Origin of the sequence: Streptomyces sp. NPDC001933 (assembly GCF_042890955.1) — a bacterium.
Classification (GTDB): domain Bacteria; phylum Actinomycetota; class Actinomycetes; order Streptomycetales; family Streptomycetaceae; genus Streptomyces.
Genome location: NZ_JBIASS010000013.1, coordinates 55,373 through 113,043 on the forward strand (window position 1 = coordinate 55,373; position 57,671 = coordinate 113,043).

Here is a 57,671-nt window from a genome sequence, read left to right on the forward strand (position 1 = left end):
ACCGATGCTGGCGATCGTGGTGAGCACGAGGTACCAGATCGAGGCCACCAGGAGCAGGGCGACCACTTCGAAATTGGCGAGGTAGAGGTGCTGGGAGACGGTCATCAGATCGGCACCGGCGATGACCGAGACCAGCGAGGTCGTCTTGAGCATGGAGATGAACTGGTTGCCGAACGGCGGGATGATGACCCGCATCGCCTGCGGAAGGATGATCCGGGACAGGATCCGGCGGTTCGACATCCCGATGGAGGCGCCCGCCTCGCGCTGGCCGGGATCCACGCTCTGAATGCCGGCCCGCACGATCTCGGCCATGTAGGCGCCCTCGTTGATGGAGAGTCCGAGGAGCGCGGCCACGAAGCCGGTGATCACCTGGTTGGACTGCCAGCTGATGAGTTTGGGGCCGTCGAAGGGGATCCCGACGCTTATCACGGGGAACAGCAGGGCCAGGTTGAACCAGAAGATGAGCTGGACCAGCAGTGGGGTGCCCCGGAAGAACCAGGTGTACGCACCGGCGGTGAGCCGCAGGACCGGACTGTCGGACAGCTGCATCACCGCGACGACGACCCCGATGGCGATGCCGAGCACCATCGAGACGAGGGTGAGCTGAATGGTCACCCCGAGGCCCTTGAGGATCACGCCGTCGAACTGGTACTCGGCGACGATGTCCCAGTGCAGATTGGGATTGACGATGACGGTGTAGGCGAGCCACACCGCGAACAGGGCGGCGGCGAGGACCGCGAGCCAGCGGCCGGGACGCGGGCGTCCGGTCACCTGGAGGGAGAGGTCGTCCTCGTGGAGCATCCGGTCGGCGGGGCCGGCATCCGGCACCCCGCCGCGGGCGGGCCCGGGTGTTTTCTGGGGGTTCATGTCCGTTCTCACTGCCCGTCGTTGACGGTGGCCTCGGGCACCGCGCTGTCGCCGACTCCCCAGGTGTCGAGGATCTTCTTGTAGTCGCCGTTGTCGATGAGCTCCTGCAGGGCCCTGTGGACGGCGTCGCGCAGTCCGCCCTGGCTCTTCGCGGACGCGATGCCCCAGGGAGCGGTGCCGTACTGCTCCGGCAGGACCTCGTACGAACTGCTCTTCTTCGTGAACATCTTGGCGACGGGATAGTCGACGATGGTCGCGACCGCGCGTCCGCTGTCCAGTTGCAGCAGCCCGGTCGGTGCGTCCTCGCTCTGGGAGATCCGCATCTTCTCCTGGCACTTGGCGTTCTGTTCCTCGCCGATGTGGAGATTGGAGCTGCCCTTGGCGAGGACGACGGTCTTTCCGCAGAGGTCCGCGAGGGACTTGATGCCCTGCGGGTTGCCCTGCTTCGTCATGATGACGCCGCCGGTGCGGAAGTAGTCGACGAAGTCGACCGCCCGGCGCCGCTGCGCACTGTCGGTCATGGACGACATCACCAGGTCGAACCGTCCCGACTCCAGGCCGGGGATCAGTCCGTCGAAGGCGGCATTGGTGAGTTCGAGCTTCAGCTTGAGCCGCTCGGCAAGGGCCTTGGCCAGATCGGGGTCGACGCCGGTGAGCCGGGTGGTGCCGGGCTCGTACATCTCCATCGGCGGGTACCCGACCGCGGTGGCCACCCGGAGCACACCCTTTTCCCGGTGCTGGGCGGGCAGCAACTCGGCCGCGGTCCGGCCGGAGGCGGCCTTCGACGCGGCTTCGGACGGGGCTTCGCCCTGACCGGAACGCCCGCAGGCGGTGGCCGCGAGAGCCACCACGGCCAGGGCTGCCAGACAGCGCAGAGAACGGGGACGATTCATCGGATTCTCCCTCAAGGGGTGGCGGTGCGCCGATGCTGGCAGCCGCGCCCCGGTGAACGGAAGATGATGAAGCCATTCATGCCTGACCATCGAAATCTGTACGGGTCCGGTGGATCGCGGTGACCGGACCGGACGTCCGTGACTCCGGTGACGGTCCGGGGGATTAGGTTGTCGGAGAAAGGTTTTCGGGCAGCCGGACTCGCGATGGGGGCGAGCATGACCATGCAAAAAGGCGCCAATGTTCCGGTGGCGGCTCAGGTGGTGCGGGTCGAACTGGGGTGGCGCACCTCCCCGGGGACACCGGACGTGGACGGCTCGGCGCTCCTTCTCATGCCGTCGGGAAAGGTGCGCGGCGACGCCGACTTCGTCTTCTACAACCAGCCCTCCCACGCGTCCGGCGCGGTGCGCCACGAGGGCAAGCGGACCGCCGGTGACGGGACGACGGACAGCCTCGCGGTCGATCTGGCACGCGTCGAGCCGGCCATCGACCGGGTGGTCCTGGCGGCCTCCGCGGACGGCGGCACGTTCGGCCGGGTGGCCGGGCTGTACGTACGGATCACGGACGCGGCGAGCGGCCGGGAGATCGCGCGCTTCGACAGCGCGGACGCGACGATCGAGACCGCGTTCATCCTCGGGGAGCTCTACCGGCGCCAGGGCGCCTGGAAGTTCCGCGCCGTCGGCCAGGGGTACGACACCGGCCTCGAAGGGCTCGCGACCGACTTCGGGATCTCCGTCGACGAACCGCAGCGGCCCCAGCCGGCTCAGCCCGATCTCCGGCCCCGGACACCCCAACAGCCGCAGAGCGCAACGCGGGTCGACCACGGGCCGTCGGCTCCGCCCGCGCCGCCGATGGCACCGCCGGCGCCTGCCGCACCCCCTGCCCCCGCGCCCGTCCGCCTGTCCAAGGTGACGCTCACCAAGGACGCGCCGGTGGTCTCCCTCGCCAAGCAGGGCGGCACTTCGGGAGCGCTTCGGGTCAATCTCAACTGGGAAGTGCGCAAACAGTTCAAGGGCTGGGGAAGCAAGTTCGGCAGAGCGGTCGCCAACCACTCGGACCTCGACCTCGATCTCTGCGCCCTCTACGAACTGACCGACGGCCGCAAGGGAGTCGTGCAGGCGCTGGGAAACGCGTTCGGCGCCCTCCAGCACCCTCCCTATATCCAGCTCGACGGAGACGACCGCACCGGCGCCGTCTCCACCGGCGAGAACCTCACCGTCAACCTCGACCACAAGAACAAGCTCCGGCGCGTCCTGATCTTCGTCACCATCTACGAAGGCGCCCGGAGCTTCGCCGACCTCCACGCGACCGTCACGCTCCAGCCCCAGAACGGCGCCCCGATCGACTTCTCGCTCGACGAATGCACCGTCCCGTCCACGGTCTGTGCCCTGGCGCTCCTGACCAACAACGGGGGAGACCTCACGGTGCAGCGCGAGGCCCGCTACCTCGTCCCCGAGCGCGGAGTCAGCCCGCAGCGCACCATCGACTACGCCTACGGGTGGGGCATGAACTGGACACCCGGCCGTAAATAACCCCCCGGCGGTCCGGCCGGCCCTGCGGCCATCGGCCCACCGCCGGCTCGGCTCACCGGTCCGGCGCGGTCTCGGGACGGGCGTACGTACGCCCCTTCCAGGCCGCGCCGCGGCCCCGGTAGTGCTGCACCGCCGAATCGACCGTCATCAGCAGATAGAGCACGGCGGTGAACGGCAGCAACGGAGCCGACCACAGCGACTGCCGGTAGTAGCCCAGCATCGGCAGATACGTCGCGGTCATCACCGCCCACGCCAGTCCGCCCGTCCACGCCGCCACCGGGTCACCGGTCAGCAGCCCGGAGACGAGCGCGACCGGCGGGACGAGATAGACCAGCGCGAGCCCCAGCACCGTCCCCAGCAGCAGCGGAGGACTGTGCCGCAACTGGGCGTACGCGCTCCGCGACACCATCCGCCACAGATCCGCCAGCCGCGGATACGGCCGCACGCTGTCCACCCGCTCCGCCAGCCCCAGCCAGATCCGCCCGCCGCTGCGCTGCACCGCCCGCGCCAGCGACACGTCGTCGATCACCGCCTGCCGGATCGACTCCGGCACCCGGGCCCGCTGTGCCGCCCCGGTCCGCAGCAGCACACAGCCACCGGCCGCCGCAGCCGTCCGGGCACCCGCCCGATTCACCCACCGGAACGGGTAGAGCTGCGAGAAGAAGTAAACGAAGGCCGGCACCACCAGCCGCTCCCAGAGACTCGACACCCGCAGCCGGGCCATCTGCGAGACCAGGTCGAAGCCGCCCGACCCGGCGGCGGCGACCAGCTCCCGCAGACTGTCCGGCTCGTGCGCGATGTCGGCGTCGGTGAGCAGCAGATACTCCGGCTCCCTGGTCCGGGCCAGCGAGATCCCGTGCCGCACCGCCCAGAGCTTGCCCGTCCAGCCCGGCTCGGGCTCACCCGGCGAGACGACCGTCACCGGCAGCCCTCCGTACCGTACGGACAGCGCGCGGGCGACGTCCCCGGTCCCGTCCTTGCTGCAGTCGTCGACGAGAAAGATCTCCGCCCGCCCCGGATAGTCCTGCGCCAGCAGTGACGGCAGGCTCACCGGCAGCATGTCGGCCTCGTCACGCGCGGGCACCACGATCGCGACGGACGGCCATCCGGCGGGGGGCTCCCGGCGGGGCAGCCGCTGGTCGGTCCGCCAGAAGAACCCTTGTCCCAGCAGCAGCCACACCCATGCGGCCAGCGAACCCACGGCGATCCAGGCAACGGCGCTCATCCGCCGCAGTCTGCCCCACCGGGACGGAACCGCAAGGGCGGTCGACTATGGTGACCGGGTGAAGATCGCGCTCATGGACTCAGGAATCGGCCTGCTCGCGGCAGCCGCCGCGGTACGCCGGCTGAGGCCGGACGCCGATCTGGTGCTCTCCTCCGACCCCGACGGCATGCCCTGGGGACCGCGTACGCCCGAGTACGTGAGCGCCCAGGCGCTCGACGTGGCCCGCGCGGCCGCCGCCCACCGGCCGGACGCCCTGATCGTCGCCTGCAACACGGCCTCCGTGCACGCCCTCCCGGCGCTCCGCGCCGAGCTCGAACCCACGCTGCCGGTCATCGGCACCGTCCCCGCCATCAAGCCGTCCGTGGTCGGCGGCGGCCCCGTCGCGATCTGGGCCACGCCCATTACCACCGGCAGCCCGTACCAGCGCGGACTCATCGCCGAATTCGCGCGCTCCGTCGATGTCACCGAGGTGCCCTGCCCGGGTCTCGCCGACGCGGTGCAGTACGCGGACGAGACCGCGATCGACCTGGCGATCGCCACGGCCGCCGCCCGCACCCCGCGCGATGTCCGGGCCGTGGTCCTGGGCTGCACCCACTACGAACTGGTCGCCGAACGCATTCGCGACGCGGTGCGGCAGCCCGGTCTGCCGCCGGTCGCGCTGTACGGTTCCGCGGACGCCGTCGCCGCCCAGGCGCTGCGCCGGATCGGTGCCGAACCCGCTCCGTCGGCCGAACCGTCCACTTCTCTTGCGGTCCTTCTCAGCGGCCGCCCAGCCGACCTGCCGAAAGCCGCTCTGGCCTACGCCGAGGGGCGGCTGCTGGGAGCCGTCAGCCCGGCCCGCTGACCCGGCGGGGCCCGTTCGTCCCATCCCCGGCGTGCGGAATCCTGAGTACGCTGCTTGACATGAGGGACCACTCCCGAAAACCCCGGCACGACGGGGCCGATGCCTGCTCCGCCGTCTGGACCGGCCGGGCCACCAACCGGGCCCAGTGGGTACTCGCGGCCGCGGGCGCCGCCTGCCTGGCGCTCGGCGTCCAGCTGGCCGTCACCTCCAACTGGACCTCCGGGATCGCCCCGCTGCTGATGTCCGTGATCGGCTGCGTCGCCGCCGGGCTGCTCATGCTGTTCGGCACCCTTGCGTTCGTGAACGTGGCCGTGAGGGTCGACGGGGACGCACTGGAGGTGCGCTGCGGCCACATGGGCCTGCCGCGCCGCCGGATTCTGCTCACCCATGTGGTGGGCGCGGAATTCGCCCCCGAGGTCACCCCGCGCCAATGGGGCGGCTGGGGCTACCGCTGGCGACCCGAGCAGGGCACGGCCGTGGTGGTCCGCAGGGGCGAGGGCCTGGTGCTCCGGCTCGGCGACGGCAGGACGTTCACCATCACGGTCGATGACGCGGAGGCGGGCGTCCGGTTCATCCGTGAGCGCCTGCAGCTGCCGGCGACCGGAGCGACGGCCGGTACCTGACCCCCGAGGGCCGCCCCGCTCGGACGGCAGCGGAGCGGATCTGTGCGGGAAAGCGCCGGAACGATCCGGTACGAAGGGTTCCACCACACGGGCGGGGCTGCCGGACCCACAGCCGGTCACCGTAGACTCCGCCGGGTGAGCGCCACCACCACCGAAGTCGAGGCCGCGCAGCCGGTCTCATCCCCCGTGTCCCGGAAGCGAAGCTTCCTGCGGCCCCCGGCCGCCGTGATCGCGGGCGTACTGCTGTATCTGAGCTTCCCGCCGCGCCCCCTGTGGTGGCTGGTCCTGCCCGGTTTCGCCCTGCTCGGCTGGGTTCTGCACCGACGACGGCTCCGGGCCGGCTTCGGACTCGGTCTGCTCGCCGGACTGGGCTTCATGCTGCCGCTGCTGCACTGGACCGGCGAGGAGGTCGGTCCGGTGCCGTGGCTGGCGCTCGCCGCCGCCGAGGCGCTGTTCATCGCGGTCGGCTGCATAGGGATCGCCGCCGTCAGCCGGCTCGCCTGGTGGCCGGTGTGGGCCGCCGCGGTCTGGGTGCTCGACGAGGCGGTCCGGGCCCGGGTGCCGTTCGGCGGCTTCCCGTGGGGGAAGATCGCCTTCGGCCAGGCGGACGGCGTGTTCCTGCCGCTCGCGGCCCTGGGAGGCACACCGCTGCTCTCCTTCGCGGTGGTGCTGTGCGGCTTCGGTCTCTGCGAAGCGGTACGCCAGGTCCGCGCCCACCGCCGTACGGGCACGCTGCCGAGGGCGGCCGTCGCCGCCGCGGCCGCGACCGTCCTGGTACCCGTCGCCGGCGCGTTCGCCGCGCTGCCCCTCGTCGACGACTCGGCCGAGGACGGCACCGCGACCGTCGCCGCGATCCAGGGAAACGTGCCCCGGCTCGGACTCGACTTCAACTCCCAGCGCCGCGCCGTCCTGGACAACCATGTGCGCCGCACCGAACAGCTCGCCCGGGAGGTGAAGGAGGGCAAGGTCCCGCAGCCCGACTTCGTCCTGTGGCCGGAGAACTCCTCCGACCTCGACCCGTACCGGAACGCCGACGCCCGGATCGTGATCGACGACGCGGTGAAGGCGATCGGCGTGCCCACCGTGGTCGGCGCGGTGGTCGAGCCCGACAGCGGGAACCTGCGCAACACCCTCATCCAGTGGGATCCGGAGAAGGGCCCCGTCGACACCTACGACAAGCGCCACATCCAGCCGTTCGGCGAGTACATGCCGATGCGCTCCATCGCCCGGATCTTCAGCTCCGACGTGGACCGGGTGACGCGTGACTTCGGCCCCGGGAAGAAGGTCGGGGTCTTCGACCTGGCTGGCACGAACGTGGGGCTCGTGACCTGTTACGAGGCCGCGTTCGACGACGCCGTACGGGACACCGTCACGCACGGTGGCCAGCTGATCGCCGTACCCAGCAACAACGCCACCTTCGGCCGCAGCGAGATGACCTATCAGCAGCTGGCCATGTCCAGGGTGCGGGCGGTCGAGCACAGCAGGTCCGTCGTCGTCCCCGTCACCAGCGGCGTCAGCGCCGTCATCCGTCCGGACGGGACGGTCGTCCAGAAGACGAAGCTGTTCACCCCGGACGCGCTCGTGGACGAGGTGCCGCTGAGGTCCTCGCTGACGCCCGCGACCCGGATGGGCACGCTCCCCGAAGCGGTGCTGGTGCTGATCGCCGTGGCCGGGCTCGGCCTGGTCACCTTCCGCGCGGTACGGGGCCGGCGCAGCCGGTGATCCACCGGTGCGTCACCTGAGGGCTGTCCCGTGATCCTTGTGGATCACGGGACAGCCCTTAGGGTCGGACCATGGCAACTCCTGATTTCATCCGCGAGATCCGCGCCACCGCGGGCCGGCAACTGCTCCTGCTGCCGGGCGTCACCGCCGTAGTCTTCGACGACGAGGGAAGAGTGCTGCTCGGACGCCGTTCCGACACCGGCAAATGGGCGGTCATCGGCGGCATCTGCGAGCCGGGCGAGCAGCCGGCGGCGACGGCGGAGCGCGAGGTGTACGAAGAGACCAACGTGCGCTGCGTCGCGGAGCGGGTGGTGCTCACCCAGGCCCTGGAGCCCGTGCAGTACGCGAACGGCGATCGCTGCCAGTACCTCGACGTGACCTTCCGTTGCCGGGCGACCGGCGGTGAGGCACGCGTCAACGACGACGAGTCGCTGGAGGTGGGCTGGTTCCCGGTGGACGCGCTGCCGCCGCTGAACGAGTTCGGGCTCTTCCGGATCAAGCAGTCCATGACCGACGGACCCACCTGGTTCGAACCCACCGCCGGGCAGTGAAACACCGTCGTCCGCAGGTCGGCCCGGTCTCCCCGGCCACCCTGCGGACGACGTTTGCGACCATGGACTCAGACGGTACGGGCGTCGGCCTTAGGCGCCCCGGCGGCGTCCGGGGCGGCCGCGGCCCCGTCGATGTCCGTGAGGTCCCGGTGCCGGGTCTCCTTGGCGCACCCGACCGCGAGCAGGGTGATGAGCGCGGCGGCGATGACGTACAGCGAGATGGGCACCGAGCTGTTGAAGTCCGCGAGCAGCGCGGTGGCGATGAGCGGCGCCGGGGCACCGGCCGCGACCGACGAGAACTGCGCCCCGATCGAAGCGCCCGAGTACCGCATCCGGGTCGCGAACATCTCCGAGAAGAAGGCGGCCTGCGGTGCGTACATCGCACCGTGGAAGAACAGTCCGACGGTGACGGCGAGCAGCAGACTTCCGAAGTTCCGGGTGTCGATCAGCGCGAAGAACGGGAACGTCCACAGCCCGACACCGACCGCGCCGACCAGATACACCGGCTTGCGCCCGACCCGGTCCGAGAGCGCGCCCCACATCGGAATGACCGCGAAGTGGACGGCCGAGGCGATGAGCACCGCGTTGAGCGCGGTCTGCTTGCTCAGATCCGCCGCCGTGGTCGCGTAGACGAGCACGAACGCCGTGATCACGTAGTAGCTGATGTTCTCCGCCATCCTGGCGCCCATGGCGATCAGCACATCGCGCCAGTGGTGCCGCAACACGGCGACGAGCGGCATCTTCTCGGCCGTCCCGGCACTCGACCTGCGCTCCTCGGCCTGCGCCAGCGCGGCCTTGAAGACCGGCGATTCATCGACGGAGAGCCGGATCCACAGGCCGATGAGCACCAGGACACCGGAGAGCAGGAAGGGGATTCGCCAGCCCCACGACCCGAACGCGGATTCCGACATCAGCGCGGTGAGCGCGGACAGCACCCCGGTGGCGAGCAGCTGCCCGGCCGGTGCGCCCGTCTGCGGCCAGGAGGCCCAGAAGCCGCGCCGTTCGGCGTCCCCGTGCTCCGACACCAGCAGCACGGCCCCGCCCCATTCGCCCCCGAGCGCGAAGCCCTGCACCAGCCGCAGGATCGTGAGGAGCACGGGGGCGGCGGCCCCGACCGTGGCGTGCGTCGGCAGCAGCCCGATCGCGAACGTCGCCCCGCCCATCATCAGCAGGCTGAGAACCAGCAGCTTCTTGCGGCCGAGCCGGTCGCCGTAGTGGCCGAACACCAGAGCACCCAGCGGCCGGGCGGCGAAGCCGACCGCATAGGTGAGGAAGGACAGGAGCGTTCCGACGAGCGGGTCGGACTCGGGGAAGAACAGCTTGTTGAAGACCAGCGCGGCGGCTGACCCGTAGAGGAAGAAGTCGTACCACTCGATGGTGGTCCCGACGAGGCTTGCGGCGACGATGCGCTTGAGGTTCGACGGTGCCGGCGGGGAGGTTGCTGGGGCGGCCATGGGTACCACTTCCGGACGGTTGGCGGGGACGTGTGTGCGTCGCCATACCGTAGGAAGGGGCAGTTCAGGGGCGTATGTGGCGGGACACCATAGTTCTCGGTCCGGGTGTGCGCGAGGCCACCATGACGGGCGTGCCGGGGCGGGGCGCCGTCCGCCGCCGGCCGCGACGCGGCCGGCGGCGGGCAGGCCCTGGGGTCCACGGCCGCGGTTGCTCGCCCGTGGCTACCCGGCGCGTCCCTCCAGCAACTGCTCGGGCACGAACCCGGCCTCGGCGAGCCGCTGCCAGAGCTCGTCCGGGACCGGGAAGCGGGCGGCCGCCGCGTTCGCCGTCACCTCGGCCGCCGAACGGCAGCCGAGGACGACCGAGTCGACGCCGGCGTGCAGCAGCGGGAACTGGACCGCGGCCGCGGGCAGTGGCACCTCGTACGTCTCGCACAGCGTCCGGCACCGGCGCGCCCGCTCCAGCGTCTCCGCGGGAACCGGCCGGTAGTTGAACATGGCGCCGGGGGACGGGTCGGCCAGGAGGCCGGTGTTGAAGACGCCGCCGACGACCACCGCGGTGCCCGTCCTGGCGCACAGCGGCAGCAGGGTGGTGAGCGCCTCGTGGTCCAGGAGCGAGAAGCGGCCCGCGATGAGCACGACGTCGACCTCGAACTCCGCCACGTACGAGGCGAGCGGACCGCTGTGGTTCATCCCGAACCCGATCGCCCGGATCAGCCCCTCGTCGCGCAGCCTGCGCACCGCCGGATAGGCCGTGCGGCGTATCTCGTCCGGGTAGTCGTCCGGGTCGTGCAGATACAGGATGTCGACGCTGGAGCGGCCCAGGCGGGTCAGGCTCGCCTCCAGGGATTCGCGGATGCCGCGCTCCGTCCAGTCGGTGATCACCTCACCGGGGGAGCCGTCCGGCCGGGGGCGCAGCAGCCATCCCGTCTTCGTGGAGATCACCGGGTCGGTGACCCCGGACGGGGCGAGCAGGCGGCCCAGGCGCTGTTCGGCCAAGCCGTGTCCGTAGCGGGGCGCGGTGTCGAAGTACCTGATCCCGGCCTCGGCCGCGGCCTTCAGCGTCGCGGCGGCGTCCTGCTCGGTGACCTCCTCGAAGAGCCCGCCCAGGGGAGCGGTGCCGATGCCGATGCGGGGCAGGGTGAAGGGCAGCCGGTTCGCTGCGGTGGTGTCGGTCATGCCGTCTCCCACGGGGAGGCACAGGCCGCGCGGCCGGCGCGCAGCGTCATGGTCAGGGTCAGCCGGATCCGCGAGTTCCCGGGCAGGCCGACGCGGCAGTACGGTCCGTCGACCGGCTGCTCGGGACCGTCGTCCACGCGGACGGTGGCGACGTGGTGCTCGGCGAACGAACCCGCCTGCACCAGCAGGGAGCGCGCAGTGTCGCCGAGATTGATCAGCTCCACCACCGTGTGGTCCGGGCGGATGTCCGACACGAGCGCGGCGACGTCCGCCGGAAGGCCGGGGCGGTGGGCGTCCGCGTCGTGGTAGCGCAGGTGCAGTTGGGCGAGGCCGCCGTTGTAGAGGACCTGCGGGGAGCCGGTGGTCAGCTGCAGCAGCGCCTCCGTCACGACCGGGTTGAGGTGCTGCCAGTGGTGGATGTCCAGGGCGTCGGGGCCGACGGCCGGGTCGACCGTGTCGTTCTCGATGGCCTCGACCCGCTCGGCGCAGCTCGCGAGGGCGCTGCGCAGCATCCGCTCGGGGAAGTGCGGGTTGCGTCCGTGCAGGAACTCGTACCAGGGCTCCTCGTGCCCGGCCTCGTCCTTGATGCGCTGGGTGTGCACGGTGGTCCAGTCCCAGTGGGACTCCGCGCGCAGATGCTCGATCCGGTCCCGGTCGGCCTGCTCGCGGCTGAAGTGCCAGAGCGCGAGCGGGAGCTGGCCGGGCATGACGGTGAAGTCGAACCAGCCGGAGTCGTTGTGCCGCTGGGGCACCATGAGGGTGCGCTCGGCCGTCATCGCGCTCAGGTGGGGCTCCCAGCGCTCGCCGAGCGTGCCCATCCGGTCGGCGCCGCGCTGCTCGGCGTGGCGCAGCACCACGTCGAGGGGGTTGCGGGCGAGGTCCAGGAAGCCCCGGTCCCCGGTGAGGAGCGTCGCGTTCGCCGCGCCGATGACGGTGGCGCTGCCGACGGGGGACAGGCCGTGCGGCCACGACCATCCGTAGTGCCCGCCGTACCAGCGGCCGTCCAGGTACTCGCCCACCACACCGTTCAGGCCCACGTTGTCGGGTACGACGTCACGCCCCGCCAGCCGCTCCTGCCACACGGCGACGTATTCGGCCACCCAGTCCGCGTAGCGCTGTTCGCCGCTGAGCAGGAAGGCGTTGGTCGCCAGACCGGTGGCGGCCAGGTTCACGATCGTGTCACCGCGGCCCATCCGGTCCCACATGGCACGGCCGTACGCGCGGGCACGCTCGGGCGAAGCGGCCAGGTCGTCGAAGGACGTGACGTCGTCGACCCCGTCCAGCGGCAGGCCGTACGGGCGCAGGGCCAGGCTCCACGGGAAGTACGCCTCTTCGTCGCTGAAGCCGAAGCGCGGTCCCGCCGAGCCGTTGTGCGGAGCGCGCAGGAGCCGGTGCGCGGGATCGTAGTTGGGGCCGCCGGGAAGGTAGAAGTCGGCGAAACGCAGGGCGAGTTCACGCAGCTCCGCGTCTTCCGGGTCGGCGAGGCACAGGCCGTAGAAGAGGAGCAGGCCCTCGCCCTGGTGGAACCAGTCGTAGCCGCGCTCCAGGCCGTCGACGAGCATGCCCATCTCGGTGAGCTGCGCGGTGACCCCGCGCCAGTGCCGCCGCGCCGCGGTCAGCAACTCCGCGCTGCCACCCAGCAGATACAGCGTCGGCCAGTTGAAGAACGGCTCGTAGAAGTCGTCCACACCGTCCCGGCCGTCCATTCCCCGGCCGAGCGTGTCGCGGAAGACGAGACGGCCGTCGCCCTCGGTGTAGCGGTCGGCGAAGAGCCGCCACGCCTTGTCCTGTACGGCGAACAACTCCCTCTCCAGGTAAGCCCACCGGGGGACCTCGGTGACGCGCCGGGACGCGGTCAGCAGAGGTCCGTGCGGCTCGCCCACTGTGCGCGTGCCACCGGTTCGTTCAGGCCTGAGCATCGAGAACACCTGCACCCTCGTCACGTACGGATTGAATAATCGCCCATCGATAGCCGATGGTTAGACTCACGGGCAGGGAGCCGACGTGTCAATACTCCGGAGCGGCCCCGACGAGCCCCGAGAGGGAGGCGCACCGTGATCGACTGCCATGTCCACCTGTGGGATCCGGCCGAGGGGTTCCCATGGATCCGGCCGGGCAGCGAGCTCCATCGCGCCTTCGACGAGGCCGACTTGGAGCGGTCGGCCGAAGGCCTCGACCTGGCCGGGGCGATCCTGGTCGAGGCGTCGCGCGGCGACGCGGGAGAAACGCTCGCCCTGCGTGAACTGCGCCTGCGCCGCCCGGACCTGGTCGCCGGCTACGTGGCCAACCTGCACGTCCACGGCACCGGCGGCCCCGGCCGGTTCCGCGCCCTCCTGCACGAGCTCGGCGACCTCCGACCGGGCGGGATGCGGCTCGGCGGCGCCACGTGGACGGACACCCCCGAGCCGGCCCGCGCGCTCGTCCCGGTGCTGGCCGAAGCCGGGACGGCGCTGGAACTCAACCTCCACCGGGGTGCGTTGACGGCGGCGGCCGATGTCGCCGACCGGCACCCCGGGCTGACCGTCGTCGTCGACCACCTGGGCAACGCACCGGACCCGCGCACACCTGCGGCGGGGGACTGGTACCGCGACGTGGAGCGCGCCGCCGCGAGCCCGGGCGTGGTGGTGAAGATCTCCGGGCTGCTCACCCAGCAGCACGGGGTGGAGCGGCGGCGCGTCGCGCACATGGTGCGACACGTCGTGGACGTGCTCGGCCCCGACCGTTGTCTCGTCGGCTCCGACTGGCCGATCTGCCTGCCCCGCGGCTCACGGGCCGACTCGCTCACGGCGTCCGCGCTCGGCCTGGCCCATCTGACGGCGGATCAACGGCAACGGGTACTGCACACGACCGCGGTCCGGGTGTACGGACTCGGCGGATGACCGTACGCGTGGTTGACAGTGCTCGAACGCCCCTGATTCGATTCTCTCGATGATCGATAGGCGATGAAAAGCGACCGGCTCCGCCTCGCCGAGAGTCGGTCCCGACCTCCGCGGAGATGCCCCATGGCACATTTCGACCTGTCCCTGGACGAGCTGGAGAGATACCGCCCGGCCCTCACCGAGCCGGGCGACTTCGACACGTTCTGGCAGGAGACACTCGGCCGGCAGGAGGAGTTCGGCCTCGCCGCGACGTTCGAGCCGGTGTACAACGGGCTCGCCACGATCGACACCTTCGACGTGACCTTCGCCGGCTACGGCGGCCACCCCGTGCGCGGCTGGTTCCACCTGCCGGTGACCCGCACCGGCCCGCTGCCGGTCGTCGTGGAGTACCTGGGATACGGCAGCGGGCGGGGCGCCCCGCACGAGAAGCGGCTGTGGGCGGACGCGGGCTACGCGCACCTCGTCATGGACACCCGGGGCCAGGGCGCCGAGACCCCCGACCCCGACCCGGCCGCCGGTGACATCGCCGCGCCCGGCTTCCTCACCCGCGGCGTACTCGATCCGCGCCGCTACTACTACCGGCGCCTGTACACCGACGCGGTGCGCGCCGTCGCCGCCGCGCGCACGCACCCGGACGTCGATCCGTCCCGCACCGTGGTCACCGGCACCAGCCAGGGCGGCGGGATCGCGCTCGCCGCGGCGGGTCTCGTCCCCGACCTCGTGGCCGTCATGCCGGACGTGCCGTTCCTGTGCCATTTCCCGCGCGCCACCACGATCACCGATCTGCCGCCGTACGTCGAGGTCGCCAGGTTCGTGAAGCTGCACCGCGAGCACGCGGCCACGGTCGCCCGCACCATGTCCTACTTCGACGGCGCCGCCCTGGCCCGCAGGGCGAATGCGCCGACGCTCTTCTCGGCCGGTCTGATGGACCGCGTCTGCCCGCCCTCCACGGTGTATGCGGCGTTCAACCATTACGGCGCCCAGCGGAATATGGACCAGGCCGACAAGCAGATACGGACCTATCCGTTCAATGATCACGAAGGCGGCGGGCCCGCCCATGAGGTCGTCAAATTGGAATGGCTGTCCAAGCAGCTGGAAACCTCGGTGTGATTCCATCGAGAGAAGATGGGCGCGTATTATGTCGCAACTTACGTGCCCCAGTGCAGGATTGGGAATTCATGGCATCCAATGCGTCGGGTGGATTCGTCTCCACGCTGGCCACCAACAAGGACCGGTTCCGCAAGACCCTGATCTCGGACCAGGTCTACGAACTGCTCCGCCAGGCCGTGGTCGAGGGCGATCTCGCGCCGAACGACCGGGTGGTCGAATCGGAGATCGCGCGGCGGCTCGGTGTGAGCCAGGCCCCGGTGCGCGAGGCGGTCAAGCGGCTCGCGCGTGAGGGCCTGTTCACGCACGTCCCGCGCCGCGGCCACTTCGTGGTCGAGATCTCCTCGCAGGACGCGGAGTACGCCCGTCAGGTGCGCGAACCGCTGGAGGGCCTCGCCGCCAGGCTCGCCGCCCAGCACATCACCGAGGAGCAGCTCACCGAGCTCGACGAGCTGGTGGCGCGGATGCGCGAGGCGGTCGCCGCGAGCGACGTGAGCGGCTTCCGCGACGCCGACATAGAGTTCCACACCCTGGTCAGCCAGTTCGCCGGCAATCCGTTCCTGGCCCGGATGTGGGAGGTCATCGAGCCGAGCCTGCGCACCCTGCGGGCCATCTCCGACCCGCTCTTCGACGGCGACTGGTGCGCCATGGCCGACGAACACGGTCGTCTCGTCGACCTGCTGCGGTCCGGGGAGCCCGACAAGGCGGCGGAGGCCTTCGCCGACCATGCCGCCGGCCGCGGGCCCGTGCCGGACGCCCGGGAGGCGAAGAGACCCCGCAAGAAGGCCGCCGCGACGAAGCGCACGGCGGCCAGGAAGACGGCGGCGAAGTCGAATTGATCCACCAGCGAGGGGGCCCGATGCGAAATTCGCATCGGGCCCCCTTTATTTTGCATGTGAGTTGCAGAGAGGCCGTCAATCGGGGGAATTATCGGCGGGCGCCCGCCGTCCACTTCGGCGCCCCGTACTGATACGCGCCCAGACTCGGTGTCGCGTCCGTGGAACCGTCATTGATCCCCGGCAGCGGGATCGCCGCATTGCGTGCGGGGGATCCGGCGGCCAGCCGGTAGTCGTGGTTCGCCGCGTCGACGAAGAGCGGATCGGTCTCGGCGGGAAGGTTGTTGGACAGGACGAGACCGCCGTTCGTGGCGTCGGTCAGGCCCCGGATCGTCCCGATGTTGTTGTAGATCTTCGTGCCGGTCGACGCGTTCGGCTCCTTCACGTAGAACAGCGTCATCCCGCCGGTGTTGTTGTAGACGCTGTTGTCGTGCGACCCGGTGCCCAGCCCGTTGAGCATCACCGTGCCCTCGCGGTTGCCCCAGCCCACGTTGTTCGCGATGACGAGATCGCTCTGGCCGTTGTCCGCGTAGACGCCGGAGATGCCGAACGTGGTCGAGGTCGTCGTGGGTGCCGGGTCGTGCAGCACGTTGTGGTCGATGGACGAGCCCATCATGTACGCGCTGCAGCAGGTGTAGATCGCGGCGACGTCCAGGCTCAGCCGGGCGTACCCGGAGATGTCGTTGTACGCGATCAGGTCCTTGCCCGGGGTGAGGCCGGCCACCTCGTTCCACTGGAGGTTGATGCCGCTGCGGCCGACGCGGGAGATGGTGTTGTGCGTGACCGTCTGGCTGTTGCCCTGCACGGCGACGCCCGCCGCGTAGGTGCCCATGTAGTCCACGTCGTGGATCACGTTGTCCGTGGCGGTGTTGTTCTGCCCGCGCAGCGCGATGCCGTTCCCGGCGCTCAGCGACAGATCGCTGTTCACGATCTTGTTGTGGGTGCCGTCGAGGATGATGCCGGTGTCGCCGACGCCCCGGGTCACCGTGCTGCCGCAGTCCGTCGCGCCCCGGGTGATGTCCGTGTAGTGCGACAGGTACCGGCCCTCGATGCCGTCGAGGGTGACACCGGTGCTGGTGGCGCCCGTCTGGATCGTCGTGGCGAACAGGCCGATGCCGGCGACCGTGGTGTGGCTGGTGTTCGTCAGGTCGAAGCCGAGGGTGCGGCGCTTGGCCTCGAAGGTGTGGGCACCGGGGTCGTCGGTGCTGTACACGTACAGGCGCTTCGTGGCCGGGTCGTAGAACCACTCGCCGGGGTGCGCGAGCTCCCCGATCTTGCCGGAGAGCGCGTACCGCGTCTCCTTCGGTACGACCTTGTGGACGCACGGCGGCGCCACGTCGAGCGTCACCGATCCGACGGCCGAACTCTTCACCTTGCCCGTGGCCGAGATGTACCAGTAGCCGGTGAGAGCGCGCGCGCCGTCCCAGTAACCGGCCGGGCGGATCAGGTCCGCGTCGGCGATCGTGGCGTCAGCGCTGCCCGCACCGGCGTACTGAAGCGTGGGGCCGAGCAGATCGAGCCCGGGGTACGGCCATTGGGCCTCGACGCCCATCTTCTTGTCGGTGAACACCTGCACGGTGCTCACGTCCGGGCCGAGGTCGACATCCGTGCTGTAGACGTGCCCGGCCGCCACCGCGTCGCTGAACTGCGAGTCCTGGGCGAACGGGTCGGTCCTGGCGATCTCGGTGACATCGGCGGCGGTGACCGGCTCGAAGCCGCCGATCCTGGAGGAACCGCTGACCGTCACCTTCGCGCCCGGGGCGGCGCGGTAGGTGATCGGCAGTTCGGCGGTGCCGGAGCGGGCCGGCACGACCGTCTCCTCGTACGTGCCGGACAGGACCAGGCACGTGTCGCCCGGCACCATCACGTCTGCGCACTTCTGGATGTGCCGGAACGGGGCCCTGGCGCTCCGGCCGCCGGCGGTGTCCTTGCCGGTCGGCGCGACGTAGTAGGTCTTTCCCGACCGGAACCCGGCCGGATGGGCGGCGGCGGGCTGACCGGCCGCCACCATGGCCAGGGCTGCGAGCAGGGCGGCTGCGGGCCACGATCCCCTGCGGGACCGTGGCATCGAACTCCTCAGCACTGCGTGGTCCTTTCTCTTCTCTCGGCTCTTGCTCGGACAGGTGACAACGAGCCCGGTCCTCTCTCCACGGCTCGTCCCCTCACGGCTCATCCCTTCACGGCGCCGACGGTGAGACCGCTGATGATGTGGCGCTGCATGTAGATGAAGAAGATGACGACGGGCGCGATGGCGAGCAGAAGGTTGGGGAACACCTTCGTCAGGTCGGTCGAGTACTGGCTGATGCCCGCGTAGATCGCCGTCGTGACCGTGTAGTGCCCGGAGGACGGGCTGAGCAGGATCTGCGGCGAGACGAAGTCGTTCCAGATCCCGATCGAGTTGAGGATCAGCACCGTGACGACCGCCGGACGCATCAGCGGGAAGATGATGGACCAGAACGTCCGGTACCGGCCCGCGCCGTCGATCGTCGCCGCGTGGTCGATGTCCACCGGGATGGTGCGGATGAAGCCGACGAACAGGAAGATGCTCACCGGCAGCGTGGTCGCCACATCGTGCGCGACCAGACCGGTCACGGTGTTGGCCAGCCCGACCTCGCGCAGAACATAGATCACCGGGATGATCACGGCGGCACCCGGGATGAACGTGCCGGCCAGGAAGTACAGCAGCACCAGCTGCGTACGCCGCTTGAGACTGCGCGCGATCGCGTACGCGGCGGGGCCCGCGAGCAGGATGCACAGCACGTCCACGACCACGACGAGGAACAGCGTGAAGCCGTAGCCGCCGATGACGTTGAACTGCGGACTGCTGATCGCGGCCGACATGTGCTCGAAGGTCAGCCCGCTCAGGGGGATCGAGAACGGGTTGTCGAGGATGTCCTGCTGCGACTTGAAGGCGTTCACCACGAGCAGATAGACCGGCACGATCATGACGACGAAGAGCACGCCGAGCAGGGCCCACCGCACGGGTGAACGGGCCTCCTCGCGCTCCGTGCGCCGCACGTCGTCGCTCCTGGTCGGCAAGGCCTTCGCCTTCTCGCGGACCTCTGCCTCTAGTACCACCACCAACGGCTCCTAACTAACCTGTCGCGGCTTGGTCTTGACGGTTGCGCAGCGCCGTCACAACGAGGGCGAGCACCGCGGACACCACCATCAGGAACACCGCCTGCGCGGTCGCGTACCCGACCTTGGTGCCCTCGAAGGAACGGGCGAGAATGAGGTACGTGAACGTCTGCGTCGACCCGGCCGGACCGCCGCCGGTGAGGCTGACCACGATGTCGTACGCCCGCACGAGCCCCACCAGGTTCAGCACCGTCGCCACGGTCACCACGGGCGCGATCATGGGGATCACGATCCGCGTGTTGATCTGCCGCCTGGAGGCGCCGTCCATCGCCGCGGCCTCCAGCAGCTCGGCGGGCACCGTCTGCAGGGCGGCCACGAACAGGACGACGTTGAAGCCGAATCCGGCCCACACGATCACGGCGATCAGCGAGATCAGCGCGAACTGCTCGTCGAAGAGGAAACCCAGCGGCTCGATCCCGAACTTGGCGAGTGTGTTGTTGATGGCGCCGTTGGTGCCGAGGATCGCCGCCCAGAGGTAGCCGAGGATCAGCGCGCTGATGACGTGCGGGAAGTAGGCGACGGCCCGGAAGAACGAGTTGGTGCGCGAACGGCCCTTGAGAGCCAGCGCGTACACGAGCCCCAGTCCCACCATGAGGACCGTGCCGGCCACGGCGACCAGCCCCGTCACGTACCAGGCGTCCGACGAACTCGGATCGTCGAACAGGTGCTTGTAGTTGTCGAGCCCGGTGAACGTGGCGGTGGAGAAGCCGTCCCAGTCGGTCAGACTGAGATACACCGCGACGCCCACCGGCACGACGGTCATCACCGTGTAGAGCAGTACGGCCGGGCCCATCATCGCGAGGGTGACGGCCGAGTCCCGCAGCCTGGCCCGTCGTCGCCCGCGCTGCTTCAGTCCCGCGTTCAGCTCTGCGAGTTCCACCACTTGTCCAATCCTTCGGCCGCGCCCGCGGGGGACGAGCCCGTGTACAGGGACTGGATCTGCTTGTTGAGCTCGTCGCTGAACCCGGCGATCGGCTGGTTCTTCCCGGACTTCACGATCACCGACGGCGCCTTGTCCAGGATCTTCTGCACGGACGAACCGAGGCTGGACATCGGGTAAGTGAAGCCCTCACGCAGATTGGCGTCGGAGGCGAGCTGGCTCTTGATGGCCTTCGGGTCGGTGGTCGCCCACTTCACGAACTCGATCGCCTCGGCCTTGTGGCGCGACTTGTTCACCACCACGTACGGGTTCGAGATGTTGCCGAACTGGCCGGACGGGTAGGCCCCGTCGGTCGGCATGGTGAACACGCCGATGTCGTCGCTCTTCTTCGCGGCATCGGCGGCGGGCACGAAGAACGAACCCATGATGTACATCGCGGACTTGCCGTTCAGGAACGCCGTCTGGCCGTCCGTGTAGGTGAGGCCGAGCGCGCTCTTGTCCAGGTAGCCCTTGTCGATCCAGCTCTTGTAGTGCTCCAGGTAGGGCAGGTAGTCGCTCTTGGCGAAGGAGGCCTTTCCGTCCTTGCGCTTGGCCGTCCACTCGGGGTCGGCGGTGAGCACACCCGCGTCGGCCATCATGGAGAACTGGGAGCCGGTGACCCACTGACCGGCGGTCTGAAGCGGCTTGAAGCCGGCCCCCTTCAAGCTGCCCATGGCCGCCGTGAACTGATCCATGGTCCGGATGTCCGTGGCGTCGATCCCGGCCTTCTCGAAGGCGGCCTTGTTGTAGAAGACGAGCGACTGGATCTGCTCACCCACACCGACCACGTAGTGCTTGCCGTCGATGGCGTACTGGTCGGCCAGCGGTGTCTTGGCGGTCCAGGGCTGGTCGGACAGGTCGGCGAAGAGCGACGCGGTCTCGGCGGTCGGCGTGATCTGCTGGGCGACGTCCGGCGGGTCGCCCGCCGCCAGGTCCTGCCTCAGCTTCGCGTCCGCCGCGATCGTGCCGGTCAGTTCGAGCTTGACCGTCACGCCGGGGTGGGACTTCTCGTACGTGTCGAAGAGATCGTTCCAGTACTTCTCCGTCAGGTTCGGCGTGATGTTCACGATGACGCGGAGGGTCGTGCCCTCCGAGGCCTGGTCGGAGCCGTTGCCGCAGGCGACGGCCGTTGCCATCACGAGGGGAGCCACGGCGAGTCCGCAGGTACGGCGCCACATTTTCTTCATCGGGACACGCTCCGTTGCGTAGTCGTGAATAATCGATAGCTGGTGTTCAGCCGCAGAGTTCCCGGTGGAGCTGCGATGGGAGGGGGGCGGGCGGCCGATCGGTACGGTCGCCCGGAGGGGTGGTGCGATGCGGCGGAGGCGGGGCGGGGCCCTCACCTCTGTGTCTATCGTCTATCGATTGCTGATGCTAAAGGGCTGCATCTCGCTTCTTCAAGAGTGCTGCGGCAATGCTCTGAGTTCCTTTCCCCGGCTCCGGTCGGCTCCGTCGGCGAGCAACCACCGCACGGCGACAAGACCTTGGGCACCAGGGGGGATCACTCCTGCCCGTCCAGCTCCAGCTCGATCACCGGGAGCAGCACGTCGGGCCGGGCGATCGGCAGGGTCAGGGTCAGGGTGCCCGCAGGCTGGTTCGGCGGCGCGAGGTTGTTGTGCTCGTGCCGTGCGCCGTCCATCTCCTGGAACCGGATCTCCGAACCGTCGTGCAGGAGCTGGGCGTAACGCACCCGCCCGGCCAGTCCGGGCAGATGGAGGTGTCTGAGCGGCCAGGCCAGCAGGTGCAGATACAGGCGGCGGCCGACCTGTGTGTACAGGGCGTTCGCCGGCGCCTCGAACGCGCTCGGCCCCGCACCGTGCACGGAACGCGCGTGCAGCCGGGTCCACTCGCCGATGGCCCCGAGCGTGGCGCGGGCTCGTGGGTCCAGGGCGCCGCGGCCGGTGGGTCCGACGTTCAGGATGAGATTGCCGCCGCAGGCGGCGGACTGCACCAGCATGCGGACCAGCAGCGCGGGGTCCTTGTAGTCGTGGTTGTCGCGGTCGTATCCCCACGAGCCGTTGAGGGTGTGGCAGGCCTCCCACATCACCCGCTCACCGCCGCGCTCCAGCGGCCGGTCGGGCTGGTACTGCTCGGGCGTCACGTAGTCGCCGGGGATGCCGAGCCGGTCGTTGACCAGGATGCCGGGCTGCAACTCCTTCACCAGGGAGAGGAGTTGCCCGGCACCCCACTCCTGCGGCCCCTTCTGCGGATATGTGAAGTCGAAGAAGAGCAGGTCGATCGGGCCGTAGGCGGTGAGGAGCTCGCGGATCTGCCCCTCCATGTACGCGCGGTAGCGTGCTATGTCACGCGGTTCCTGCTCGGCCGCGGTGCCGCGCAGCGGGTGGTGCTCGTCGACCGTGAAGTCGGGGTGGTGCCAGTCGAGCAGCGAGTAGTACAGGCCGACGCGCAGGCCTTCGGCGCGCATCGCGTCGACGAACTCGCGCACCAGGTCCCGGCCCGTCGCGCGCGCCGAGGTGTAGTCGGACAGCGCCGAGTCGAACAGGCAGAAACCGTCGTGGTGCTTGGCGGTCAGCACCGCGTACCGCATGCCCGACTCGCGTGCTGTCCACGCCAGTTGCGCGGCGTCGAAGAGATCGGGATCGAAGCGGTGCTGGTAACGGTCGTACGCCTGCTGCGACATGGCTTCCCGGCTGCGCACCCATTCGTGCCGGGCCGCCAGGCTGTACAGGCCGAAGTGGACGAACAGTCCGAAGCGAGCGGCCTCGAACCACCCGGTGGGATCAGGGGAGTCGGTGGAAGCACCGGTCACGGAAGGCTCCTGACGCATTGACATCACTAATCGATTGGCTGTTATCTACCATCGATAGGCGATGATGTCACTGGCGTTGTGCGCGACGAGCGCGCGGAGAGGCAAGTGCATGAACCCGACAGGGGATCAGGAAACGCCGTCGACGGGGGAGACCCGCGTCAGTGGGACGGAGGAGGGCCGTCGTTACGAATCGATGCGAGCGCCGGTCCACACCGCGGACTACGTACGGCCCACCTCACAGATGGTGGAGGCCCTCAAGGACGTGAGCGCGGCGACGGCCTGCGCGAAGCTGCACCAGATGGGCATCACCCGGACGTTCATCGACGGTCCCGTGCCGCTGCACCGCGAACCGGACGTGAAGGTCACCGGCGGTGCCGTGACGCTGCAGTTCCTGCCGCAGCGCGAGGACGTCTTCAACGGTGCGGAGCAGGAGGACATCGAGCGCAAGACCGCGTTGTGGGGCGTCCTGGAATCCATCCGGCCCGGCGACGTGCTCGTCGTCTCGGCCTACGGCAGCCACTTCACCGGCTGCCTCGGCGACATGCTCGTGCGCTATTTCAAGCTGCGCGGCGGGGCCGGGATCGTGGTGGACGGACGGGTGCGGGACGCGGCCCGGGTCCGGGCGCTCGGCGTGCCCATCTGGTGCACGGGCGTCACCCCGCACTACGCCTCGCAGACCGAGCTGTTCCCGTCCGCGTTCAACGTGCCCGTCGGTGTCGGCGGCTCCCTGGTGACCCCCGGCGACCTGATCGTGGCCGACGAGGACGGCGCCGTCGTCGTGCCGCAGCGGAACGCGATCCCGCTCTCCGAGGATTCCCTGCTGCACCAGGACCGGGAGGAGTTCGCGCGCCGCCGCCTCGACGAGGGCGGACGGCTCTCCGACTACTACCCGCTCACCGGCGAGGGCCTGACCGAGTACCTGGCGAGCCGGCCCGCCACCTGAGCCGGGCGGGCGCGCGGGGTGGCGCCCGGGGCCGGGGGGAGGGGAGGCGACCGCGGTGCGGTGGTGCGGATGGCGCCACCGGCACCGGCATCGCCGCCCGAGTGCCCCGGCCGCCGGTGCGTCCTCAGCCGCGTCCGGGCGCCGTGCTGTCCCGCACCACCAGCCGGGTGGGCACCAGCGTCGTTCCCCGCTCCTCCCCGCCCTGCCGTACCTGGCGCAGGGCGCTCTCCACGCAGCGGCGGCCGACCTCGGCGAAGTCCTGGTGGACCGTGGTCAGCGGGGGAAGGAACGAGCCCGACTCCGGGATGTCGTCGAAGCCGATGACCGAGACGTCCTGGGGGACCTTGCGGCCGCGCTCGTGCAGGGCGCGCAGCAGGCCCAGCGCCATCTGGTCGTTGGCGGCGAACACCGCGGTGCAGTCGGACTGGTCGGCCAGGTGGAGGCCGGCGCGGTAGCCCGACTCCGCCGACCAGTCACCGCGCACCAGGGGCGGCGGCACTCGACCGGCCTCCTCAAGTGCCTTGCGCCAGGCGTCCGTTCGGCGTTGCGCGGCGTACGACGCCTCCGGTCCGGCGAGATGCCACACGGTGCGGTGTCCGAGTCCGAGCAGATGCTGCACGGCATCCCGGGTGCCGCCCGCCTGGTCCGTGTCGACGACCGCGTACCGGTCCCCGGCGTCCGAGTCCGCGACCACGATCTTCACGTGCGGCGGCAGCGACAGGGGCGCCGAATCGAGCAGATGGACCTCCATGATGACGATGACGGCGTCCACCGCCAGCTCGCCCAGCCGGGAGAAGGCGCCGCGCACTTCGTCCTGGGTGGGGACCGCGACCGGCATCAGCGTGACCGAGTACCCCTCCTGCGCGGCCGATGTCGCGATGGCCTCCAGTGTGCGCATGTTGCCCGTCGTGGACAGGGTGAACGTGATCACGCCGATCGTGCGGAACTCGCCCCGCTTGAGCGCGCGGGCCGCGCTGTTGGGCCGGTAGCCGAGCTCCTTCATCGCCGTGAGCACCCGTTGCCGCGTCTCCTCGTTGACGCCGGGGAAGCCGTTGGAGACGCGCGACACCGTCTGCGCGGAGACCCCCGCGACCCGGGCGACGTCCGCCATCGACGCGCTCTGCGCACGGCGCCGGCCGCCGGCCCCGCCTCGTGCCGGGGCGCTGTCGGTTGCTCCCACCGTTCCCCCTCACCAGCTGCCCCGTTCGTATACCGGGAGACAGACTCTTGACCGTGATCAACGGAGCGGTGTAAACATGCCGCCACCCGATGTTTACGTAAACATATCAGTCGTCGGCTCCTTGCGCGCCGAAATGGTTACGCAAACATCGAGGTCACCACCCGCGAGGGATGTACGAGTGAGGGACGCAAGATGACGACGTTTCAACCGTCGGCGGCCACGGGGCCCCGCCCGGCCGGACCACCGGTGCGACGGGTACGCCGCTCGTGGACGGGATGGGGGTTCATCGGCCCCTTCGTCCTCGTCTTCGCGCTGGTCTTCCTGGCGCCGCTCGGGTACTCGGTCTACTTGAGCCTCTTCCGGACCCAGCTCATCGGCGGCACCACCTTCGTGGGCTTCGACAACTACCAACAGGCCCTGCAGGACGGCCAGTTCTGGGAAGGGGTCGGGCGCGTCGGCCTGTTCCTCCTCATCCAGGTGCCGATCATGCTGGGGCTCGCACTGCTGATCGCGCTCGCCCTCGACAGCGGCCGCCTCTACGGCAAGGACTTCTTCCGGATCGCCGTCTTCCTGCCGTACGCGGTGCCCGCCGTCGTCGCCTCCCTCATGTGGGGCTTCATCTACGGCACCCGCTTCGGCCTGGTCGGCGACATCAACGACGCGTTCGGCGTGAAACTGCCCGACCCGCTCTCCTCCGACCTGATCCTGGCGTCCATCGGCAACATCGTGACCTGGGAGTTCGTCGGCTACAACATGCTGATCTTCTTCGCCGCGCTGCGGGTGGTCCCGCACTCGCTGTACGAGGCGGCGGAGATCGACGGCGCGGGACAGTGGCGCGTCATCTCGGCGATCAAACTGCCGGCCATCCGCGGCGCGCTCGTCATCGCCACCATCTTCTCGATCATCGGCAGCTTCCAGCTCTTCAACGAGCCCGCCATCCTCCAGAAGCTGGCACCGAACGCGATCACCACCGACTACACCCCGAACTACTACACGTACTCGCTGTCCTTCTCCGGCCAGCAGCACAACTACTCCGCGACGGTCGCCATCGTCATGGGCGTGATCACCATGGTCGTCGCCTACGTCGTCCAGCTGCGCGGCATGCGCAAGGGAGCGTGACCCGATGACCGGCCCGACCACCGCCACCGCCCCCCGCCCCGCCGCTCCGGCGAAGTCCGCCGCCCCGCGCCTTCGCGCTCCGCGCCGCCACACCCCCGGGCGCCCCAGGCGCAGTGTCCTGCTGACCCTGCTCACCGCAGTCGTCGTGCTCTACAGCCTCGTCCCGCTGCTGTGGCTGCTGATCAGCGCCACCAAGACACAAGGGGGACTGGCGCGCTCGTTCGGCCTCTGGTTCGACGGGGACTTCGCCCTGTGGGACAACATCGCCCAGACCTTCACCTACCAGGACGGCGTCTTCGGCCGCTGGCTCCTCAACACCCTGCTGTACGTGGTGGTGGGCGCGGGCGGTGCCACCTTCCTCGCGGTGCTCGGTGGGTACGCGCTCGCCAAGTTCGCCTTCCCGGGCAAGCGGGCCGTGTTCGCGGTCGTCATCGGCGCGGTCGCGGTGCCGACCACGGCGCTCGCCGTCCCGACGTTCCTCATGTTCAGCAAGATCGGCCTGACCGACACCCCGTGGGCGGTCATCGTCCCGTCCCTGATCTCGCCGTTCGGCCTGTATCTGATGTGGGTGTTCGCCACCGAGGCGATCCCCACCGAGCTGATGGAGGCCGCCCGCATCGACGGCGCGAGCGAGGTGCGCACCTTCTTCCGGGTCGCGCTGCCGCTGCTGGCGCCCGGGACGGTCACCGTCCTGCTCTTCACCACGGTCGCAACGTGGAACAACTACTTCCTGCCGCTGATCATGCTGAAGGACCCCGACTGGTACCCGCTGACCGTCGGACTCGACGCATGGAACAAGCAGGCCTACGCGGCCGGCGGCGAGGTCGTGTTCAACCTGGTCATCACCGGCTCGCTGATCACCATCGTGCCGCTGATCGCAGCGTTCCTGATGCTCCAGAAGTACTGGCAGTCCGGTCTCGCCGCCGGAAGCGTCAAGGAGTAGACGCGGCCAGGAAACCCAGCCTTCACCGTTCCCGAAAACCTTCTGTACAAGCACGACAACCCTCTGTAGAACCACGACGAAGTGGAAGCATCGCCATGCCCAAGAACCCCCGCCGCCTGCTGCGCGGCATCGGTCTCGTCTGCGCCCTCGCCCTCGGGGTGACCGCCTGCGGCGGCTCCGACGACGAGGACTCCGCACAGAAGAAGGTCGGCGCGGCCGACATCCAGGCCGCCCTGAAGAAGGGCGGAACGGTAACCGTGTGGGCGTGGGAGCCCACCCTGAAGCAGGTCGTCGCCGACTTCGAGAAGAAGTACCCGAAGGTCGACGTCAAGCTGGTCAACGCGGGCACCAACAACGACCAGTACAAGGCCCTGCAGAACGCGATCTCGGCCAAGAAGGGCGTCCCCGACGTCGCGCAGATCGAGTACTACGCGCTCAGCCAGTACGCGCTGACGAAGTCGGTCACCGACCTCAAGCCGTACGGTGCCGAGAAGCTGGCCGACACGTACTCCCCGGGCCCGTGGAACGCGGTGCGTGCCGGTGACGGCGTCTACGGCCTGCCGATGGACTCCGGGCCGATGGCGCTCTTCTACAACAAGAAGGTCTTCGACAAGTACGACATCGCCGTGCCGACGACATGGGACGAGTACGTCGAGGCGGCCCGCAAGCTGCACAAGGCGGATCCGAAGGCATACATCGCCAGCGACCTCGGTGACGCGGGCCTGACAACCAGCCTGCTGTGGCAGGCCGGGGCGCACCCGTACAAGGTCGACGGCACCGAGGTCGGCATCGACTTCACCGACGAGGGCTCGAAGAAGTACACCGGGACCTGGCAGAAGCTCATCGACGAGAAGCTCCTCTCGCCGATCGCCGGATGGAGCGACGACTGGTACAAGGGCCTCGGTGACGGCACCATCGCCACACTTCCCACCGGCGCGTGGATGCCCGCCAACTTCGCCTCCGGCGTGAAGGGCGCCTCCGGCGACTGGCGCGCCGCCCCGCTGCCGCAGTGGACCAAGGGCGCGACGGCCAGCGCGGAGAACGGCGGCAGCTCGCTCGCGCTGCCCGAGCTCGGCGGCAACAAGGAACTCGCGTACGCCTTCGTCGAGTACGCCAACTCCGGTGCGGGCGTGCGGACCCGCGTCGAGAACGGCGCGTTCCCCGCGACCACGAAGGACCTGAACTCCGAGGCGTTCCAGAACACCGAATTCCCGTACTTCGGTGGCCAGAAGGCCAACAAGGTCTTCGCCGAGTCCGCGAAGAACGTGCCCACCGACTGGAAGTACCTGCCGTACCAGGTGTACGCCAACTCGATCTTCAACGACACCGTCGGCAAGGCCTACATCTCCGACACCAGGCTGGACCAGGGCCTGAAGGCCTGGCAGGACGCGTCCGTCAAGTACGGCACGGAGCAGGGATTCACCGTCGAGAAGTAGCCCCCGGAGCCCTCCGGGCTCCTGACCGCACCACAGCCACAGCCATGGTCATCTCCACCTGACCTTGGCCCCCGAAAGGACCTGCATGACCTCCCCCCGCACCACCCGCTTCCCCTACCCGGCGGGCGGCGACGGCAGCCGACGCCTCGGCTACGGCGCCGACTACAACCCCGAGCAGTGGCCGCGGGAGGTGTGGGAGGAGGACATCCGGCTGATGCGCGAGGCCGGCGTGAACATCGTCTCCCTGGCGATCTTCTCCTGGGCCCGGCTCCAGCCCACCGCCGACACCTGGGACTTCGACTGGCTCGACGAGGTGATGGACCTGCTGCACGCGGGCGGCATCGGCGTCGACCTGGCCACCGCGACCGCGTCCCCGCCGCCGTGGCTCACCACCGCCCACCCGGAGATCCTGCCGGTGACCGCGACCGGCGAGACGCTCTGGCCGGGCGCACGCCAGCACTGGCGGCCCACCTCACAGGTCTTCCGCACCCACGCGCTGCGCCTGGTACGGGAGCTGGCGACGCGCTACGCCGGACACCCGGCCCTGGTCGCCTGGCACGTCAGCAACGAGCTGGGCTGCCACAACGTCTACGACTACTCCGACGACGCCGCCCATGCCTTCCGCGCCTGGCTGCGCCGCCGCTACACCGACCTCGACGCCCTCAACCATGCCTGGGGAACGGCCTTCTGGTCCCAGCGCTACAGCGACTGGGGCCAGATCCTGCCGCCCCGCCTCGCCGCCTCGCACCCCAATCCGACGCAGCAGCTCGACTTCAAGCGGTTCTCGTCGGACGCGCTCAAGGACCATCTCCTCGCCGAGCGCGAGGTGCTGCGGGAGCTGACCCCCGACGTGCCGGTGACCACCAACTTCATGGTGATGGGCGGCACCAAGGGCATGGACTACGCGGACTGGGCGGCCTCGGGCGCGATCGACTTCGTCGCCAACGACCACTACGTCGTCCCCGGTCCGCAGGACCGCGACGAGCTCTCCTTCGCCGCCAATCTGACCAGCGGCATCGCCGGCCACCGCCCGTGGTTCCTGATGGAGCACTCCACCGGTGCCGTGAACTGGCAACCCGTCAACCTCGCGAAGAGACCGGGGGAGTTGGCGCGGGACTCGCTGCTGCACGTGGCGCACGGCGCCGACGCCGTCTGCTTCTTCCAGTGGCGCCAGTCGGCGGCCGGAGCCGAGAAGTACCACTCGGCGATGGTGCCGCACGCCGGCCCCGACAGCGAGGTCTTCCGCTCCGTCTCGGAGTTGGGCCGCACCCTCGAAGCGATCGCACCGATCGCCGGAACCGAGCGTGAACCCGCCCGCGTGGCCCTCCTGTTCGACTGGGACTCGTGGTGGGCCAGCGAGCAGGACTCCCATCCCACATCGAGGCTCGACTACCACCGCGAGGCCCTCGACTGGTACTCCGCGCTGCTGCGGCTCGGCATCCGCGCCGATGTGGTGCCCGCGCACCGTACCGATCTCTCCTCGTACGACGTGGTGATCGCACCCGTGCTGCACATGGTGTCCCGGCCCTTCGGCACGGAGCTGACCCGGTACGTGGAGGGCGGCGGACACCTCGTCACCACGTACTTCTCCGGCGTCGTCGACGAGAACGACCACATCTGGCTCGGCGGCTACCCCGGTGCCCTGAGCGAGCTGCTCGGCATCCGCATCGAGGAGTTCGGGCCGCTGCTCGACGGCGACACCGTCGACCTCGACAACGCGACGACCGGCAGCGTGTGGACCGACCGGATCACCCTCACCGGGCCGGAGACGGAGGTGCTCGCCCACTACCGCAGCGGGACGTACGCCTCCCGCCCGGCCGTCACACGCCGTACGGCGGACGACGGTTCGGCCGCGTACGTCTCCACCTGTCTCGGCGTCGAGGGCCTCGCCGCGCTGCTGCCGGAGCTGCTCGCACCGGCCGGCGTGACCAGTGAACTTCCGGACGGAGCACAAGGAGTGGTCGAACTGGCGGTGCGCCGCGACGCGGGCAGCCGCTACCTCTTCCTGGTCAACCGTAGCGACGCGCCGGTGCCGCTGCCCGGTGTGACAGGTGAGCTGCTCGTCGGTCCCGCGTCGGAGGGCGGCCTCGTGCTGCCGCCCCGGGAGGTAGCCGTACTCCGCCAACCCACCCCCTGAATGCTCGCCGCCGCTGCCGGGCCGGGGCCGCTGCCGCGGGCCCGGCCCGGCAACGGCGGCCGGAGGCGACTCCACGCACTCCGGCCCCGCGGCGTCGTGCAATGGCTGATTCTCCGCCGCGCCGCGCCCTCGGCCGCGCTTCCGAAGTGCTCGTCCGCTCTCTACGGTAGAGGTGACTTCACACGCGCGCAGTACGACGGCGAGACGACGGGGGCATCGTGGAAGCGGAGTTGGCGGCGCTGGCGGCATCGGGTGCGACGACCTTGGTCGGGCACATGGTCTCGGACGCCTGGGCCCATACGCGGGAGCGATTGGCACGATTCCTTGCCCGCGGCGAGGAGACCGGTGGCGTGGACGAAGAGCTCGAGGCGTCCCGGGCGGAACTCATCGCGGCCCGTGACGGTGAGGACCCGGACGTCGCGGCGGACATCGAGGACGAGTGGCGGCTCAGGATGCGCCGAGCGCTGCGCGCGGACCCGGCCGCCGCGCAGGAACTGCGACTGCTGCTGGACGAACTGGCTCCTCGAACAGCAGGTGTGTCGACCGTGACGGTCAACAACAACATCAGCGGGGGCACCCAGAGCGTGGTCAACCAGGGGCAGAATTTTTACGGCCTGCCCACCGTTCACGGCTAAGGGCTGTCCTGTAATCCCTGGTGGATCAGCGTGCGGCGTCAGACGCGGTGCATCGCAAGGCGGAGGGACGCCCGAATACTGGATGTATTCGGGCGTTCCGACAACGCGGCGAGGTGCCGTGGCTGTCGTCGCACGCCCACCAGGGATTGCGGGACAGCCCTTAGGGGCCGGAGGGCAGCAGCGCCGGAAGTGGGCCGCCATGGCGTGGACCCCGTGGGGCCCACGCCACAGGGTGCGTCAGGACGCGGACTTGGGGGAGAAGCGCAGCCGCGTGGCCGCCAGTGCGCCGAGGACCAGCAGGACGATGGAGACCCACAGACCGGACAGGTGGTTGCCGGTGGCGTCCTCGGCGTAACCCATGATGTACGGGCCGACGAAGCCGCCGGTGATGCCGATGGTGTTGAGCAGCGCCAGGCCGCCCGCGAGGGTCTTGCCCGAGAGGCGGGTGGCGGGGAAGTTGAACAGCAGGGGCTGGACCACGAAGAACGCCAGGCCGGTGAAGCAGAAGCCGAGCAGGGCGATCACGGGACCGGCGACGGCGGCGACGACGAGGCCGGTGAACATCATCAGCAGGCCGACCACCACGAAGTTGCGGGAGCGCCGGGGCGTGGTCGCGCGGGGCGGCACCAGTACGGCGCCGACGGCCGCGGTGAGCCAGGGCAGTCCGGTCAGCAGGCCGATGGTGAACGGCGAGAGATCGCCCCAGCCGCCGATGATGCCGGGCAGGAAGTACACGACGGAGTACAGGGCGACCTGGTGGGTCCAGTTGGCGAAGATGGCCAGCAGCATCTGCTTGTCACGCAGCACCGTCAGCAGCGAGCCGGAACCGGAGCCGTTGCCGGCCGCCCGGGCGCCCTCGGTCTGCTCCCGGGTGACCGCGTCCTGGACCAGCCGGGCCTCGTCAGCCGTCAGCCAGGGTGCCTTGGCCGGGCCGTCGGGCAGGAAGCGGAAGATGGCGAACGCCAGGAAGAGGCAGGGGACCCCCTCGATGACGAACATCCACTGCCAGCCGTGCCAGCCGCCGACCCCGTCCATCTCCATCAGCAGCCCGCCGAGCGGGTTTCCGACGACGCTGGCGATGGAGGCGCCGAGCAGGAGCAGCCCGATGGCCCTGCCGCGGATCTCGGAGCGGAACCAGTAGGTGAAGTAGAGCAGGATGCCCGGCAGCAGCCCGGCCTCGGCGGCACCGAGCAGCAGCCGCATGGCGTAGAAGGACTTCTCGCCCTGAACGAAGGCCATGCAGGCGGATATGACGCCCCAGGTCAGCATGATCCGGGTGATCCACCAGCGGGCGCCCACCCGGTACATGATCAGGTTGCTGGGCACCTCGGAGATCGCGTAGGTGAGGAAGAAGAGCCCCGCGCCCAGCCCGTAGGCCGCGGCGGAGATGCCCAGGTCGACCTCCAGGCGTTCCTTGGCCAGACCGATGTTGGTCCGGTCCAGGAACGACATGATGTAGGCGGCCAGCAGCAGCGGCATGAGCCGCCGCAGATTGCGCTGGTCCAGCTCGCCGAGCGCATCGCGCGGGGTTTCGTGTGGTGTGGCCGCACTGGGCGTGCGGGAACCGCGGATCAAAGACATCGGTGTCCTCTTGGTGTGCTCTGGCAGCCGTCGGATGCGGACGACAGGACTTGACGACAGGGCTTGGAAGCGGGGCCGGGCTGCCCGCGACGGTGGCGCCGCGGGCAGCCCGGACGCCGGGGTGGGTTCAGACGACGAGCCGGACCGGGTCCTGAACGGCCTCGGTGAAGGCCGCCAGCCAGCGCGCCGCCACGGCGCCGTCCACCGGACGGTGGTCCACGGACAGGACCACGCCGAGCACCTTCTCCGCGGTGACCGCACCGTCGCGGACCACCGCCTCGTCGCGTGCGGCGCCGATGGCCAGGATCGCGGCCTGCGGCGGGTTGATGATGGCGGCGAACTCCTCGACCCCGTACATGCCGAGGTTCGACACGGTGATCGAGCCGCCTTCGAGGTCGGCGGGGCGCAGCGCCCCGGAGCGTGCCTGCTCCGCGAACGCGCGGGTCCGCGTGGCGATCGCCGACACCGACAGGTTCTCGATCCCGCGCAGTACCGGCGTCACCAGGCCCGTTTCGGTGGCGATGGCGACCGAGACGTCGACGGAACGGAACCGGCGGACGGCTTCCGGCTGCCATACCGCGTTCATCTCGGGCACCTGGGTGTGTGCCGTGGCGACGGCCTTGATCAGCAGGTCGTTGACCGAGACCTTGACCGGGCTGACGGCGTTGATCCGCTGCCGCAGGGCGAGCAGCTCGTCCACGGCGCAGGTCGCCCGGAGATAGAAGTGCGGGGTGTGCTGCTTGCTCTCCGTCAGGCGCCTGGCGATGGCTCGGCGCATCCGGGTGTGCGGGATGTCCTCGTGGTCGCCGGTGCCGGCCGGTGAGGCGGGCGCGGCGGCCTGCGGCACGGGGGCTGCCGCCGGGGGTGCCGGAGTCGCGGGCGGCTGGGTCGCCTGCGACCGCCGCGCCGCGACGGCTGCCTCGACGTCACGCCGGACGACGCGGCCACCGGGCCCGGTGCCGGTGAGGGTCTCGATGCCGACGCCCGCCTCCCGGGCCAGCCTGCGGGCCAGCGGACTGCTGAAGATCCGCCCGCCGCGATCCGGCCCACCGGAAGCCGGGGCGGCCGCGGGCTGTGCCACGGGCTCCTCCGGTACGTCCCGGCGCACCGCCTGCCGGGCCTCGCCGGGCGCGGCGACGCCGACACCGAGCTCCGCCAGCAGTGCGTCGATGTCACCGGTCTGCTCGCCGAGGGTGCCGAGCACGGCGATCGGGTCGCCGACCTCGATCTCGACGCCGGCCTCGTACAGCGCCTTGAGCAGCACGCCGTCCCGCTCGGCGGACACGTCCACCTCGGCCTTGTCGGTCTCGATGGAGACCAGCGCGTCGTCCTTGGTGAACGACGCCCCCTCCGCCACCTGCCAGGCGGACAGTACGGCCGTTGCCGCATCGGCGGCCACGGCGGGCATTCGGAACAGTTCTGCCATGATCAACCCTCCTGGGTGTTCTCTCGTAGGGGGAGGGTCAGTTCCCGGTGACCCGCTGGAGCGCGGCCACGACCTCTTCGGTCCGTGCGATCGCCGCCCGCTCCAGCACCTTGCTGATGCTGGGCGAGGACTCGCCGGCCTGGACGCGCTCGACCGGCTGGTCGAGCCAGTCGAAGTAGCGGCGCTGGATCTCGTCGGACAGCCAGCCGCCGTAGGAGGTGCCGATGGGGCCCTGCTCGGCGATGAGCACGTTGTTGGTCTTGCGGATGCTCTCGCCGAGGGTGTCCCAGTCGAGGCTGGCGCGGTCCAGCCAGCGCAGGTCGATGACCTCGGCGTCCAGGCCCAGCTGCTCGACGGCCTCCAGGACGTAGTTGGTCATCGCGAGGTACGTGACGATGGTGATCCGTGATCCGGTGCGGCGCACGGCCGCCTTGCCCACCGGCAGGCAGTAGTCGAGGTCGTCCACCGGGCCCGGACCGACCGAGTTGTACAGGTCGGTGTGCTCCAGCACGACGACCGGGTCCTTGCAGGTCAGCGCGGAGTTCATCAGGCCCACGTAGTCGAAGGGCGTGGACGGGGCGACGATCCGCCAGCCGGGGGCCGTGGCGAGGATTCCCGCCGGGTCCATGGAGTGCTGGGAGCCGTAGCCGGTGCCCATGGCGACCTTGCTGCGCAGGACGAGCGGGACGCCGGAGCCCTGTCCGTCGCCGCCGAACATGTGCCGGGCCTTGCCGATCTGGTTGAAGATCTGGTCGGCCGCGACCCACATGAAGTCGGCGTACATGAACTCCACCACCGGCTTGTACCGGCCGTCGAGCGCGATGCCGCCGGCCAGCCCGGCGAAGGCGTTCTCGCTGATCGGGGTGCCCAGGACACGGTCCGGATGGGCCTCGGCCAGGCCCTTGGTGGCGCCGTTGGTGCCGCCCTTGAGCCGGTGCACGTCCTCGCCCATGACGACGACCGACGAGTCCTCGGCCATGCGCCGGCTCATCACCTCGGCCACGACGTCGATGAACTTCCGCTGCTCCAGGCGCCCCTGGAAGGCGTCCGGGCCGGTCCCGGTGTCGGCGACGCGTATGCCGTCGAACTCGCTGAGGTCGCCGCGCACGCCGACGTCACGGAAGGACGGGTCGGGCCATTCGGCGGGCCTGATGCGACGGGTGCCCGGCTTGCCGTCGGGGTCGGGCTCCAGCAGCTCGTCGCCGATGGCGGCCATGACCGCCTTGGCGCGCGCGGTGCACTCCTCGATCTCGTCCGCGCTCAGGACGCCGTTCTCGACGAGCTGACGCGAGACGAGGGCGAGCGGGTCGCGGGCCCGCCACTCCTTCTCCTCGTCCTTGGTCCGGTAGCCGAACGCGCTGCCGGGGAACGGGCCGTTCTGGTGGAAGAAGCGGTAGACCTCGGCCTCGACGATGGTCGGCCCGCCGCCGGCGCGCATGTGGTCCACGGCCTCGCTCATGGCGAGGTACGTGGCGAGCGGGTCCATGCCGTCCACGCGCCAGCTGGGGATGTTGAAGCCCAGTCCGCGCGCCGACAGCCGGGGCTCGGCCGTCGCCTCGTCCACGTGGGTCGAGACGGCGTACTTGTTGTTCTCGATGAAGAAGCAGACCGGCAGCTTCCAGGCGGCGGCGAGGTTCATCGTCTCCAGCACGGAGCCGATGTTGACCGCGCCGTCCCCGAAGTAGGTCACCGATACGGCATCGGTGCCGGCCTGCCGCGCCGACCAGGCGAACCCGGCGGCCTGCGGCACGCCGCCGCCGACGATCGCGTTGGTGCCCATGGCCCCGGCCTCGCGCCACTGCAGATGCATGGATCCGCCCCGCCCCCGGCAGAAGCCCCTGGCCAGGCCGCAGATCTCGGCCAGGCTGCGCTGCAGGACGGTGCGCACGTCGGCGTCGACGGGGCGGCGCAAGTCGATGCCGTCGGGCGCGACGTAACCCAGTGCCTTGGCGAGGAACTGGTGGTGCCCCCGGTGCGAACCGCCGACGAAGTCGGCGCCGGTCAGCGGCAGCACCGAGCCGACGGCGCCGCCCTCCTGCCCGATGCTGGAGTGCGCCGGGCCGTGGACCAGTCCCTGGCCCGCCAGGTCGAGTACGTGCTCCTCGAAGGTCCTGATCAGCAGGGTCTGGGTGAACATCGAGGTCAGCAGCCGGGGGTCCGCGCCGTGCCAGTCCTTCTTGGTCGCCGTCACCTCGGTCCAAGGTGCGGCGGGGGCCAGTTTCCGGTGTGTGGGCATGAGCACTCTCCTGTGTGATTCGGTGAGCACTGTCGCAGCGAATGGATCCATAACCAATACCTCGTTACCGGAACGTTACGTTCAGATTTCGGGAGAGTCCATTGACTACGGCACCTGTGGCGGCGCAATGTGAGACGCATGGCGGATAAATGGATCCATTCCACAGATGGCCGGGGGCAGGGACTTCCCGGACTGGCCGGCGTCGAGCACATCGGCTTCACTGTTCCCGACCTCGAAGAGGCGACCCGGTTCTTCGTCGAGGTGATCGGCTGCGAGCACGTCTACTCGCTAGGCCCGTTCCGCTCCGACGGCACCTGGATGAGCGACCACCTCGGCGTCCACCCGCGCGCCGTGATGCGCGAGCTGCGCTTCTTCCGCTGCGCGGGCGGTCCGAACTTCGAGATCTTCGAGTACGAGGCCCCCGGACAGCAGACGCGCCCACCGGGCAACAGCGACGTCGGTGGCCACCATCTCGCCTTCTACGTCACCGACCTCGACGCCGCCGTGGAACACCTTCGACGGCACGGGGTACGGATCATGGGCGAACCCACGGCCAGCTCCGGCCCGAGCGAGGGGCAGCACTGGGTCTACTTCCTCACTCCCTGGGGAATGCAGCTGGAGCTGGTCTCCTATCCGGGCGGCAAGCGGTACGAGGCCGACTCACCGGTACTGCTGTGGCAGCCTTCCGTCTGAACACGCCACACCGGCCCCACCCGCCGCCGCGACACCGCACCAGGGAGAACCATGTCTCGCAAGCCGACCACCGGACCGGACACGCCCGGCCCCAGCGCCGCCGTCGCCAGCCAGCGCGTCGCGGACCATCTGCGTGCCGCCATCCTCAGCGGTGAACTGCGCCCCGGCGCACGGATCATGCAGGAGCAGGTCGCAGCGCAGCTCGGCGCCAGCCGGCTGCCCGTACGCGAGGCCCTGCGGATACTGGCGGCCGAGGGCCTGACCGTCGTGAAGTCCAACAGCGGCGCCTGGGTCTCCAGGATGGACATGGCGGAGTGCGAGGGCGTCTACAAGATCCGCGAACGCCTGGAACCGCTCGCCCTCGGCGAGAGCATCCCGCATCTGTCCGCCGCACAGATCGCCGAACTGGAGACGATCGCGCGGCAGATCGAGCTCACCACCGACGTGGACCGCTTCCTGGCCCTCGACGGCCGTCTCCACCTGCTCACCTACGCCGGATGTCGCGTCGCCCAGATCACCTCCATGGTCGACCGGTTCTGGAACACCACACAGCACTACCGCCGCGCCTTCGCCCGGCTGGCCGGCGACACCGGCTGGGAACTGATCCACGCCGAACACCGCCTGATCATCGATGCGATCAAGCGTGGCGACACCGTCGACGCCGAACGCTTTCTCACCGGCCACATCCGCCGCACACGGCTCGAACTGGCCCAGCATCCCGAACTGTTCACAGAGGAAGACCATGACAGCGACCACGCAGCAGACGCAGCAGGCCCCGCGGACTGAAGCCCGCCCCTTCGAGGGCCGGACCCTCCTCCTGTCCGGTGCGGGCGGCGGCATCGCCCGCGAGGTGGCCCGCCAGTTCCACGCGGCAGGTGCCAACCTGGTGCTCGGCGACCTGAACGCCGGGGCACTGGAGGAGTTCGCCGCGACGCTCGACCCCACGGGCGCCACCGTGATCACCCGCACCCTGGACGCGGCCTCGCCGGAGAGCAACAACGCCTTCGTCGCCGCCGCCGTCGAGACGTTCGGCTCGGTCGACTTCCTCGTACCCGCCGCCGGGATCTATCCGGAGCAGGCCGTCGCCGACATGACCGACGAGCAGTGGAACACCGTCATCTCGGTCAACCTCAACGGCGTCTTCTACCTCACCCGCGCCGTACTGCCCCACCTCAACGAGGGCGGCAGCATCGTCAATCTGACCTCCATGGCCGGTCACCGCGGCAGCGTCCGGCACGCGCACTACGCGGCGACGAAGGGCGCGCTGCTCGCCTTCTCCCGCAGCCTCGCCTGGGAACTCGGCTCCAGGGCACGGATCAACATGGTCTCGCCCGGCATCATCGAGACCCCCATGACCCGCGACTACGTCGCCGACCGCGGCGACACCGCTCTCGCCACCACCCCCCTGGGCCGCCTGGGCAGGCCGGAGGAAGTGGCCTCCGTCGTCACCTTCCTCTGCTCGCCCGCGGCGAGCTTCGTACAGGGCGAGGTCATCCATGTGAACGGCGGCATGCACATGATCTGAGCAGGAAGAAGAACACCGATGAAGAGAGCGGCAGTGCGAGTGGGAACGGAACAGGACATGACGACCGAAGCGGCGATCTACCCGGACCTGAGCGGCAGCTCCGTATGCGTCACCGGCGCCGCCCGCGGCCTGGGACTCGCGATGGCCGACGCCTTCGCGCACGCCGGATGCCATGTGCTGCTGCTCGACATCGACGGCGACGAACTGGACCGGGTGCGCCCCGCGATGGAGGCGCGCCACCCCGGCCAGGTGATCGCGACGGCCACCGCCCCGGTCAGCGACCAGGACGCCGTGACGGCGGCGCTGACCGCCTTCACCGCCCGGACGGGAGAGCTGTCCGTCATGGTCGCCAATGCCGGAGTGTCCGCCAACGCGTCGTCCCTCGATCTCGAACTCGACCGCTGGAAAACCGCGTTGGACGTCAACCTCACCGGGGTCTTCGTCTGCGCCCGCGCCGCCGCCCGCATCATGCGCGAGGGCGACGGGGGCGTCATCCTGACCACCTCGTCGATGTACGGAGTGACGGCCGGGCCCGAGCGCGCGGCGTACTGCGCGACCAAGGCGGCCGTCGCCTCCCTCACCAAGGTCCTGGCCGTCGAGTGGGCCCCGTTCGGCATCCGGGTCAACGCGCTCGCACCGGGGTACGTCGAGACCGACCTGCTGGCCCGGCTCTCCGACGCCGGCCGGCTGGACACCGGGGCGCTGCGCCGCCGCACCCCGCGCGGCCGCCTCGGCAGCCCCGAGGACATCGCGCACCTCGCCCTGTTCCTGTCCTCCGGGGTGTCCGCGAACATCACGGGCCAGGTGATGGTCAGCGACGGCGGCTGGACGGCCGACGGCTACGCGGTGGCACCGGCCTGACCGGAGGCGGGGCGGCGCCGATGCGGCCGTCTGATCTAAAGTACTCAGGCCGATTTCCGTACCGCGGACCTGAGAAGGAATCACGGATTATGCCCACTGAGACGTTCGAGTTTCAGGTGGAAGCGCGTCAGCTTCTGCAGATGATGATCCACTCGATCTACTCGAACAAGGACGTGTTCCTGCGTGAGCTCGTCTCCAACGCCTCCGACGCGCTCGACAAGCTGCGGCTCGAAGCACTGCGCGACGACTCGCTCGACGCGGATGTGTCCGACCTCCACATCGCCATCGAGACCGACCGGCAGGCCCGCACGCTGACCGTGCGGGACAACGGCATCGGGATGTCGCACGACGAAGTGGTCCAGCTCATCGGGACCATCGCGAACTCGGGCACCGCGAAGTTCCTGCGGGAGCTCAAGGAGGCCGAGGAGAACGCCGCGGCCGACGGCCTGATCGGTCAGTTCGGCGTCGGGTTCTACTCCAGCTTCATGGTGGCCGACGAGGTCACGCTGCTGACCCGGCGCGCGGGCGAGAGCCAGGGCACCCGGTGGACGTCCTCCGGCGAGGGCACGTACACGATCGAGACCGTCGACAGCGCTCCCCAGGGAACCTCCGTCACGCTCCGGCTCAAGCCGGAGGACACCGACGACCAGCTGCACGACTACGTCTCCCCGTGGAAGATCAGGGAGATCGTCAAGCGGTACTCGGACTTCATCACCTGGCCGGTCCGGATGGTTCCCGAGGCCACGGAGGGCGCGGACGGCGAGGAAGGGGCCGACGACGCCCCGCGCGAGCCCGAGACGCTCAACTCGATGAAGGCGCTTTGGGCGCGCTCGCGCGACGAGGTCACCGACGACGAGTACCACGAGCTGTACAAGCACATCAGCCACGACTGGAGTGCCCCGCTGGAGACCATCCGTCTCCAGGCGGAAGGCACTTTCGAGTACCAGGCACTGCTCTTCATCCCGTCGCACGCGCCCCAGGATCTCTTCATGCAGGGGTACCAGCGCGGCATCCAGCTCTATGTGAAGCGTGTCTTCATCATGGACGACTGCGAAGCGCTGATGCCGCCGTACCTGCGCTTCGTCAAGGGTGTCGTCGACGCGCAGGACCTGTCGCTCAACGTGTCGCGGGAGATCCTCCAGCAGGACCGCCAGATCCAGCTGATGCACCGGCGGCTGGCGAAGAAGGTGCTGTCGACGGTCAAGGACATGATGACCGCCGAGCCGGAGCGGTACGCCACGTTCTGGCGGGAGTTCGGCCGGGTCGTCAAGGAAGGGCTGCTGAGCGACTTCGAGAACCGCGAGACCATCCTCGGCATCGCGTCCTTCGCCACCACCCACGACAAGGACGAGCCGACCACGCTGCGGCAGTACGTGGAACGGATGAAGGACGGCCAGGAGCACATCTTCTACGTGACGGGCGAGTCCCGTCAGGCCATCGAGAACTCCCCGCACATGGAGGCGTTCCGCGCCAAGGGCGTCGAGGTGCTGCTGCTGACCGACCCCGTCGACGAGGTGTGGGTCGAGGCGGAGCCGGAGTTCGACGGCAAGAAGCTGCGGTCCGTCGCCAAGGGGGAGGTCGACCTCGGGACCGAGGAGGAGAAGAAGGAGGCCGCGACCGAGCGCGAGGGCCGGCAGCAGGAGTACGCGGATCTGCTCGGCTGGATGACGGACCATCTGAGCGGCACCGTCAAGGAAGTACGGCTCTCCTCGCGCCTCACCGTCTCGCCCGCCTGCATCGTCTCGGACACGCACGACCTGACGCCGGCCCTGGAGAACATGTACCGCGCCATGGGCCAGCCCGTTCCCGAGGTCAAGCGCATCCTCGAACTCAACCCGGAGCACGCGCTGGTCAGCGGCCTCAACCGGGCACACGCCGAACGCGGCGAGGACGACGGCGCCGGACTCCAGGAGACGGCCGAACTGCTCCACGACCTGGCGCTGCTGGCCGAGGGCGGCGAACTGAGCGACCCGTCGCGCTTCGTCAGGCTGATGGCCGACCGCCTCGAACGCACCCTGTGAACGCCCGCTGTCGGTGAATCCGCGCCGACAGCGGCACAGCGGCCGACGCTTCACGGTGGGCCGTGCCTCGTACGCCGGGGCACGGCCCACCGGCCGGTTCGTCCGCGTCGGCTCAGGACCGGGCCCGCACCGGGATGCGCATCACGCGGTCCGGGGCGAGTATCAAAGTACGGGCAGTGGCCCGGTTGCGCCCCGGCCCCCGAGGGCCGGCCCCCTTCCCCGGCGCTCCGGTCCGCTTCCCGGCCGCCGGGCAAGGGACCGTGCGGTGGCGGGAAGGCCATGCCCGGGCGGTTTCCGCGAAAGCCGTGCCCCGGGCGGTTTCCGGGACGGCGGTGTGCGCGGAAAACGAGTGGCACGCGCTCATGCGGCCGACATAGCTTGTGCGCCTGTGACCGATGCCCCGAAGAGCCCATCGCGCGAACCGCGTGCGACGTCCGCGGAACCGTCCACCGAGGAAGGCGGCCGACGGACGACGACAGCCGGCCTGCCGCCCCTGGGCTCCGAGGCCGCCGAGGGCATTTTCTCCCGGACGTACGCGGCGGCCACCTCGAGCTTCGCCGCGGTGATGTTCCTGACCGGCCTCGCCGCACTGGCCGTGGTGCCCACGCTCCCGACGGCCGCCCGGGACCTGGACGGGGTGTCGCTCTTCCCATTGGTGGCGGGCTGTTTCGTGGCCGCGAGCCTGCTGGGCGGCGTGCTGGGCGGCCACTGGGCCGACCGCGCGGGGGCGAACCGTCCGCTGGCGGCGGGCATGGTGCTGGCCGTGATCACCCTGCTGGTCTCGGCGAGCAGCACCTCGATCTGGCAACTGGCCGCCGGGCGCTTCGTGGACGGAGTGGCGGGCGGGATGGTCGCGGTGGCCATCAACACCGCGATCGGCCAGGCGTATCCCGAGCGGCTCCAGCCGCGCGCCCTGGCGCTGATGAGCGCCTGCTGGATCATTCCGTCACTGGTGGGACCTCCGCTGGCCGGGCTGGTGGCCGAGTGGTGGTCCTGGCGTGCGGTCTTCTACGGCCTGGCGGCGCTCACGGCGCTTCCGGCGCTGGCGGTCGTGGCCCTGCTGAACGGCCGTTCCTGGAAGGCGGCGCCCGCGCTGTCGAAGGAGCGGACCCCGCGCCCCGCCCTGACGATCGCGGTGGCGGTGAGCGTGGGTGCGGCGCTGGGCCAGTACGGAGTTTCGGGCTGGGACACGCGCCATCTGCTGTTCGCGGTGGCGGGACTCGCACTGATGGTGCTGTTCGCCTTCCGGCTGCTGCCGGCGGGCACCTGGCGTGCCGCGCGAGGACTGCCGGCCACGGTGCTGCTGCGCGGGCTGAGCTCGGGGGTGTTCTTCACGCTGGAGGCGTTCGTGCCGCTGATGCTGGTCACCGGCCGGGACGTGGCCCCCGTGGTGACGGGTCTGGCCTTTACCGGCGCCGCCGTGGCGTGGGCCGCCTCCTCCTGGGTGCAGGGCCGGCTGCCGGAGCGGACGCCCCGTCACCGCCTGGTCGTGGTCGGGGCGTTGGTGCAGGTGGTGGCGATCGTGATCGCCTCCGTCGGGTCGCTGCCCGGGATGCCGGCGATCATCGCCGCGTCCTCCATGGTCGTCGCGGCCGTCGGCATGGGCCTGCTCGCCCCGTCCCTCACGGTGCTGTCCCTCGCCCACGCCCCGGCCGGCCGTCAGGGCTACGCCAGCAGCGCGATGCAGACCAACCAGAACCTGGGCCAGATCCTGGTTCTGGGCGTCGCTTCCGCCGTCTTCAACGCCTTCCTGGGCGGCGGATCCAGCGACCACGTCGGCTACGCCGCCGCCTTCGGACTGCTGCTCGTGCCCGGAATCCTGGCAGTCGTGCTCGCGGGCCGGGCCCGCGGCGCGTGAGCCGGGCGTGTCGGGGCCGGGGCGGGCGAGCCCGGCGCGAACCGAACGGCAGGAACCGGACGCGAGGTGCCGGGAGGCCGCGGCGCACGAACATCGGAAACGCGCCGGAAACACGCACAATCCGGCGAAAAGTGATCCTGTGGGCGGCAGGTGTATATCCCTAGGCTCTGTCCCATGCGTGTACTTTTCGCCTCGACCCGCGGACCGGGCCACTTCCACCCGCTCGTCCCCCTCATCGACGCGTGCACGGCGCGGGGTGACGACGTCCTGGTCGTCGCTCCACCGGCACTCGAATCGTTACTGGCGACCCGGAAACAGCCCTACCGCATCGGCGGGGAACCACCCCAGGAGGAGATCGCGCGGGCCATGACGTCCGTGCTGGCGCTGCCACCGGACGACGGCGTCGCGATGATGGTCACGGAGGTGTTCGGCCGGCTCGGGATCGCCGCGATGCTTCCCGCGCTGGAGGAGGCGTGCCGCGACTGGCGGCCCGACCTCGTCGTGCACGAGGCGTACGAGTTCGCGTCGGTGGTGGCCGCCGAGCGGCACGGCATCCCGCGGCTCCGGGTCGCGGTCTCGGCCGCGCGGTTCACCCGGTCCACCGACACCCTGCTCGCCCCCGTGTTCGCCCCGTACGGAACGGGCATCACGGAACGTCTCCTCGCCACCCCGTATCTGACCCGCCTGCCGGCTTCCCTGGACCCCTCGTCGTACGCCGTTACCCACCGCTACCACGAAACCTCCCGACCGGGCGGACTGCCGGACCGGTGGGGCGGAGCGGCGGAACCGCTGGTCCATCTCACCCTGGGCACCGAGGCGGGCGCCCTGCCGACCGCGGTCGGCCTGTACCGGGGGCTCGTCGAGGCGGTGAGCGAACTGCCGGTGCGGGTACTGCTCACCACGGGACACCTCATCGAGGCGGCGGACCTCGGACCGCTGCCGTCCCAGGTCCATGTGGAGCAGTGGGTGCCGCAGGCGGACGTCCTGCGCAGTGCGTCCCTCGTGGTCTGCCACGGCGGCTCCGGGACGGTGTTCGGCGCCCTGGCGGCCGGTGTCCCGCTGGTCTGCGTCCCGCTCTTCGCGGACCAGCCCGTGAACGCCCGGCTGGTGGCCGACGCGGGGGCGGGGACGGCCGTCACCCCGACCGGCGGCCCTGCGGACGAGGCGGCGATGCTGGGCGCCGACGACGTACGGGCCATCCGCGCGGCCACCGAACTGGTTCTCGCGGAACCGTCCTACCGTGCCCGCGCCGAGCGCCTGGCCGACGAGATGCGGTCCACCGTCACGGTCGGGGAACTGCTCGGTACCCTCGCGCCGTGACCTGTGCGGCGGGCGCCGGAGGGCGTCATCCGGAGGCCGGCAGGCGTTCGATGGCGACCAGCGCCGCGTCGTCCCCCAGGCTGCCGCCCGCGTGCCGCAACAGGTCGGCGCACAGGGCCTCCAGCAGGGCTTCGGGGCCCGTGCCGGACCGCGAAGCGGCCCGTTCCCGCAGCGGATAGAAGCGCCCCGACCGGTCCCGGGACTCGATGACGCCGTCGGTGTACAGGAGCAGGGTGTCACCGGCCTCGAAGCGGAACGTCTCCGCCGTGTGGTCGGTGATCACCAGACGGGTCAGACCGAGCGGCGGGGCCGGCGTACGGACATCGAGCGGGATCACCTCGCCTGCCCGCAGCAGGAGCGGCGGTGGATGACCGCAGCTGACCAGGCGGATCTCGGCGGCGTCGTCGGGGACGTCGAGCACGGCCGCGGTGACGAACGACTCCGCGAGGTCCGGGTCGTCCTGCCCGTGTGCCCGCGCCTCGGCCGTGTCGTCGGGGCACGGCGCGATGCTCATCTCCAGCTGGGCCACCAGTTCGGGCAGTGTCCACCGCTGGCGCGAGAGAGCGTGGAAGGCGCCCAGGACGCTCGCCGCCTCGCCGATCGCGGCGAGCCCCTTGCCGCGTACGTCGCCGATGATCAGGCGGGTGCCTTCCATGGTGCGGGCGGCGGCGTAGAGGTCGCCGCCGATCTGCGCCTCCTCCTCCGCCGCCAGATAGACCGAGGAGATGCGCAGCGGGCCGCTCCGTCCGGGCAGCGGACGCAGCACCACGTGCTGTGCCGCCTCGGCCACCGAACGCAGCTGGGTCACGGCCCGCTCGCTGCGGACCCTCAGATGGGCGAAGAAGGTGGCCATGACGGAGATGAGCACGAGCGCGACGATCTGGTAGGTGTGGTTGAGGTCGTAGAGACTGGTGCGCGCGGCCACCAGGACTTGTGCCAGCACGGCGACCAGGCCGACGAAGGCGGTCATGCGCGGACCGGTGAACGAGGCGGCCATCGCGGGCGCCGCCACCAGGAACGGACCGAGATGGACATCCGTCGGTGCGAGGAAGTCGACCACCGTGACGACGGCGATCAGCACGAACGGCATCACCAGGAGCGCGTTCCTGCGCCTTCGGGACTCACGGACCGAATCCAGGAAGCGCGGGGAAGCCATGCTTCCGGGATACCTCACTCGGCCCGTTCCCGCTCCTTGTACGCCGGTGACCACCGGCCCGGCCGGTGGTCACCGGCGTACTCGGCGGCGCCGCCCGGCCGGCCGTGTCCGGTGTCCTACGGAACGAGCAGCGAATCCGAGAGGCGGGGCGACGGTGGCATTGCGCCGTCCAGCGTCGCGGAGTGCAGCGCGGCGTGCTCCTCGCGGGAGACGACCGACCGGCCGCCGCACACCGTGAGCCGGCGCCCCTGCGGGGTCGTCCACCGCACCTCGGCGTGGTCACCGGCCACCGCCACCTCGGGACCGGGCTGCGCACCCCGCCGCGAGCCGGACGGCACCAGGGACAAGGTCCCCGCCGCGAAGGTGTCGCCGAGCGCCGCCCAGTCCAGCTCGGCCGGGGTGGCGCTCTCGAAGAGCACCACTTCGATCCGTACCCCGTCGGCGCGCGGCACCAGCCGGGCCGTCGGCGTACAGCCGCCGAACGCACCGCCGGCCAGCCTGAAGTCCAGCCGGGCCGTGCCCAGGTCGAGTTCGAGCCCGCCGTCGATCGTGGACGGCTCCGCCACGGGCGGCGCGCCGATCGCGTCCACGACCAGCCGCAGCGAGCGCGTCCGGAACCGGTCGCCCGGCTCGATCATGTCGAGGTGGTGGTGCCGGTCGCCCGCCGGGCAGGCGAACCCCGCCAGCCAGGCGACGTGCGGACCGCTCTGCACGGTGGAGAGCACGCCCGAGGCGAAATCGAAGTCCTCGGCGCCGTCGTCCTTCATCAGATGGACGTGCAGATGCCCGGAGGTCCCGTCCGGGCGGACCCAGTGGCCGAACAGCGGACGCCGCTGCAGCCAGGTGTCCTGGTGGTTCACGCTGCCCAGCGTGGCGACCGCGTCCAGCCAGGTGGTGCCCGTCTCCGGGGACGGGGCCCCGGTGAACAGCTCCCGGTGCTCGTGCTCGCCCGCCAGCCCCCGCAGCCGGGGCAGGACCCAGTCGGGCATCCGGTAGTCCACGCAGGACTCCACCCCGGTCGCCATCTCGCCCCGGACCGGGCTGGGCACCGGCGAGCCGAGCTCCCCGCGCACCGCCTTCGCCAGGAACGGCGGCACCCCCAGGTCGTTGCTGTAACAGCGGGCCATCGGGCCGGAGAGCTGGCGGGTCGGTGGGTGCCAGCGGGCCAGGAAGTGCAGCCAGAGCCGGTCGTGCAGCCGGTCGTTGAGCTCCAGCACCTCCGCGTCGTCGACATGCTCCCTGATCAGGGTCAGGGTCTGGAGCACGACGCCCCAGTAGGACGGGCTGTTGAACTCGGTGAAGCTTCCGGTGCCGTCGATGGCCCGCGAGAGCCGCACCATGCGGTCCTTGCCGTACGCGAACAGCTTCTCGTCGCCCAGGAGCTTCCCGGCGGCGAGTGTCACGAAGGTGCCCATGACCGCGACGTTGGTGTACGTCAGATGCACGTTCCTGCGGACGATCGACGCGGCCGCGTGCCGCAGCGACTCCCGCAGCTCGTGCCGCACGTCGGCCGGCAGACCGTCGCCGTGGCGGGCGTCCACCAGCAGCAGGGCGATGCCGAGGAAGTCCGCCCAGTTCCAGTCGGCCGGGTCCATCTCGGCCGCCGGTTCCTCGGCGTAGTAGCCCCAGATCCCGTAGGTGGCGTTCTCCGGCGACCGGTCCTGGAGCCCGGCGATCCGCCGGATCACGGCGTGGGCGCGCTCGGCGTCCCCCTCGCCGCCCCGTTCCAGCAGAAGGAGGGCGTAGTGCAGGGAGTTGCGCGTGGGGTGTGCGAGACCGCCCTTGATATGGGTGTGGATGGGGTTGTACGGGGCCTCGACCTGCAGCAGGTTCGCCTCGGAGTCCCAGCAGCGGTCGCCCTCGGCAAGGGCTGCTCGCAGCAGGGCGCGGTCGTACTCGGCGGCCGACCAGGCAGGGTGCACGGGATGTCCTCCAGCTCGCGATCGTCGGACCGACGATCTTGGGAAAGGGCTTGGGAAACGTTTTCCAGAGGCTAAGCCGACGTCTACGCTGCGGCAAGGGGTATTCATAGGGCTCCGGGGCGATGCCCGCACCGAACCCATTGACGCGGCGATATCGGGCGGTGCAAGGTGACCCCGGCTGGAAAACGCTTTCCAGCCGGTTTCCGGTCTGCCCCTGAATGGAGTCCCCGATGAGACCCTCCCTGCGCATCGCCCTGACGGGCGTCACCGCGGGTGCGCTCGTCTGCGTGCTTGCCTCGTGTTCCGGTTCCGGCAGCGACACGGCCGCCGACGGCACGGTGACGATCACCGTCTCCGGGCGCCCGCCCGCCACCAACGCGGCCGCGCTCAAGACGTTCGACGCGCGGGTCGCGGAGTTCCAGAAGGCGAACCCCAAGATCAAGATCAGGGCGAACGAGTACCAGTACGACCAGCAGAGCTTCCAGACCAAGGTGGGCGGCGGCAGTCTGGAGACGGTCGTACGGGTGCCGCTGACCGAGATGTCGGGCCTGATCAAGCGCAGGCAGATCGCCGATCTCTCCTCGGAGTTCAAGACGCTGAAGCACAGCGAGGACTTCGACGACGTCGCCCTCGGGCCCGCGAAGGGCGTGGACGGCAAGCTGTACGGCATCCCCACCGAGGAGTACGCCCTCGGTCTTGTCTACAACCGGGATCTGTTCGAGAAGGCCGGACTCGACCCGGACAAGCCTCCGACCAGCTGGTCGGAGGTCCGTACGGCGGCCAAGGCGATCTCCGAGAAGACCGACGCCACCGGATACGCGCAGATGACCAAGGAGAACACCGGCGGCTGGATGCTCACCGCGATGGCGTACTCCTTCGGCGACAGCATGCAGGAGGAGTCCGGCGGCAAGTGGGCCAACAGCTTCGACCGCCCCGGCAGCGGGGCCGAGAAGTCGCTGAAGGCGCTGAAGGAGATGCGCTGGACGGACGACTCGATGGGCAGGAACCAACTGCGCAACATCACCGACATGGAGAAGGACTTCTCCGCCGGGAAGATCGGCATGACGATCGCCGGACCGAGCATGGTCGGCCACTACATCCAGCAGTACAAGGGCGACCCGAAGACCATCGGCCTCGGCGCCATGCCCGTCGACGGCACCGGCAAGCGGACCCTGGCCGGCGGCACCATCGCGGTGATCAGCCCCAGGGCCACCGCGCAACAGCGCGAGGCCGCCGCGAAGTTCATCGACTTCTACTACCTGTCCACCAAGTACGACGCAGGGCTCGCCGAGAAGGACGCGGTGGCCAAGAAGAAGGACGGTGCCGCCATCGGTGTGCCGACCGTGCCGTTCTACGAGCCGGCCATCGCCGGTCCGGTCCAGGCCGCGGTCGACAAGCAGGCCAACGTGCCGATCGGGAACTTCGCCCCGTACAGCAGCACGCTCGGCGACTACGAACTGGCCATCGAGCCGCCCGTCGAGGCACAGAACGTCTACAAGGCCCTCGACAGCGCCGTACAGGCCGTACTGACCCGCGAGGACGCCGACCCGGCGGAGCAGCTGAAGAAGGCCGCGGCGCAGGTCGAGTCCCAGGTGGAGCGGGCGCAGAACTAGCAGCACGCCCCGCGGCCCAGCGTCCGGTCCATCAGGCAGTGAGCACAGCACGAGGAGAGGCGAGGAGACGTCAATGAGCAGGTCGCAAGCGCCTGCGGCGCCCGCCGGGAACCGCACCCGGAAGGACCGGACGAGGAAACAACGTTCCGCCGACCCCTCCGCGGCCCGGCCACGGACCCCCGAGGGGCCGCCGCGCACCGCCTCCCCGCACCGCGGCGGCCCGGCGGAACGCTTCGTCCGCTGGGTCAGGCAAGGAGGTGTCACCACCATCCTGTTCGGCCTGCCGATGGTGCTGTGTTTCGCCTACTTCTCGTGGTGGCCGATCGTCCAGAGCGTGCAGCTCAGTTTCCAGCAGACCAATCTGGTCGACCCCGCCACCTGGGTGGGCCTGGACAACTTCCGGCATGTGCTGGAGGACCCGCTGCTGTGGAAGGCCGTGAAGAACACCGCGCTGTTCGCCGTCCTCGCCCTGGTGATCGGCTTCCCGGTACCGCTCTTCCTCGCCGTGCTGATCTCCGAACTCCGGCGCGGCGGAACCCTGTTCCGGATCCTCGCCTACCTTCCGGTGGCGATCCCGCCGGTCGTGTCGGTGCTGCTGTGGAAGGTGTTCTACGACCCGGATGCCGGGCTGTTCAACCAACTGCTGGCCCATGTGGGCCTGGGCCCGTACCCGTGGCTCCAGTCCACCGACACCGCGATGCTGTCGATCGTGCTGGAGGCCACCTGGGCCGGCTTCGGCTCCACGGTCATCATCTATCTGGCGGCGCTCGGCTCCGTGCCGACCGAACTCTACGAGGCCGCCGAGATCGACGCCGCGGGTATCTGGCGCCGGGTCTGGCACATCACCCTGCCGTCGCTGCGCGGGGTCGTCCTGATCATGCTGCTGCTCCAGATCATCGGCACCCTCCAGATCTTCACCGAACCCTTCGTGATGACGGACGGCGGCCCGGAGGACTCCACCCTCACCATCCTGATGCTGATCTACAACTACGCCTTCCAGAACGGCGACTTCGGAGCCGCGACCGCACTCAGTGTGATGCTGGCCCTCGTGCTCGGCGTGCTCTCGGCGATCTATCTGCGGGCGACGAGGAGCTGGAGCAACTGATGGCCCTACAGACCCCCATCCGCACCCGCCGGGGCAGCCGTTCCGAGGAGAGCGCACGCGGACTCATCTCCAGCGCCGACCGGCGGCGCACCTCCGTACGGTTCTCGCTCCGCTCCGTGCAGACCCTCTCGCTCCTGCTGCTGCTCGCCTTCGGAGCCGCGCCCCTCTACTGGACGTTCAAGGGCGCCGTCTCACCGACCCAGGAGCTGCTGCGCGACCCGCTGGCGCTCTGGCCCGAACACGCGCAGTGGGAGAACCTCTCCCGCGCCTGGAGCGAGCTCCAGGTCGGCCAGTACCTCTGGAACACCGTGGTCCTGGTCACCGGATCGGTCGTCGCCCACCTCGTGGTCGCCACCACCGGCGGCTACGTCCTGTCCGTGCTGCGCCCCAAGTGGGCGGCGCCCGTGCGGTGGATGGTGCTCGCCACCCTGTTCATTCCCGGCTCCATCTCCCTGGTGGCGCTCTACCTCACCGTGCTCGACCTGCCGGGCCTCGGCATCTCCCTCGCCAACAGCCCCTGGGGCGTCTGGCTGCCGCACGCGGCCAGCGCCTTCACCGTGCTGATCGTGATGAAGTTCTTCGACGGCATCCCCCGCGAACTCTTCGAGGCCGCCAAGGTCGACGGGGCGGGGCCGTTCACCATCTTCCGCCGGATCGTGCTGCCCATGTCGAAGCCGATCCTCGCGGTGGTGACCCTGCTGACGGTCATGAACTCCTGGAAGGACTTCCTCTGGCCGCTGATCGTCATCCCGGACACCGAGAAGCAGCCCATCTCCGCCGCACTGCCGCGCCTCGCGGAAACGGCGGAACAGTCGCTGCTCATCGCCGGGATGCTGCTCGCCATCCTGCCCCCGGTCGTGCTGTTCCTGATCTTCCAGCGGCAGATCGTCCGCGGCGGGGGAGGCTTCACCGGCCTCAAGGGATGAGACCACCCGGGCACCGGTGCCGGACCCCCGTCCGCGCCGGCCGACGGCGGCAGCGGTGCCCGCCGACGGCATACGGGCCGGTGTGCTCCGCCGGGGTACAGCCGACGGAGCACACCCCCACCCGGGAACCACCGAACGCACCGCGCCGATCCGATCGAGAGGTTGCCTCGATGGAACAGAACGGCACGATCCGGCCAGGTCCTCTGGCTCCGGCCAGAATAAGGGGTCGCTCCCGGCGGCCTGCCGCATGGGGCGGAGCCGCCGCCCTGCTCGGCTGTCTGCTGGTGGCGGCTCCGCTGCCCGGCACGGCCCCGGCCGCCCACGCGGCCGGCACCCTCACCGTCACCTCGCCCGACCTGATCTTCGTCAAGGGACAGGCGAAGATCACCCTGACCTCCGACCAGGCCTCCGTGGCCTGGAAGGCCGTCGACGACCAGGGCCTGACCGTCGCGTCGGGCACCGCCCCGGTCTCCGGTGGCACGGCCACCGTCGACGTCACGAAGCTCGGCAGCGGCTACTACACACTCACGGCGACCGCCGGCACCACCACCCGTACCGCCGACTTCGGCGTACTGACCGCGCTGACCGGCAAGGAACAGCAGGACACCCGCTTCGGCACGGGCATCCACTACGGATGGAACGACGGCGACGACCAGAAGCTGCTGCGCTCGGTCAAGCTGATGGGCATGCACGGGATCCGCTCCGACATCAACTGGGGCGCCATCGAGAAGACCCCCGGCACGTACTCCTGGAGCACCTACTCCACCGACCAGCACATCCCGTACGCCAAGTCGCAGGGGCTGACCGCCCTGCCCATCTCCGGTTACCGCAACGCCAATTACGACGGCAACCGGACGCCTGCGTCCGACGAGGCGCTTGAGGCGTACGGGAAGTTCACGGCCGCCGCCGTGGAGAAGTACCAGCAGTCCTCGAAGGAAATCGAGATCTACAACGAGTACAACTCGACCGGCTTCAACAACGGCACCTGCGGGATCACCGCCGACTGCTACCTCAAGCTGCTCCAGGCCAGCTACGGCAAGGTGCACGCCAAGGTCCCGGACGCCACCGTGGTCGGCGGCGGACTGGCCGGTCTCCAGACCGACTGGCTGAAGCGGCTGTACGCGATCGGCGGCCTCAAGTACATGAACGCGCTCAGCGTTCACCACTACGGCTACCCGAACCCGCCCGAGACCGCGCTGGAGAAACTGCCGCAGGTACGCGCCGACCTGGACGCGGCGGGCGGCAAGGACTTCCCGCTGTGGATCACCGAGAACGGCTACCCGACCCACAGCGACGGCGTCACCCCGGCCCAGCAGGCCGCATATGTGCCGCGCGCCCAGATTTTCTCGTTCGCCTCCGGTGTCAATCGCTACTACTGGTACGACCTCACCAACGACGGCACCGACGCCACCAACAAGGAACACAACTTCGGCGCCTTCAAGCGCCCCACCGCGGACGTCAAGGCCTGGCAGCCCAAGCCGTCCGTGGTCACCGAGGGCGTGCTGATCCGCCAGCTCGCGGGCCGCGCCTACGCGGGCCGTGACGACGCCGGTTCCGCCGACGTCCGCTCGTACCGCTTCGGCACCGGAACCAACACGGTCCGGGCCCTGTACACCACGGCCGCGACACCGGGAACGGCGGAACTGTCGGCCACCGGCCCGGTCACCGTCACGGACCAGATGGGCCACGACAAGACCTACCTCCCGGTCGGCGGCAAGCTGCAGCTGGGCATCGACGGCAAGGTGCTGTACGTCAAGGGCGCGGTGAGCGCGGTCAAGAGCGTGAGCGGCCCGGTGTTCTCGCTCCGGCTGCCGCAGCACTCCAACACCGAGGAGACCGTCGACGCGGTGCTCCAGGTGGACGGCACCGAGGGCCGGACGCTTCCGCTGCGCTACGACTTCCGGATCGCCGGGGAGAAGTACCGGGTCACGGCCGAGCCCGGCAAGGTCGTCCGCCGGAGCATCGAGCTGCCCACCTCGGTCCTCACCGGCCCGCGCACGGTCAGCGGCACGGTCGGACTCGGGCCGGTGAACCTCGCCCGCCTCACCTCCGACACCGAGGTGGTGCCGCCCACCCAGGTCACCTTCGACCCGGTGGTGAAGAAGGCCGCCCCGTTCGCCGCCGGGCTCAAGGTGACCGTCACCAACAACCGCGTCCGCGGCCCGCTCGAACTCACCAAGCTGGACTGGCAGGTGAACGAGGGCACCAGCTACCTGGACCGGGGCACCGTCGACGGGCCGATCGAGGTCGGCCCCGGGGCCAGCGCCTCGTACACCGTGGACGCGCGCAACATCAAGCAGTGGAAGCGCTACTGGACGGCCGCCTACATCAACACCCCCGACGGCGCCAGAACCGCGGTGGGCGCCTGGAACGGCTGGGGTTCCGTCCAGCCGGGCGGCACCGATACCACCACCCCCATCGACGTCGTCGCCGACGGATCGGTGAACTACAAGGGCGGATACAACGGCGCGGCCGACCTGTCGGGCACCGTCCGGCCCCAGTACACCGACGCCGGACTCGTACTCAAGGGCGCGATCACGGACAACGCCCTGGCGCAGCCCGCCACCACCGCCGAGAACATGTGGCAGGGCGACAGCATCCAGTTCGCCGTCACCCCCCAGGCGCCTGGCCGAAGCAAGCAGTACGTCGAGTTCGGCGCCTCGCTCGTGGGCGGCGAGCCGCAGGTCCACACCTGGCGGGCGCCCTCCGGCCAGTCCGCGGGACCGACGCCCGGCGCCACCGCGCAGATCACCCGTGACGCCACCACCACCCGCTACACGGTGACGGTGCCGTGGGCCTCGCTCGGCCTCGCCGGCAAGCCCACCGCGTCCATCGGACTCGGCTTCGTCGTCAACGACAGCGACAACGACGGCCGGGCACGCGGCTGGTCGGAGTGGGGCGGATCCATCGCCAACAACTCCAAGAGCGCCACCGGCCTGCGGGCCGTCCAGCTGACCGACTGATCCACCCCCGAAACGGGCGGGGCCGGGCGCACCTGACAGCGCCCGGCCCCGCCGCCCGGTGCCCTGCCGCCGCGCGGCACACTGTCCCGATCCCCGACGTGAGGAGACCAGCTCATGGCCCTGTTCGACCTGCCGCTGCCCGAACTCCGCGCCTACCGGCCGCAGATCGACGAACCGGACGACTTCGACGCCTTCTGGTCGAAGACCCTCGCCGAGACCCGCGCCCACGACCCCGCGGTCTCCTTCGAACCCGTCGAGACCGGGCTGACCGGCACACGCACCTGGGACGTCACGTTCGCCGGCTTCGGCGGCCACCCGGTCAAGGGCTGGTTCACCGCCCCCGCGCACGCTGAGGGCCCGCACCCGCTCGTCGTCCAGTTCCACGGCTACAACGGCGGCCGCAGCCTTCCGCACTGCTGGGGCCTGTGGCCCATGGCCGGATTCGCCCACTTCATCATGGACGTGCGCGGCCAGGGCAGCGGCGGCAACGTGGGCGACACCCCCGACCCGGTCGGCTCCGGCCCCTCCCACGCGGGCTTCATGACCCGGGGCATCGAGGACCCGGAGAGCTACTACTACCGCCGCGTCTACGCCGACGCCGTACGCGCAGTGGAAGCGGCCCGGTCGCATCCGCTCGCCGACCCCGCCCGCACCGTCGCGCTCGGCGGCAGCCAGGGCGGCGGCATCACTCTCGCGGTCGGCGGACTCCTCCCCGACCTGGCAGCCATCGCCGCCGACGTCCCGTTCCTCTGCCACTTCGGCCGGGCCGTCACCCTCACCGACGCCAACCCGTACGCGGAGATAGCCCGCTACCTCAAGATGCACCGCGGCAAGGAGGAGACCGCCCTGCGCACCCTGTCGTACTTCGACGGGGTGTCCTTCGCCGCCCGGGGCACCGCCCCCGCGCTCTTCTCCGTCGCGTTGATGGACCAGGTCTGCCCGCCGTCCACGGTCTTCGCCGCCCACAACGCCTACCGCGGGGAGAAGGAGATCGAGGTCTACCCGTTCAACGGACACGAGGGCGGTGCCATGTTCCAGGAGGCCGCCCAGCTCCGCTGGGTGCCGAAGGCACTGAACAGCATGGTCTGAACCCCGCCGTACCCCGGCCGGCGTGGTGTGGATCACGGACAGGCCGTGGACACCGTGTATATGGTCCACCGGGGCACGTCAATGCCCCGTGACGTGCGAGGACAAGGGCGAACAGTGCGGCAGAGAGCCTATGCGCAGTCGATGCGCGTCATCGCGTGCGCGCTGATGGCGTGGCAGGTCTGGATGATGTGGTACATCGCCAGCCACGAGGCGGCGGGGGTGAAATGGTCCTGCGACCTGGCCGGGGGGTGCGCCAGTGACCAGCTCGCGTCGATGTCCCCGTTGCTCGGCATCGGCTTCGCCGTCGTCCTCGGCCTGCTCTGCGCCCGGTACCTGCACCGGGCGGCACCGGGCGCGATGATCGCACTCTCCGCCGTCGCGGCCGCGGTCGGCTGGTACGACGCGCTGGCGGAGGGCCAGGTCGAGCGGGACACCGTCACCAGCTTCCACATCTTCCTTCCGCTCGGTGACTTCACCGTCTCCCAGTGGCTCACCTTCCTGTGGTCCGCCGCGGGCGTGGGCTGTCTCGCCGCCTGGTGGGGCGCGGCGGTGAGCCTGCGGCGCACCGCGGGGCTGCGCAGGCTGTCCCGCCGCTACCGCACGGCCGACGCGGTGCTGGAGGGCTGGCGGCCGGTGGGCCGCAAGTACGGTGAGGTCACCGCGGTGTTCGACGACGAGGACGGGGTGCGCCACGAGGTCCCGGCCGTTGTGGAACGCGTCGCCCTCAGACGCGACACCCTCGCCGTGTACGACGCCGACCGCCCCGGCGACCCGGCCCTCACCAGGGTCGCCATCCCCCGCCGGAAGTTGCTGCGCATCTCATGACCACGTCGACCTCTCCCGCGCCCTCCCTGCGAAACGCCCTGCGGCTGCTCACCGTGGTGTTCGCGACCGGCACCGGCCTCGCGCTGGCCGCAGTGGTCCAGGGCGCCCTGGACGGCCCCCGCTGGCTGCTGATCGTCGGGCTGCCGGTGACGGCCCTGGCCCTGGCGGCGTACGGCAGGGCGGCCGAGGACATGAAGTCGGGCGTCGCCGCCCCCGGGCTGCGCTCCGGCGGTCCGCGCGCCTTCGCGCCCGCCGTGGTCAACGGGGTGAGGGCGGTGAACAAGAAGAACGGCCGGACCGCCATCGACGGGCAGGCCGTGGACTCCGTGTTCGCCTTCGACCTGACCGTGATGACCGACGACCTGCCCCCGTACCGGATCGAGGTCCGTCACCCCCTCGACCTGCAGGGGCTGCTGCACAGGTCCAGGGCGGTCGTCGAGTACGACCCCGAGCAGCCCTGGCGGGTCGTCATCCCCAACAACCCGCCGCGCGAGTGGCTGGCCCGGGCGGAGTGTCTCGTTCCGCCGGTGGGCGAGGTGAAGCGCCGGGCCGGCGGCGTTCCGGCCGGGTTCCGCGCGCTGGTGTCGGGCGTGGTGATCGCGGCCGTGCTGCTGGTACTGGTACGGGTGCTGGGCTGAGCCGCCGCGGGCTCAGCCGTTGCGCGGGTACTTCTTGAGCACCTTGCCGTTGATGTCGGCCCGCAGATAGGCGCCGCCGTACTCGTCCGAGACGTAGACGCTCAGCGTCGGCTGGTAGTCGTCGAACGGCGAGGCCGGGTCGATGTCCACGTAGTGGGTGGTGGGCTCGGCGACACCGAGCTCCTTGTCCGCCCGGCGGATCAGCCCCGGCAGGGCGTCCCAGTTGAACTTGTCCAGGTCCACGGACTTGGAGCCCGATATGAGGGTGCCGCCCGCCCGTTCCCGGGTGGCCTTGCCGTCCCGGTAGGCGAAGACGTCGTACAGGGCCTTGTTCTTCGCGATCGGGGCCTCAACACTCGCGTGCACGTCGTACAGCGTGAACGACGTGACCTCGGTGGTGCCCATCACCGGCTTGAGGGCCGCGATGACGGACCGTGCGCCGGAGGGCGTCAGCAGGTTCTCGGGCGCGGTGGGCTTCTGCGAGGTCTCCTTCTCCTCGGCGGGGGAGGGCCCGCCCGAGGAGGCCGGGGGGGCCGGTGCCGAGCCCCGGCCGGAGGCGGACGGGGTGCTGCCGGAAGCCTTCGTGTCCTCGGCGGGCAGCAGCGACCACACCAGCACCCCGGTCAGGGCGGTGCCCGCGACCGCGGTGGAGATCGCGACGGCACGGCCCCGCCTGACCCGGCGGCGGATCTCCTGGGTGCCCAGCGTCGCGGGCTGCGGGCGCGGGGGAGCGGTGACGGGCGGACGTCGCACGGGGGCGGTGGGCAGGACGGTGGTCGGGCCGGGGGGACCGAAACCGGGCGGCACCGCGTCCTGCCGGGTGGGCGCCGCCGGACGGGGCGGCACGGCATCCTGCGGCGCCGCACGGCCCGGTCCGGCCGCCGGCGCCGGCTCGCTCACCGCCGCGAGCATCCGGTCCAGCACCTCGGGACCGGGCCTGGCGGCTGTGTCCCGGGTCAGCAACGCGGTCAGTACCGGAGCCA

Annotated in this window: 46 protein-coding genes (2 of these 46 running past the window's edge); 28 read left to right on the top strand and 18 right to left on the bottom strand. The window is 70.2% G+C overall.

The genetic code is table 11. From position 1 onward, the window contains the following. Both ACFYY7_RS28470 and ACFYY7_RS28475 read right to left on the bottom strand, forming a co-directional pair. A protein-coding gene (locus ACFYY7_RS28470) for an amino acid ABC transporter permease (RefSeq protein ID WP_388665722.1) crosses the window boundary here: on the bottom strand, window positions 1–867 show its 5' portion. The gene continues 108 nt to the left of window position 1, outside the view; the window shows 867 of its 975 coding nt (coding positions 1–867); it begins with the start codon at window positions 865–867; its stop codon lies off the left edge, out of view. A gap of 8 nt (window positions 868–875) precedes the next feature. Further along, window positions 876–1,760: an ABC transporter substrate-binding protein gene (locus tag ACFYY7_RS28475; protein ID WP_388665724.1), complete on the bottom strand. Its 885-nt coding sequence runs from the start codon at window positions 1,758–1,760 to the stop codon at window positions 876–878. A 204-nt stretch (window positions 1,761–1,964) separates the two neighbouring features. On the opposite strand from ACFYY7_RS28475, the gene ACFYY7_RS28480 reads away from it, so the two are divergent. Further along, window positions 1,965–3,290 (top strand): TerD family protein, encoded by a 1,326-nt coding sequence (locus ACFYY7_RS28480; protein WP_388665726.1) that lies wholly within the window; start codon window positions 1,965–1,967, stop codon window positions 3,288–3,290. A gap of 52 nt (window positions 3,291–3,342) precedes the next feature. On the opposite strand, the gene ACFYY7_RS28485 is transcribed toward ACFYY7_RS28480, so the two are convergent. Continuing rightward, window positions 3,343–4,515, bottom strand: a complete 1,173-nt coding sequence (locus ACFYY7_RS28485; protein WP_388665728.1) for a glycosyltransferase — start codon at window positions 4,513–4,515, stop codon at window positions 3,343–3,345. Window positions 4,516–4,573: 58 nt separating this feature from the next. Between ACFYY7_RS28485 and ACFYY7_RS28490 the strand changes: the two genes are divergently transcribed. From ACFYY7_RS28490 to ACFYY7_RS28505, 4 genes are all read left to right on the top strand, one after another. Then, window positions 4,574–5,359 carry a glutamate racemase gene (locus ACFYY7_RS28490; protein WP_388665729.1) on the top strand — a complete coding sequence of 262 codons (786 nt, stop codon included), beginning with the start codon at window positions 4,574–4,576 and terminating at the stop codon, window positions 5,357–5,359. Between the two features lie 59 nt (window positions 5,360–5,418). Then, the gene (locus ACFYY7_RS28495) at window positions 5,419–5,982 is read left to right on the top strand and encodes a hypothetical protein (RefSeq protein WP_388665731.1); all 564 of its coding nucleotides are present in this window, start codon (window positions 5,419–5,421) and stop codon (window positions 5,980–5,982) included. Between the two features lie 135 nt (window positions 5,983–6,117). Beyond that, window positions 6,118–7,704, top strand: a complete 1,587-nt coding sequence (lnt, locus tag ACFYY7_RS28500; protein WP_388665733.1) for an apolipoprotein N-acyltransferase — start codon at window positions 6,118–6,120, stop codon at window positions 7,702–7,704. A 71-nt stretch (window positions 7,705–7,775) separates the two neighbouring features. Beyond that, the gene (locus tag ACFYY7_RS28505; protein WP_388665735.1) at window positions 7,776–8,255 is read left to right on the top strand and encodes an NUDIX domain-containing protein; all 480 of its coding nucleotides are present in this window, start codon (window positions 7,776–7,778) and stop codon (window positions 8,253–8,255) included. A 68-nt stretch (window positions 8,256–8,323) separates the two neighbouring features. Here ACFYY7_RS28505 and ACFYY7_RS28510 read toward each other — a convergent pair whose 3' ends face one another. The 3 genes from ACFYY7_RS28510 to ACFYY7_RS28520 form a co-directional block, all read right to left on the bottom strand. Further along, window positions 8,324–9,709 carry an MFS transporter gene (locus ACFYY7_RS28510; RefSeq protein WP_388665737.1) on the bottom strand — a complete coding sequence of 462 codons (1,386 nt, stop codon included), beginning with the start codon at window positions 9,707–9,709 and terminating at the stop codon, window positions 8,324–8,326. Between the two features lie 222 nt (window positions 9,710–9,931). Beyond that, window positions 9,932–10,888: an aldo/keto reductase gene (locus tag ACFYY7_RS28515; RefSeq protein WP_388665739.1), complete on the bottom strand. Its 957-nt coding sequence runs from the start codon at window positions 10,886–10,888 to the stop codon at window positions 9,932–9,934. Next, on the bottom strand, window positions 10,885–12,831 hold the full coding sequence (locus tag ACFYY7_RS28520; RefSeq protein WP_388665741.1) for a hypothetical protein: 1,947 nt from the start codon (window positions 12,829–12,831) through the stop codon (window positions 10,885–10,887). The genes ACFYY7_RS28515 and ACFYY7_RS28520 overlap by 4 nt, the downstream gene beginning before the upstream one ends. A gap of 111 nt (window positions 12,832–12,942) precedes the next feature. On the opposite strand from ACFYY7_RS28520, the gene ACFYY7_RS28525 reads away from it, so the two are divergent. From ACFYY7_RS28525 to ACFYY7_RS28535, 3 genes are all read left to right on the top strand, one after another. Next, complete coding sequence (locus ACFYY7_RS28525) at window positions 12,943–13,767, top strand: amidohydrolase family protein (protein WP_388665742.1); 825 nt, start codon at window positions 12,943–12,945, stop codon at window positions 13,765–13,767. Window positions 13,768–13,890: 123 nt separating this feature from the next. Further along, window positions 13,891–14,877 carry an acetylxylan esterase gene (locus ACFYY7_RS28530; protein WP_388665744.1) on the top strand — a complete coding sequence of 329 codons (987 nt, stop codon included), beginning with the start codon at window positions 13,891–13,893 and terminating at the stop codon, window positions 14,875–14,877. Between the two features lie 68 nt (window positions 14,878–14,945). After that, on the top strand, window positions 14,946–15,713 hold the full coding sequence (locus ACFYY7_RS28535) for a GntR family transcriptional regulator (RefSeq protein ID WP_388665746.1): 768 nt from the start codon (window positions 14,946–14,948) through the stop codon (window positions 15,711–15,713). Between the two features lie 88 nt (window positions 15,714–15,801). On the opposite strand, the gene ACFYY7_RS28540 is transcribed toward ACFYY7_RS28535, so the two are convergent. The 5 genes from ACFYY7_RS28540 to ACFYY7_RS28560 form a co-directional block, all read right to left on the bottom strand. Next, window positions 15,802–17,778, bottom strand: coding sequence for a right-handed parallel beta-helix repeat-containing protein (locus ACFYY7_RS28540; RefSeq protein WP_388665748.1), 1,977 nt, complete (start codon window positions 17,776–17,778; stop codon window positions 15,802–15,804). 101 nt (window positions 17,779–17,879) lie between these two features. Continuing rightward, window positions 17,880–18,791, bottom strand: coding sequence for a carbohydrate ABC transporter permease (locus ACFYY7_RS28545; RefSeq protein WP_388665750.1), 912 nt, complete (start codon window positions 18,789–18,791; stop codon window positions 17,880–17,882). 13 nt (window positions 18,792–18,804) lie between these two features. After that, entirely contained in the window at window positions 18,805–19,731 is a 927-nt protein-coding gene (locus ACFYY7_RS28550; protein WP_388665752.1) for a carbohydrate ABC transporter permease, read from the bottom strand. Continuing rightward, complete coding sequence (locus tag ACFYY7_RS28555) at window positions 19,710–20,954, bottom strand: ABC transporter substrate-binding protein (protein WP_388665754.1); 1,245 nt, start codon at window positions 20,952–20,954, stop codon at window positions 19,710–19,712. The genes ACFYY7_RS28550 and ACFYY7_RS28555 overlap by 22 nt, the downstream gene beginning before the upstream one ends. A 314-nt stretch (window positions 20,955–21,268) precedes the next feature. Then, window positions 21,269–22,561: an alpha-L-fucosidase gene (locus ACFYY7_RS28560; protein ID WP_388665755.1), complete on the bottom strand. Its 1,293-nt coding sequence runs from the start codon at window positions 22,559–22,561 to the stop codon at window positions 21,269–21,271. Window positions 22,562–22,646: 85 nt separating this feature from the next. On the opposite strand from ACFYY7_RS28560, the gene ACFYY7_RS28565 reads away from it, so the two are divergent. Continuing rightward, on the top strand, window positions 22,647–23,480 hold the full coding sequence (locus tag ACFYY7_RS28565; RefSeq protein WP_388665757.1) for a ribonuclease activity regulator RraA: 834 nt from the start codon (window positions 22,647–22,649) through the stop codon (window positions 23,478–23,480). A gap of 124 nt (window positions 23,481–23,604) precedes the next feature. Here ACFYY7_RS28565 and ACFYY7_RS28570 read toward each other — a convergent pair whose 3' ends face one another. Then, a complete protein-coding gene (locus tag ACFYY7_RS28570) occupies window positions 23,605–24,591 on the bottom strand; it encodes a LacI family DNA-binding transcriptional regulator (protein ID WP_388666112.1) in 987 nt (328 codons plus the stop codon). A gap of 261 nt (window positions 24,592–24,852) precedes the next feature. On the opposite strand from ACFYY7_RS28570, the gene ACFYY7_RS28575 reads away from it, so the two are divergent. The 5 genes from ACFYY7_RS28575 to ACFYY7_RS28595 all read left to right on the top strand — a co-directional run bounded on the left by ACFYY7_RS28575 (window position 24,853) and on the right by ACFYY7_RS28595 (window position 30,930). Then, window positions 24,853–25,779, top strand: a complete 927-nt coding sequence (locus ACFYY7_RS28575) for a carbohydrate ABC transporter permease (RefSeq protein ID WP_388665759.1) — start codon at window positions 24,853–24,855, stop codon at window positions 25,777–25,779. Between the two features lie 4 nt (window positions 25,780–25,783). After that, window positions 25,784–26,722, top strand: a complete 939-nt coding sequence (locus ACFYY7_RS28580) for a carbohydrate ABC transporter permease (protein WP_356088838.1) — start codon at window positions 25,784–25,786, stop codon at window positions 26,720–26,722. A 95-nt stretch (window positions 26,723–26,817) separates the two neighbouring features. Next, the gene (locus ACFYY7_RS28585; RefSeq protein ID WP_388665761.1) at window positions 26,818–28,158 is read left to right on the top strand and encodes an ABC transporter substrate-binding protein; all 1,341 of its coding nucleotides are present in this window, start codon (window positions 26,818–26,820) and stop codon (window positions 28,156–28,158) included. A gap of 85 nt (window positions 28,159–28,243) precedes the next feature. Then, a complete protein-coding gene (locus tag ACFYY7_RS28590; RefSeq protein WP_388665762.1) occupies window positions 28,244–30,295 on the top strand; it encodes a beta-galactosidase in 2,052 nt (683 codons plus the stop codon). Window positions 30,296–30,645: 350 nt separating this feature from the next. Beyond that, the gene (locus tag ACFYY7_RS28595) at window positions 30,646–30,930 is read left to right on the top strand and encodes a hypothetical protein (protein WP_388665764.1); all 285 of its coding nucleotides are present in this window, start codon (window positions 30,646–30,648) and stop codon (window positions 30,928–30,930) included. Window positions 30,931–31,167: 237 nt separating this feature from the next. Here the strand turns inward: ACFYY7_RS28595 and ACFYY7_RS28600 are convergent, their stop codons facing one another. The 3 genes from ACFYY7_RS28600 to ACFYY7_RS28610 form a co-directional block, all read right to left on the bottom strand. Next, a complete protein-coding gene (locus ACFYY7_RS28600) occupies window positions 31,168–32,511 on the bottom strand; it encodes an MFS transporter (protein WP_388665766.1) in 1,344 nt (447 codons plus the stop codon). A gap of 127 nt (window positions 32,512–32,638) precedes the next feature. Then, window positions 32,639–33,937: a 2-oxo acid dehydrogenase subunit E2 gene (locus tag ACFYY7_RS28605; protein WP_388665768.1), complete on the bottom strand. Its 1,299-nt coding sequence runs from the start codon at window positions 33,935–33,937 to the stop codon at window positions 32,639–32,641. Between the two features lie 37 nt (window positions 33,938–33,974). Next, the gene (locus ACFYY7_RS28610; RefSeq protein ID WP_388665770.1) at window positions 33,975–36,173 is read right to left on the bottom strand and encodes a thiamine pyrophosphate-dependent enzyme; all 2,199 of its coding nucleotides are present in this window, start codon (window positions 36,171–36,173) and stop codon (window positions 33,975–33,977) included. A 138-nt stretch (window positions 36,174–36,311) separates the two neighbouring features. On the opposite strand from ACFYY7_RS28610, the gene ACFYY7_RS28615 reads away from it, so the two are divergent. The 7 genes from ACFYY7_RS28615 (at window position 36,312) to ACFYY7_RS28645 (ending at window position 44,451) form a co-directional block, all read left to right on the top strand. Next, complete coding sequence (locus ACFYY7_RS28615; RefSeq protein ID WP_388665772.1) at window positions 36,312–36,866, top strand: VOC family protein; 555 nt, start codon at window positions 36,312–36,314, stop codon at window positions 36,864–36,866. A gap of 51 nt (window positions 36,867–36,917) precedes the next feature. Further along, a complete protein-coding gene (locus ACFYY7_RS28620; RefSeq protein WP_383712359.1) occupies window positions 36,918–37,652 on the top strand; it encodes a GntR family transcriptional regulator in 735 nt (244 codons plus the stop codon). Further along, window positions 37,609–38,391, top strand: coding sequence for an SDR family NAD(P)-dependent oxidoreductase (locus ACFYY7_RS28625; protein ID WP_388665774.1), 783 nt, complete (start codon window positions 37,609–37,611; stop codon window positions 38,389–38,391). The genes ACFYY7_RS28620 and ACFYY7_RS28625 overlap by 44 nt, the downstream gene beginning before the upstream one ends. A gap of 57 nt (window positions 38,392–38,448) precedes the next feature. Then, a complete protein-coding gene (locus tag ACFYY7_RS28630) occupies window positions 38,449–39,252 on the top strand; it encodes an SDR family NAD(P)-dependent oxidoreductase (RefSeq protein ID WP_388665776.1) in 804 nt (267 codons plus the stop codon). 89 nt (window positions 39,253–39,341) lie between these two features. Beyond that, window positions 39,342–41,273: a molecular chaperone HtpG gene (gene htpG, locus ACFYY7_RS28635; RefSeq protein WP_388665778.1), complete on the top strand. Its 1,932-nt coding sequence runs from the start codon at window positions 39,342–39,344 to the stop codon at window positions 41,271–41,273. A gap of 388 nt (window positions 41,274–41,661) precedes the next feature. Then, window positions 41,662–43,131: an MFS transporter gene (locus ACFYY7_RS28640; protein WP_388665780.1), complete on the top strand. Its 1,470-nt coding sequence runs from the start codon at window positions 41,662–41,664 to the stop codon at window positions 43,129–43,131. A 174-nt stretch (window positions 43,132–43,305) separates the two neighbouring features. Continuing rightward, complete coding sequence (locus ACFYY7_RS28645; RefSeq protein ID WP_388665782.1) at window positions 43,306–44,451, top strand: glycosyltransferase; 1,146 nt, start codon at window positions 43,306–43,308, stop codon at window positions 44,449–44,451. Between the two features lie 25 nt (window positions 44,452–44,476). On the opposite strand, the gene ACFYY7_RS28650 is transcribed toward ACFYY7_RS28645, so the two are convergent. Next, window positions 44,477–45,607 (bottom strand): PP2C family protein-serine/threonine phosphatase, encoded by a 1,131-nt coding sequence (locus ACFYY7_RS28650; RefSeq protein WP_388665784.1) that lies wholly within the window; start codon window positions 45,605–45,607, stop codon window positions 44,477–44,479. Between the two features lie 116 nt (window positions 45,608–45,723). After that, window positions 45,724–47,529, bottom strand: coding sequence for a hypothetical protein (locus tag ACFYY7_RS28655; RefSeq protein ID WP_388665786.1), 1,806 nt, complete (start codon window positions 47,527–47,529; stop codon window positions 45,724–45,726). Between the two features lie 230 nt (window positions 47,530–47,759). Here ACFYY7_RS28655 and ACFYY7_RS28660 point away from each other — a divergent pair, with 230 nt between their 5' ends. From ACFYY7_RS28660 to ACFYY7_RS28690, 7 genes are all read left to right on the top strand, one after another. Further along, window positions 47,760–49,142, top strand: coding sequence for an extracellular solute-binding protein (locus ACFYY7_RS28660; RefSeq protein ID WP_388665788.1), 1,383 nt, complete (start codon window positions 47,760–47,762; stop codon window positions 49,140–49,142). Window positions 49,143–49,215: 73 nt separating this feature from the next. Then, window positions 49,216–50,247, top strand: a complete 1,032-nt coding sequence (locus ACFYY7_RS28665) for a carbohydrate ABC transporter permease (RefSeq protein WP_388665790.1) — start codon at window positions 49,216–49,218, stop codon at window positions 50,245–50,247. Further along, window positions 50,247–51,173, top strand: a complete 927-nt coding sequence (locus ACFYY7_RS28670; RefSeq protein WP_388665791.1) for a carbohydrate ABC transporter permease — start codon at window positions 50,247–50,249, stop codon at window positions 51,171–51,173. Before ACFYY7_RS28665 ends, ACFYY7_RS28670 begins: the two co-directional genes overlap by 1 nt. A gap of 170 nt (window positions 51,174–51,343) precedes the next feature. Beyond that, window positions 51,344–54,136, top strand: a complete 2,793-nt coding sequence (locus ACFYY7_RS28675) for a hypothetical protein (protein WP_388665793.1) — start codon at window positions 51,344–51,346, stop codon at window positions 54,134–54,136. A 114-nt stretch (window positions 54,137–54,250) separates the two neighbouring features. After that, window positions 54,251–55,225 carry an acetylxylan esterase gene (locus ACFYY7_RS28680; protein ID WP_388665795.1) on the top strand — a complete coding sequence of 325 codons (975 nt, stop codon included), beginning with the start codon at window positions 54,251–54,253 and terminating at the stop codon, window positions 55,223–55,225. A gap of 141 nt (window positions 55,226–55,366) precedes the next feature. Beyond that, window positions 55,367–56,050: a hypothetical protein gene (locus ACFYY7_RS28685; RefSeq protein WP_388665797.1), complete on the top strand. Its 684-nt coding sequence runs from the start codon at window positions 55,367–55,369 to the stop codon at window positions 56,048–56,050. Then, entirely contained in the window at window positions 56,047–56,688 is a 642-nt protein-coding gene (locus ACFYY7_RS28690; RefSeq protein ID WP_388665799.1) for a hypothetical protein, read from the top strand. The genes ACFYY7_RS28685 and ACFYY7_RS28690 overlap by 4 nt, the downstream gene beginning before the upstream one ends. Before the next feature lie 12 nt (window positions 56,689–56,700). Here the strand turns inward: ACFYY7_RS28690 and ACFYY7_RS28695 are convergent, their stop codons facing one another. Then, a protein-coding gene (locus tag ACFYY7_RS28695) for a protein kinase (RefSeq protein WP_388665801.1) crosses the window boundary here: on the bottom strand, window positions 56,701–57,671 show its 3' portion. 745 nt of this gene lie beyond the right edge of the window; only the last 971 of its 1,716 coding nucleotides appear in the window; its start codon lies beyond the right edge, outside the window; the stop codon is at window positions 56,701–56,703.

Bases quoted from the DNA above. Each gene is read 5' to 3' on its own strand.
- ACFYY7_RS28675 (WP_388665793.1), top strand. From the start codon at position 51,344: ATGGAACAGAACGGCACGATCCGGCCAGGTCCTCTGGCTCCGGCCAGA.
- ACFYY7_RS28620 (WP_383712359.1), top strand. From the start codon at position 36,918: ATGTCTCGCAAGCCGACCACCGGACCGGACACGCCCGGCCCCAGCGCC.
- ACFYY7_RS28565 (WP_388665757.1), top strand. From the start codon at position 22,647: ATGAACCCGACAGGGGATCAGGAAACGCCGTCGACGGGGGAGACCCGC.
- ACFYY7_RS28480 (WP_388665726.1), top strand. From the start codon at position 1,965: ATGGGGGCGAGCATGACCATGCAAAAAGGCGCCAATGTTCCGGTGGCG.
- ACFYY7_RS28680 (WP_388665795.1), top strand. From the start codon at position 54,251: ATGGCCCTGTTCGACCTGCCGCTGCCCGAACTCCGCGCCTACCGGCCG.
- ACFYY7_RS28540 (WP_388665748.1), bottom strand. From the start codon at position 17,778: ATGCCACGGTCCCGCAGGGGATCGTGGCCCGCAGCCGCCCTGCTCGCA.
- ACFYY7_RS28475 (WP_388665724.1), bottom strand. From the start codon at position 1,760: ATGAATCGTCCCCGTTCTCTGCGCTGTCTGGCAGCCCTGGCCGTGGTG.
- ACFYY7_RS28690 (WP_388665799.1), top strand. From the start codon at position 56,047: ATGACCACGTCGACCTCTCCCGCGCCCTCCCTGCGAAACGCCCTGCGG.
- ACFYY7_RS28625 (WP_388665774.1), top strand. From the start codon at position 37,609: ATGACAGCGACCACGCAGCAGACGCAGCAGGCCCCGCGGACTGAAGCC.
- ACFYY7_RS28495 (WP_388665731.1), top strand. From the start codon at position 5,419: ATGAGGGACCACTCCCGAAAACCCCGGCACGACGGGGCCGATGCCTGC.
- ACFYY7_RS28670 (WP_388665791.1), top strand. From the start codon at position 50,247: ATGGCCCTACAGACCCCCATCCGCACCCGCCGGGGCAGCCGTTCCGAG.
- ACFYY7_RS28555 (WP_388665754.1), bottom strand. From the start codon at position 20,954: ATGAAGAAAATGTGGCGCCGTACCTGCGGACTCGCCGTGGCTCCCCTC.
- ACFYY7_RS28660 (WP_388665788.1), top strand. From the start codon at position 47,760: ATGAGACCCTCCCTGCGCATCGCCCTGACGGGCGTCACCGCGGGTGCG.
- ACFYY7_RS28510 (WP_388665737.1), bottom strand. From the start codon at position 9,709: ATGGCCGCCCCAGCAACCTCCCCGCCGGCACCGTCGAACCTCAAGCGC.
- ACFYY7_RS28600 (WP_388665766.1), bottom strand. From the start codon at position 32,511: ATGTCTTTGATCCGCGGTTCCCGCACGCCCAGTGCGGCCACACCACAC.
- ACFYY7_RS28665 (WP_388665790.1), top strand. From the start codon at position 49,216: ATGAGCAGGTCGCAAGCGCCTGCGGCGCCCGCCGGGAACCGCACCCGG.
- ACFYY7_RS28585 (WP_388665761.1), top strand. From the start codon at position 26,818: ATGCCCAAGAACCCCCGCCGCCTGCTGCGCGGCATCGGTCTCGTCTGC.
- ACFYY7_RS28630 (WP_388665776.1), top strand. From the start codon at position 38,449: ATGACGACCGAAGCGGCGATCTACCCGGACCTGAGCGGCAGCTCCGTA.
- ACFYY7_RS28515 (WP_388665739.1), bottom strand. From the start codon at position 10,888: ATGACCGACACCACCGCAGCGAACCGGCTGCCCTTCACCCTGCCCCGC.
- ACFYY7_RS28645 (WP_388665782.1), top strand. From the start codon at position 43,306: ATGCGTGTACTTTTCGCCTCGACCCGCGGACCGGGCCACTTCCACCCG.
- ACFYY7_RS28605 (WP_388665768.1), bottom strand. From the start codon at position 33,937: ATGGCAGAACTGTTCCGAATGCCCGCCGTGGCCGCCGATGCGGCAACG.
- ACFYY7_RS28560 (WP_388665755.1), bottom strand. From the start codon at position 22,561: ATGTCAATGCGTCAGGAGCCTTCCGTGACCGGTGCTTCCACCGACTCC.
- ACFYY7_RS28580 (WP_356088838.1), top strand. From the start codon at position 25,784: ATGACCGGCCCGACCACCGCCACCGCCCCCCGCCCCGCCGCTCCGGCG.
- ACFYY7_RS28575 (WP_388665759.1), top strand. From the start codon at position 24,853: ATGACGACGTTTCAACCGTCGGCGGCCACGGGGCCCCGCCCGGCCGGA.
- ACFYY7_RS28650 (WP_388665784.1), bottom strand. From the start codon at position 45,607: ATGGCTTCCCCGCGCTTCCTGGATTCGGTCCGTGAGTCCCGAAGGCGC.
- ACFYY7_RS28685 (WP_388665797.1), top strand. From the start codon at position 55,367: ATGCGCGTCATCGCGTGCGCGCTGATGGCGTGGCAGGTCTGGATGATG.
- ACFYY7_RS28590 (WP_388665762.1), top strand. From the start codon at position 28,244: ATGACCTCCCCCCGCACCACCCGCTTCCCCTACCCGGCGGGCGGCGAC.
- ACFYY7_RS28485 (WP_388665728.1), bottom strand. From the start codon at position 4,515: ATGAGCGCCGTTGCCTGGATCGCCGTGGGTTCGCTGGCCGCATGGGTG.
- ACFYY7_RS28570 (WP_388666112.1), bottom strand. From the start codon at position 24,591: ATGGCGGACGTCGCCCGGGTCGCGGGGGTCTCCGCGCAGACGGTGTCG.
- ACFYY7_RS28615 (WP_388665772.1), top strand. From the start codon at position 36,312: ATGGCGGATAAATGGATCCATTCCACAGATGGCCGGGGGCAGGGACTT.
- htpG (WP_388665778.1), top strand. From the start codon at position 39,342: ATGCCCACTGAGACGTTCGAGTTTCAGGTGGAAGCGCGTCAGCTTCTG.
- ACFYY7_RS28530 (WP_388665744.1), top strand. From the start codon at position 13,891: ATGGCACATTTCGACCTGTCCCTGGACGAGCTGGAGAGATACCGCCCG.
- ACFYY7_RS28610 (WP_388665770.1), bottom strand. From the start codon at position 36,173: ATGCCCACACACCGGAAACTGGCCCCCGCCGCACCTTGGACCGAGGTG.
- ACFYY7_RS28535 (WP_388665746.1), top strand. From the start codon at position 14,946: ATGGCATCCAATGCGTCGGGTGGATTCGTCTCCACGCTGGCCACCAAC.
- ACFYY7_RS28505 (WP_388665735.1), top strand. From the start codon at position 7,776: ATGGCAACTCCTGATTTCATCCGCGAGATCCGCGCCACCGCGGGCCGG.